The sequence below is a fragment of the Exiguobacterium antarcticum DSM 14480 genome (assembly GCF_000685865.1).
GTDB lineage: Bacteria > Bacillota > Bacilli > Exiguobacteriales > Exiguobacteriaceae > Exiguobacterium_A > Exiguobacterium_A antarcticum.
Genome location: NZ_JMKS01000003.1, coordinates 1,038,087 through 1,095,757, shown reverse-complemented (window position 1 = coordinate 1,095,757; position 57,671 = coordinate 1,038,087). Strand labels below are relative to the sequence as shown.

The 57,671-nt window shown below is 48.9% G+C and carries 56 protein-coding genes, 1 pseudogene and 3 riboswitches (2 of these 60 cut by a window edge); of the genes and pseudogenes, 33 read left to right on the top strand and 24 right to left on the bottom strand.

The genetic code is table 11. The features are described from left to right. From P404_RS0106450 to P404_RS0106430, 5 genes are all read right to left on the bottom strand, one after another. Positions 1–44, bottom strand: partial view of a glycosyltransferase gene (locus P404_RS0106450; RefSeq protein WP_150111976.1) — the start only. The gene continues 1,528 nt to the left of window position 1, outside the view; 44 of the gene's 1,572 nt are visible here — the first part of the coding sequence; its start codon is at positions 42–44; its stop codon lies off the left edge, out of view. 151 nt (positions 45–195) lie between these two features. Continuing rightward, positions 196–834, bottom strand: coding sequence for a hypothetical protein (locus tag P404_RS0106445; protein WP_026830314.1), 639 nt, complete (start codon positions 832–834; stop codon positions 196–198). A 14-nt stretch (positions 835–848) separates the two neighbouring features. Then, a complete protein-coding gene (locus P404_RS0106440) occupies positions 849–1,175 on the bottom strand; it encodes a potassium channel family protein (RefSeq protein ID WP_014971462.1) in 327 nt (108 codons plus the stop codon). Next, positions 1,172–2,755 carry a GGDEF domain-containing protein gene (locus P404_RS0106435; RefSeq protein ID WP_014971461.1) on the bottom strand — a complete coding sequence of 528 codons (1,584 nt, stop codon included), beginning with the start codon at positions 2,753–2,755 and terminating at the stop codon, positions 1,172–1,174. The genes P404_RS0106440 and P404_RS0106435 overlap by 4 nt, the downstream gene beginning before the upstream one ends. Before the next feature lie 90 nt (positions 2,756–2,845). After that, complete coding sequence (locus tag P404_RS0106430; protein ID WP_026830313.1) at positions 2,846–3,685, bottom strand: SDR family NAD(P)-dependent oxidoreductase; 840 nt, start codon at positions 3,683–3,685, stop codon at positions 2,846–2,848. Positions 3,686–3,818: 133 nt separating this feature from the next. On the opposite strand from P404_RS0106430, the gene P404_RS0106425 reads away from it, so the two are divergent. From P404_RS0106425 to P404_RS0106415, 3 genes are read left to right on the top strand one after another with little or no spacing between them, the layout of a single operon-like run. Further along, on the top strand, positions 3,819–4,574 hold the full coding sequence (locus tag P404_RS0106425) for a DeoR/GlpR family DNA-binding transcription regulator (protein ID WP_026830312.1): 756 nt from the start codon (positions 3,819–3,821) through the stop codon (positions 4,572–4,574). A gap of 2 nt (positions 4,575–4,576) precedes the next feature. Continuing rightward, positions 4,577–5,623, top strand: a complete 1,047-nt coding sequence (locus P404_RS0106420) for a Gfo/Idh/MocA family oxidoreductase (RefSeq protein ID WP_026830311.1) — start codon at positions 4,577–4,579, stop codon at positions 5,621–5,623. Continuing rightward, a complete protein-coding gene (locus P404_RS0106415) occupies positions 5,614–6,075 on the top strand; it encodes a heme-degrading domain-containing protein (protein WP_026830310.1) in 462 nt (153 codons plus the stop codon). Before P404_RS0106420 ends, P404_RS0106415 begins: the two co-directional genes overlap by 10 nt. A gap of 174 nt (positions 6,076–6,249) precedes the next feature. Here P404_RS0106415 and P404_RS0106410 read toward each other — a convergent pair whose 3' ends face one another. The 4 genes from P404_RS0106410 to P404_RS0106395 all read right to left on the bottom strand — a co-directional run bounded on the left by P404_RS0106410 (position 6,250) and on the right by P404_RS0106395 (position 8,044). Then, complete coding sequence (locus P404_RS0106410) at positions 6,250–6,729, bottom strand: DMT family transporter (protein ID WP_026830309.1); 480 nt, start codon at positions 6,727–6,729, stop codon at positions 6,250–6,252. 12 nt (positions 6,730–6,741) lie between these two features. Then, positions 6,742–7,170 (bottom strand): DMT family transporter, encoded by a 429-nt coding sequence (locus P404_RS0106405; protein ID WP_014971455.1) that lies wholly within the window; start codon positions 7,168–7,170, stop codon positions 6,742–6,744. 70 nt (positions 7,171–7,240) lie between these two features. Next, positions 7,241–7,558: an ArsR/SmtB family transcription factor gene (locus tag P404_RS0106400; RefSeq protein WP_026830308.1), complete on the bottom strand. Its 318-nt coding sequence runs from the start codon at positions 7,556–7,558 to the stop codon at positions 7,241–7,243. Positions 7,559–7,594: 36 nt separating this feature from the next. Beyond that, on the bottom strand, positions 7,595–8,044 hold the full coding sequence (locus P404_RS0106395; protein WP_026830307.1) for a GNAT family N-acetyltransferase: 450 nt from the start codon (positions 8,042–8,044) through the stop codon (positions 7,595–7,597). Positions 8,045–8,201: 157 nt separating this feature from the next. On the opposite strand from P404_RS0106395, the gene rpoE reads away from it, so the two are divergent. From rpoE to P404_RS0106360, 7 genes are all read left to right on the top strand, one after another. Then, on the top strand, positions 8,202–8,738 hold the full coding sequence (rpoE, locus tag P404_RS0106390; protein WP_236624343.1) for a DNA-directed RNA polymerase subunit delta: 537 nt from the start codon (positions 8,202–8,204) through the stop codon (positions 8,736–8,738). A gap of 253 nt (positions 8,739–8,991) precedes the next feature. Then, a complete protein-coding gene (locus P404_RS0106385) occupies positions 8,992–10,587 on the top strand; it encodes a CTP synthase (RefSeq protein ID WP_026830306.1) in 1,596 nt (531 codons plus the stop codon). Between the two features lie 210 nt (positions 10,588–10,797). Then, positions 10,798–11,508, top strand: a complete 711-nt coding sequence (locus tag P404_RS0106380) for a GntR family transcriptional regulator (RefSeq protein ID WP_026830305.1) — start codon at positions 10,798–10,800, stop codon at positions 11,506–11,508. Between the two features lie 152 nt (positions 11,509–11,660). Further along, complete coding sequence (locus P404_RS0106375) at positions 11,661–12,008, top strand: PTS lactose/cellobiose transporter subunit IIA (RefSeq protein WP_026830304.1); 348 nt, start codon at positions 11,661–11,663, stop codon at positions 12,006–12,008. Next, positions 12,005–12,313, top strand: a complete 309-nt coding sequence (locus tag P404_RS0106370) for a PTS sugar transporter subunit IIB (protein WP_026830303.1) — start codon at positions 12,005–12,007, stop codon at positions 12,311–12,313. The genes P404_RS0106375 and P404_RS0106370 overlap by 4 nt, the downstream gene beginning before the upstream one ends. 15 nt (positions 12,314–12,328) lie before the next feature. Beyond that, the gene (locus P404_RS0106365; RefSeq protein WP_026830302.1) at positions 12,329–13,735 is read left to right on the top strand and encodes a glycoside hydrolase family 1 protein; all 1,407 of its coding nucleotides are present in this window, start codon (positions 12,329–12,331) and stop codon (positions 13,733–13,735) included. 12 nt (positions 13,736–13,747) lie between these two features. Next, positions 13,748–15,070, top strand: coding sequence for a PTS sugar transporter subunit IIC (locus P404_RS0106360; RefSeq protein ID WP_026830301.1), 1,323 nt, complete (start codon positions 13,748–13,750; stop codon positions 15,068–15,070). Positions 15,071–15,200: 130 nt separating this feature from the next. On the opposite strand, the gene P404_RS0106355 is transcribed toward P404_RS0106360, so the two are convergent. Then, positions 15,201–15,710: a DUF2529 family protein gene (locus P404_RS0106355; protein WP_014971450.1), complete on the bottom strand. Its 510-nt coding sequence runs from the start codon at positions 15,708–15,710 to the stop codon at positions 15,201–15,203. 95 nt (positions 15,711–15,805) lie between these two features. Between P404_RS0106355 and P404_RS0106350 the strand changes: the two genes are divergently transcribed. The 5 genes from P404_RS0106350 to glpX all read left to right on the top strand — a co-directional run bounded on the left by P404_RS0106350 (position 15,806) and on the right by glpX (position 20,251). After that, on the top strand, positions 15,806–16,180 hold the full coding sequence (locus tag P404_RS0106350) for a response regulator (RefSeq protein WP_014971449.1): 375 nt from the start codon (positions 15,806–15,808) through the stop codon (positions 16,178–16,180). Between the two features lie 132 nt (positions 16,181–16,312). Further along, positions 16,313–17,167, top strand: a complete 855-nt coding sequence (fba, locus tag P404_RS0106345; RefSeq protein WP_014971448.1) for a class II fructose-1,6-bisphosphate aldolase — start codon at positions 16,313–16,315, stop codon at positions 17,165–17,167. A 164-nt stretch (positions 17,168–17,331) separates the two neighbouring features. Beyond that, positions 17,332–17,979 carry a fructose-6-phosphate aldolase gene (fsa, locus tag P404_RS0106340; RefSeq protein WP_012371594.1) on the top strand — a complete coding sequence of 216 codons (648 nt, stop codon included), beginning with the start codon at positions 17,332–17,334 and terminating at the stop codon, positions 17,977–17,979. 27 nt (positions 17,980–18,006) lie between these two features. Beyond that, positions 18,007–19,254, top strand: a complete 1,248-nt coding sequence (gene murA / locus P404_RS0106335; protein WP_014971447.1) for a UDP-N-acetylglucosamine 1-carboxyvinyltransferase — start codon at positions 18,007–18,009, stop codon at positions 19,252–19,254. A 31-nt stretch (positions 19,255–19,285) separates the two neighbouring features. Beyond that, positions 19,286–20,251: a class II fructose-bisphosphatase gene (gene glpX, locus P404_RS0106330; protein ID WP_014971446.1), complete on the top strand. Its 966-nt coding sequence runs from the start codon at positions 19,286–19,288 to the stop codon at positions 20,249–20,251. A gap of 448 nt (positions 20,252–20,699) precedes the next feature. Here the strand turns inward: glpX and P404_RS18195 are convergent. The 3 genes from P404_RS18195 to P404_RS0106310 all read right to left on the bottom strand — a co-directional run bounded on the left by P404_RS18195 (position 20,700) and on the right by P404_RS0106310 (position 24,066). Continuing rightward, positions 20,700–22,273, bottom strand: a protein-coding gene (locus P404_RS18195; RefSeq protein WP_150111975.1) for an IS3 family transposase whose coding sequence is annotated in 2 segments (ribosomal slippage) — positions 20,700–21,619 and positions 21,619–22,273 — 1,575 coding nt in all. Because the reading frame shifts where the segments join, the coding sequence is not laid out codon by codon here. Between the two features lie 270 nt (positions 22,274–22,543). Next, positions 22,544–23,314, bottom strand: a complete 771-nt coding sequence (locus P404_RS0106315; protein ID WP_026830298.1) for an SDR family NAD(P)-dependent oxidoreductase — start codon at positions 23,312–23,314, stop codon at positions 22,544–22,546. Positions 23,315–23,382: 68 nt separating this feature from the next. Then, entirely contained in the window at positions 23,383–24,066 is a 684-nt protein-coding gene (locus P404_RS0106310) for a C40 family peptidase (protein ID WP_026830297.1), read from the bottom strand. A gap of 361 nt (positions 24,067–24,427) precedes the next feature. Here P404_RS0106310 and rho point away from each other — a divergent pair, with 361 nt between their 5' ends. Together rho and P404_RS0106300 are read left to right on the top strand one after the other, a co-directional pair. Further along, positions 24,428–25,792 carry a transcription termination factor Rho gene (gene rho, locus P404_RS0106305; RefSeq protein ID WP_014971443.1) on the top strand — a complete coding sequence of 455 codons (1,365 nt, stop codon included), beginning with the start codon at positions 24,428–24,430 and terminating at the stop codon, positions 25,790–25,792. Positions 25,793–25,889: 97 nt separating this feature from the next. Then, on the top strand, positions 25,890–26,135 hold the full coding sequence (locus tag P404_RS0106300; RefSeq protein WP_026830296.1) for a type B 50S ribosomal protein L31: 246 nt from the start codon (positions 25,890–25,892) through the stop codon (positions 26,133–26,135). 35 nt (positions 26,136–26,170) lie between these two features. Here the strand turns inward: P404_RS0106300 and P404_RS0106295 are convergent, their stop codons facing one another. Further along, positions 26,171–26,803, bottom strand: a complete 633-nt coding sequence (locus tag P404_RS0106295; RefSeq protein ID WP_014971442.1) for a DedA family protein — start codon at positions 26,801–26,803, stop codon at positions 26,171–26,173. A gap of 195 nt (positions 26,804–26,998) precedes the next feature. Here P404_RS0106295 and P404_RS0106290 point away from each other — a divergent pair, with 195 nt between their 5' ends. Next, positions 26,999–27,619, top strand: a complete 621-nt coding sequence (locus P404_RS0106290) for a thymidine kinase (RefSeq protein ID WP_014971441.1) — start codon at positions 26,999–27,001, stop codon at positions 27,617–27,619. Positions 27,620–27,690: 71 nt separating this feature from the next. On the opposite strand, the gene P404_RS0106285 is transcribed toward P404_RS0106290, so the two are convergent. Continuing rightward, complete coding sequence (locus P404_RS0106285) at positions 27,691–28,449, bottom strand: alpha/beta hydrolase (protein WP_014971440.1); 759 nt, start codon at positions 28,447–28,449, stop codon at positions 27,691–27,693. 65 nt (positions 28,450–28,514) lie between these two features. After that, a riboswitch (SAM riboswitch) is annotated at positions 28,515–28,617 on the bottom strand. A gap of 249 nt (positions 28,618–28,866) precedes the next feature. Next, a riboswitch (SAM riboswitch) is annotated at positions 28,867–28,970 on the top strand. Between the two features lie 85 nt (positions 28,971–29,055). Here P404_RS0106285 and P404_RS0106280 point away from each other — a divergent pair. The 9 genes from P404_RS0106280 to P404_RS17400 all read left to right on the top strand — a co-directional run bounded on the left by P404_RS0106280 (position 29,056) and on the right by P404_RS17400 (position 39,346). Continuing rightward, the gene (locus tag P404_RS0106280; protein ID WP_026830293.1) at positions 29,056–30,087 is read left to right on the top strand and encodes a methionine ABC transporter ATP-binding protein; all 1,032 of its coding nucleotides are present in this window, start codon (positions 29,056–29,058) and stop codon (positions 30,085–30,087) included. Then, positions 30,077–30,727 (top strand): methionine ABC transporter permease, encoded by a 651-nt coding sequence (locus tag P404_RS0106275; RefSeq protein ID WP_014971438.1) that lies wholly within the window; start codon positions 30,077–30,079, stop codon positions 30,725–30,727. The genes P404_RS0106280 and P404_RS0106275 overlap by 11 nt, the downstream gene beginning before the upstream one ends. A gap of 32 nt (positions 30,728–30,759) precedes the next feature. After that, complete coding sequence (locus tag P404_RS0106270) at positions 30,760–31,581, top strand: MetQ/NlpA family ABC transporter substrate-binding protein (protein WP_026830292.1); 822 nt, start codon at positions 30,760–30,762, stop codon at positions 31,579–31,581. Positions 31,582–31,608: 27 nt separating this feature from the next. Then, the gene (locus P404_RS0106265) at positions 31,609–32,820 is read left to right on the top strand and encodes a M20 family metallopeptidase (RefSeq protein WP_026830291.1); all 1,212 of its coding nucleotides are present in this window, start codon (positions 31,609–31,611) and stop codon (positions 32,818–32,820) included. A gap of 151 nt (positions 32,821–32,971) precedes the next feature. Further along, positions 32,972–33,116: riboswitch (FMN riboswitch) on the top strand. 157 nt (positions 33,117–33,273) lie between these two features. After that, positions 33,274–34,320: a bifunctional diaminohydroxyphosphoribosylaminopyrimidine deaminase/5-amino-6-(5-phosphoribosylamino)uracil reductase RibD gene (ribD, locus tag P404_RS0106260; protein ID WP_026830290.1), complete on the top strand. Its 1,047-nt coding sequence runs from the start codon at positions 33,274–33,276 to the stop codon at positions 34,318–34,320. Beyond that, on the top strand, positions 34,305–34,934 hold the full coding sequence (locus P404_RS0106255) for a riboflavin synthase (protein ID WP_026830289.1): 630 nt from the start codon (positions 34,305–34,307) through the stop codon (positions 34,932–34,934). Before ribD ends, P404_RS0106255 begins: the two co-directional genes overlap by 16 nt. After that, on the top strand, positions 34,931–36,115 hold the full coding sequence (locus tag P404_RS0106250; protein WP_014971433.1) for a bifunctional 3,4-dihydroxy-2-butanone-4-phosphate synthase/GTP cyclohydrolase II: 1,185 nt from the start codon (positions 34,931–34,933) through the stop codon (positions 36,113–36,115). The genes P404_RS0106255 and P404_RS0106250 overlap by 4 nt, the downstream gene beginning before the upstream one ends. Position 36,116: 1 nt before the next feature. Next, entirely contained in the window at positions 36,117–36,575 is a 459-nt protein-coding gene (ribH, locus tag P404_RS0106245) for a 6,7-dimethyl-8-ribityllumazine synthase (RefSeq protein ID WP_014971432.1), read from the top strand. A gap of 227 nt (positions 36,576–36,802) precedes the next feature. After that, positions 36,803–39,346, top strand: a complete 2,544-nt coding sequence (locus P404_RS17400) for a putative bifunctional diguanylate cyclase/phosphodiesterase (RefSeq protein ID WP_236624342.1) — start codon at positions 36,803–36,805, stop codon at positions 39,344–39,346. A gap of 54 nt (positions 39,347–39,400) precedes the next feature. Here the strand turns inward: P404_RS17400 and P404_RS0106235 are convergent, their stop codons facing one another. Further along, positions 39,401–40,045, bottom strand: a complete 645-nt coding sequence (locus tag P404_RS0106235) for a DUF4352 domain-containing protein (protein WP_026830288.1) — start codon at positions 40,043–40,045, stop codon at positions 39,401–39,403. 11 nt (positions 40,046–40,056) lie between these two features. Next, positions 40,057–41,415, bottom strand: coding sequence for an alkaline phosphatase (locus tag P404_RS0106230; RefSeq protein ID WP_026830287.1), 1,359 nt, complete (start codon positions 41,413–41,415; stop codon positions 40,057–40,059). A gap of 257 nt (positions 41,416–41,672) precedes the next feature. Here P404_RS0106230 and P404_RS0106225 point away from each other — a divergent pair, with 257 nt between their 5' ends. Both P404_RS0106225 and P404_RS0106220 read left to right on the top strand, forming a co-directional pair. Further along, positions 41,673–42,482, top strand: coding sequence for a DUF6612 family protein (locus P404_RS0106225; protein WP_026830286.1), 810 nt, complete (start codon positions 41,673–41,675; stop codon positions 42,480–42,482). A gap of 195 nt (positions 42,483–42,677) precedes the next feature. Further along, entirely contained in the window at positions 42,678–44,036 is a 1,359-nt protein-coding gene (locus P404_RS0106220; RefSeq protein ID WP_026830285.1) for an alanine/glycine:cation symporter family protein, read from the top strand. Positions 44,037–44,090: 54 nt separating this feature from the next. Here the strand turns inward: P404_RS0106220 and treC are convergent, their stop codons facing one another. Continuing rightward, positions 44,091–45,734: an alpha,alpha-phosphotrehalase gene (gene treC / locus P404_RS0106215; protein WP_026830284.1), complete on the bottom strand. Its 1,644-nt coding sequence runs from the start codon at positions 45,732–45,734 to the stop codon at positions 44,091–44,093. A gap of 127 nt (positions 45,735–45,861) precedes the next feature. Between treC and tnpB the strand changes: the two are divergent. Continuing rightward, positions 45,862–47,037 (top strand): annotated as a pseudogene (gene tnpB / locus P404_RS17395) (IS200/IS605 family element RNA-guided endonuclease TnpB). 71 nt (positions 47,038–47,108) lie between these two features. On the opposite strand, the gene treP reads toward tnpB, so the two are convergent. The 6 genes from treP to P404_RS0106180 all read right to left on the bottom strand — a co-directional run bounded on the left by treP (position 47,109) and on the right by P404_RS0106180 (position 54,684). After that, a complete protein-coding gene (treP, locus tag P404_RS0106205) occupies positions 47,109–48,548 on the bottom strand; it encodes a PTS system trehalose-specific EIIBC component (protein ID WP_026830283.1) in 1,440 nt (479 codons plus the stop codon). A 237-nt stretch (positions 48,549–48,785) separates the two neighbouring features. After that, on the bottom strand, positions 48,786–51,572 hold the full coding sequence (locus tag P404_RS0106200) for a sensor domain-containing protein (protein ID WP_026830282.1): 2,787 nt from the start codon (positions 51,570–51,572) through the stop codon (positions 48,786–48,788). A gap of 171 nt (positions 51,573–51,743) precedes the next feature. Next, on the bottom strand, positions 51,744–52,454 hold the full coding sequence (treR, locus tag P404_RS0106195; protein ID WP_014971423.1) for a trehalose operon repressor: 711 nt from the start codon (positions 52,452–52,454) through the stop codon (positions 51,744–51,746). 46 nt (positions 52,455–52,500) lie between these two features. Continuing rightward, the gene (locus P404_RS0106190; RefSeq protein WP_026830281.1) at positions 52,501–53,463 is read right to left on the bottom strand and encodes a hypothetical protein; all 963 of its coding nucleotides are present in this window, start codon (positions 53,461–53,463) and stop codon (positions 52,501–52,503) included. Further along, entirely contained in the window at positions 53,456–54,322 is an 867-nt protein-coding gene (locus P404_RS0106185; RefSeq protein ID WP_026830280.1) for an ATP-binding cassette domain-containing protein, read from the bottom strand. Before P404_RS0106185 ends, P404_RS0106190 begins: the two co-directional genes overlap by 8 nt. Next, positions 54,316–54,684 carry a GntR family transcriptional regulator gene (locus P404_RS0106180; protein ID WP_014971420.1) on the bottom strand — a complete coding sequence of 123 codons (369 nt, stop codon included), beginning with the start codon at positions 54,682–54,684 and terminating at the stop codon, positions 54,316–54,318. Before P404_RS0106180 ends, P404_RS0106185 begins: the two co-directional genes overlap by 7 nt. A gap of 192 nt (positions 54,685–54,876) precedes the next feature. Here P404_RS0106180 and prfA point away from each other — a divergent pair, with 192 nt between their 5' ends. The 3 genes in view from prfA to P404_RS0106165 are tightly spaced (each overlapping or abutting the next) and all read left to right on the top strand, a layout consistent with a single transcriptional unit that may run on beyond the window. After that, a complete protein-coding gene (gene prfA / locus P404_RS0106175; RefSeq protein ID WP_014971418.1) occupies positions 54,877–55,935 on the top strand; it encodes a peptide chain release factor 1 in 1,059 nt (352 codons plus the stop codon). Further along, positions 55,935–56,783, top strand: coding sequence for a peptide chain release factor N(5)-glutamine methyltransferase (gene prmC, locus P404_RS0106170; protein WP_026830279.1), 849 nt, complete (start codon positions 55,935–55,937; stop codon positions 56,781–56,783). The genes prfA and prmC overlap by 1 nt, the downstream gene beginning before the upstream one ends. Further along, a protein-coding gene (locus P404_RS0106165; RefSeq protein ID WP_014971416.1) for an L-threonylcarbamoyladenylate synthase crosses the window boundary here: on the top strand, positions 56,780–57,671 show its 5' portion. 107 nt of this gene lie beyond the right edge of the window; 892 of the gene's 999 nt are visible here — the first part of the coding sequence; its start codon is at positions 56,780–56,782; the stop codon falls past the right edge of the window. Before prmC ends, P404_RS0106165 begins: the two co-directional genes overlap by 4 nt.

Genomic DNA, 57,671 nt, shown 5'->3' with positions numbered 1-57,671 from the left:
TTCGCCCCTAACGTATTTAAAGTGAAAAAAGTTGTTCTTTTCATGAATTTTGGTTGTCGGATAAACAATATTTTTTAGTGGGATAAAAGACAACCCTCACCTCCTGTTTGTCTTTTTGAGTGATGCCAACCTTAGCACATCTATCGAAGACAAGGAAATAAGGGTTCCTACATATACTCTCAAAATGGAATCGATTTAGATTGATCTTATCCACACCGCAAGCGGACCGATATCATCAAACCCGGCTTCAAGGGCAGTAATCAGCTGATCACCGTATTCATACCCGACGAGCGGCTGTCCCGGAAAGTGGGCGGAACTGAGACGAATGACGTCATCCCAAAGTCGTTCATCGAGATAGTTTGATGTCAGGTGGGACAGACCGGTCGTCTGTCCGTTCGAGTAGGCGATAAAACCCGCCTGTTGAGGCTCGGAAAAAAACAGCCGGACATCGGAGCGTTCAAACAACGTCTTCGGGACATCATCCGTATCGATGATGTTGAAAAAACGTGTCGATTCCTTCAAGTCGGTCACGACGGTCCAATCGACGGGGAGTGCCCGGCGATCAAGGATCGGGCGGCGCGTAATCCATTCCGCCGTGAACAGGTGTGTCAGTCCAGCGCGTGAAAAATCGTAACTGGCGGTACAATCCTTGACGCTCGTAATCCCGGACAGGTCCAGTTGTTGCTGGTGAGAGCGGACCATCATTTCCGGATAAAGAGGCGGAACGTTACCTGTCGCTTTCCAGCTGTCGTGTGTTTCCGTGACGGTACATCCGTTTAGTTCGCAAATCAGACGACACCAATCGAAATTATTTTGAATGGCTGCTTGCCGCATCCCGCCATCTCCTTTCAATCTTCTTGTTCCTTAATCAAGACATAGGCTAGTGTGGCAATCAACGTCAGGAATAAACCACATCCGATTGTGATGTAGGCCATCGTAAAGACTTTTCCGAGTGTCGTGACGGGAGCGAACGTCGGATGACCGACCGTGCTCAGCGTCGTGATACAGAAATAAAGCGCGTCTACGACAGTTAAATTTTCTTGAGTGCTGTAAAAAATCGTTCCGGACAGTAACGTCAACAGACAAAGAATCAATAAGCCGCGGAAATAAGATAACTGAAACGCGTGCCGTAATCCTTTGAATAAACGTGAAAAAATCGCAAGCATGGAAATCATCGGGTTCCTCCTTCATACGGTCGTTGGACCGGGTCCAGCGTATCATGAATACGATAGCCGTTTTTACCGTTGTACTTAATGTGATACATCGCCTGATCAGCATGATGAATCAATGTATCGAGGCTGATTCCATGATCGGGTGAATAACTCAATCCGATACTCGTCCGAATCTCAATCAACTCTTCGGCTAAAACAAACGGATTGTTTTGGAAGGTCGTTAAGAGGGACGTCGTGAACCGATGGAGCTGATCAGGTGTCTGGTCATACAACAGTAAAAAGAATTCGTCGCCACCGACCCGTGCCGCAAACCCGAGCGATTCGACCTCCTGCTCGAGCAGACGTGCCAAATGAATCAAAAAGGCATCACCAATCTGGTGTCCGTACGTATCATTGATCCCTTTGAAACCATCGAGATCAACGACAACAATTGTGATGCTGTCCCGTTCTAAGATTTCCTGTCCGGCTTTTTCGTAAAAACTTCGACGATTGGCAATTTTGGTTAACGGATCATGGTAGGCGAAAAAGCGGATCGTCTGCTCGGCTTCTTTGAAGGACTGAATGTCCCGGATCAGTAACATGCCATGAAGTTCCTGTTCGATGAAAACGAAGTCAGCGTCCATCACGACATACCGTTCCTGCTGTTCCCGTGTGACGACTTTCGTTTCGTACTCATTGAATTTGCGCTGAGACTGGAAATGGACCTCGTAATGAGCCGTCCAGTCCTGCTGTTTTTTCTCCGGCAGATAATCGGCGAACGGGTGACCCAACAAGTTTTGTTCCTTCAGTAACGTAAAAGCGGCAGGATTCGCACTTTCAATCCGTCCGTGACGATCGAGTAACAAAATTGCGGACGGATTCAAGTCATAGAGGGTCGCAAACCGTTTTTGATAGGACGCCAAATAATCAAACCGACGCATTGCGATCGTCAAGGCTGCTGCCCAAAACAGACCCCCGTATATATAAGCATACGGTGGCATGACACCATAAAACGAGTTGTAGCCGAATATAATGTCCCAAGCGAGGACGATCAGCGCAACACCAAGCAAGACGTTGATGATGCCACGTCGTGCGTCACGCAGTTGCGTTCGGGCATACACCAAGAGAACAATCACGAGCACATGGAAGACGTTCCCGAATGTCATCGTGATCAAATAGGACGTATTGAACTCCGGATAGATGAACAGCCCGATCTGGTTGAACTGTTGACTGTTGATGACGTTCGTCTGAAAGACATAGGTGAACAAGACGATGACCATCGGCAGGTAAAAGATGCCCGGATAAAGCAGGCGGGGCATCTTTTTCCAAAGATTCGAGATGCGGAAGATGAAATGCAGGGATGTACTAAAGACAAGTAAGCCGGCATTTCCGAACCAATACGTCACAAAAGCGGGACTCATCGAAACCGGAGCTGTATTTCGGAAAAACTCACCGAGGAACAACATTCCGTAGGCAAAGGTAAACAAGCTCAACAACCGGTGTTGCGAACGTCTCGGATTCCGTAAAAAGATATCGACGGCCATGTAAAACATTATGAATGTCGGGATCAGATAGACAGCAGCGTACAAAAATAAAGACCTCATGAAAACCCGTCCTTCTTAATAGATTGAGTGATAGTCCCATTATAAGAAGAAGAAAAGGATGAATCTATTTTATTTTGAACAAGAGGGGAGTCAATCTAAATTTAATGTCAGTTGCCGGGTTTTGAGTGTCCCGACGAGACCGGATGGATCGTTCGCTGTTTTATGGGCGACAAACGCCTCGTCTTCCGGAGCCGTCCGGACGCGTAACGGTTTCTCATCAGACTGGACCAAGTCAAAAATCAGTTCGGCAATCTCACTGGCGGCTTGCCGGTTTTTATGACGGATCCGGTACGTCTTCAAATACCGTTCGACGATTGGTTTGAAGTCATCGTCGTGTAATCCGCCTGTCTGTTCCAGGCGATCAAGGACGTTTGCCGTAAAATTCGTTTCGACGGCAGCCGGTTCAATCAGTGTGACATCAATCGAGAAAAACGGTTTGTAATAGGTCGCGAGACTCTCGAACAGTCCTTCGAGTGCGAATTTACTGGCACAATAAATTTCGTTCATCGGCTGACCGACCAGTCCGCTGATACTTGATGTTGCGAGCAGATGACTCCCCTGCGGAGCGGCTTTTAGAAGCGGTAAACAACATTCAATCGTTCGCATGACACCAAAGACATTGGTGTCAAACAGTTGCTTGATCTCATAACTTGTCGCTTGTCCAAGCGCCCGCAACAGACCTTGACCGGCATTACAAAATAAAGCGTTTAAGTGTCCGGCTTCCTGTTCAATCACAGAGACGGCTTGCTTCAGACTCGTCAGGTCCGTCACATCAACTTCAAGAAAATGTAAATGAGGTAAAGTATGCTGCTCGAGTTCAGGTGTCACTTGTCGAATCCCGGCATAAACGGTCCATCCTTCATCGGCAAAACGAGTCGCCGTCGCAAGACCAATTCCGGATGAAGCACCAGTAATGAAAATCGTCCGCATGATAGATTCCTCCTTAATGAAAGTCGGGTCTTTCTCATTCTTTACCCGAATCTCCTAAAGTTATTTTGCATTAAAATTGCATATATTAATTAAAAAACTTAAAGTGGAAGGGAGAGACAAGGGGGAATCCGACATGGCACAACACGAACGATTGCAACAGATGCGGGAGTGGATCAAGACGACGCCCGAAATTTCACTTGATCAGTTGATGGAAGAGTACCGGATTTCGAGGGATACGGCCCGGCGTGATTTGATTCAATTGGAGCAGGAAGGGAAAATCATCCGTGTCAAAAACGGATTGATCCGTGTCGGTACGAACACGACCGTCCAGTATGACCGGCGGACGGAGCAGCCGGAAAAAGATCGGATTGCACAACGTGCGATCACCTATATCACTCCACATCAAAAAATCATTTTGGATGCTGCGACGACGGTTGCACGGATGACCGTCCATTTACCGGTTCAACCGGTTCAAGTCATTACGAACTCACTTGCGGTCGTAGAGCAGTTGGAAGCACGACCGGAGATCGAACTATATGTGACCGGCGGGAAGCTCGATCGTCATGCCCGGAGTTTAGTCGGGATTAAGACGGCGGACGATATCCTGAATTATCAAGTCGACCGTGTGTTTCTTGGTGCGTGCGGACTGACCGAGCAAGGGGTCTTTGCAGAAAATCTCGAGGAAGCCATCGTCAAAAAAGCGATGATCCGCAGTAGCGCGGAAATCATTGTCCTTGCGGATCATACGAAGTTCGAAAAACGTTTTCTGCACAAAGTCTGTGATCTCGATCAAATCGACGTCTTAATCACAGATCAAACACCCGATGGCACGTGGCACGATTGGTTGACTCAAGCAGACGTCCTGCTTGAAACAGCAGAGGAGGAATAACAATGACAACGATTCAAACGATGCTTGTCGGATTCGGATTTTCAGCAGTGACGTTTCATGCGCCCCTTTTACAAGCCTTACCACAATTTACGGTCCGTCAAGTCGTGTCGAGCCAACAGGATAAAGTCGCGACCGTTTTTCCGGAAGCAAAGGTGATCGGGACACTCGAAGAGGCATTACAAGACGAACAGACGGAACTCGTCATCATCACGACACCGACGGCCTTACATTTCGAGATGGCGAAACTAGCCATCGAAGCAAAAAAACATGTATTACTTGAGAAGCCGGCTGTCGTGACGATTGACGAAGCAGAAGAACTGATTCGTCTTGCAGACCGGCATGGTGTTCAAGTCGCAGTTTATCAAAACCGCCGTTTTGATGGCGATTTCCTGACGATCGAACAGCTGATTGAGATGAACGAGATTGGGGATTGGCAATTGCTCGAATCACGGTTTGACCGGTATCGACCGGTCGTTCGAAACCGGTGGCGTGAACAGAAAGGACCGGGCTCGGGCATTTTATTTGATCTCGGCTCGCATTTGATTGACCAGGCGCTTGCTCTATTCGGTGAACCGGATGCCGTCGTTGGAGATGTCTTGTTCCAGCGTGACGGAGCGGAGACGGATGACGGATTCCACGTCACGTTATGTTACGGCAAGCGCCGGGTCATCTTACGGTCCAATTCCTTCATTCAAGGATTATCCCCGCGATTTGAGTTGCATGCTACACGCGGAAGTTATATCAAATACGGGATGGATCCGCAGGAAGCGCGCCTGGCCTCCGGGCATCCCGTCGATGCATCGATCGGTCAAGAGGAAACCGCTGATTATGGATATCTGCAAATTGCCGATCATCCGGCTGAACGGTTGGCGACACTTCCAGGGAGCTATCTCGGTTTTTATGAGGCACTGGCAGCAGGGTTAGTGACGGGAGCGTTACCGGTTGATTTGACGGACGCATTGAGAACGATGCAGGTGCTCAACGCGGTCCGTCTCAGTAGTGAGACGGGGCGGAAAGTCATGCGCAAGGAGTGGGATGGATGGAACTGACGGAATTGTTGGCACAAGAGCAGACGTTGACGTTAAAAAGTTTTACGAATCAGGAAGCACTGCAAGCCGGACAATATGTCATTAATCGGGCTATGCAAGAGCAACTCAGCGTCGCCGTCGAACTGAAACGGAACGGACAACGGCTGTTTTATGCGGCACTGGACGGGACGGCACCGGATCAGGAAGAATGGATCCGACGAAAATCGAACGTCGTCCTCCGGCATGGCCACAGCTCACTTTATATGCGGCTGTACAACGAAGGTAAAAACCGGTCGTACCACACGATGTATGCTGTCGATCCGACCGACTATGCCGATGCCGGTGGTTCATTCCCAATCCGCGTCACAGGAGTCGGAGTGGTGGGAACCATCACCATATCCGGCTTGTCGCAGGAAGCGGATCATCAGCTGGCGGTTGATGCCTTGACGTATTTGAACGTGCAATACAAGTAAACAGGATAGGCTCAAAAATCGATTTCTATACAAACAAGGGAGGCAGATTATATTCTGCCTCCCTTGTTTGTCTCATTTAAAGGAAGCACTCGCTTCACGCGACGCTCGCCTGAGGAAAGTGCGTGAAAGAAAGCGTGCTTCCTTATCGACTTGGTTAACCAACCATTTTCATAATCAGGAAGCGATCGAGTCGGAGGCAGGTGTCTCGACACGTCGTTTGTTGCCCCGGTAAATAAAGAACAAGGCAGCAAGCATAAACAAGAGACCGGCAAATCGTTTGACATCAAAAGCCACTTCGACGCCACCAAATGTCCCGAAGTGATCAAGTACCATTCCGGCTGACAACTGTCCGATGACGGTTGCGATACTGGCAGCAGTGACGCCAATTTTTGGAACGGCAAGAATGGTCAGAAACAGATAGCTGACACCGAACCAGACGGCACTGAGCTGCCAACGTGGTGCGTCGAGAATCAACAGCACATCGCCTTGTCCGAAAAAGAGGACGGCGAGTGCGAGTAAGAGCATGCCGGTGAAAAAGGTTGAAAATGTACTTTCGAGGGCGCCTGCTTTTTGACCAAAAGCGCCGTTGATCGAAGACTGGGCACTGAGGAGAACGCCTCCAAGCAGTGTCATTCCGAGTAATGCGATATTCATCGATGTTCCTCCTTAAAAAATCAAAAATAGGGCAATGACCATCAGACCGGATGCGATCAGTTTGTCCTTATTGATGGCAATCCGGGGACTTCCGAGCCATCCTTTGTGTTCGATGATCATACTGGCGACCATCTGACCGATGATGACGCTGATCATGGCAAGTCCGACACCAACAAGCGGAATGCTGATGATCAGGATCGTTAAGTAGATACTCCCAAGCAGTCCACCAAGTAACGTCCACTTCGGTGCCTTGAACGTATAACCAAGCGAACCTTTTCCGAAAAACAGTGTAATGATGCCGATGATGATCGTTCCGGCAAAGAAGTTATAAAAACTACTTTCGAGTTTACCGATACTGTTGCCAAGCTCCCCATAAATCGCACCTTCGATACTCAGGGAAATCCCGGCAAGTAAAGCCAACAGGTAATAAATGAATTTCAAAATCCGTCACTTCTTTCTTTGATAAATCTATATATCGAGAAATGTCGATACATGAACAAAGGAAAACCCGTTAGAGTTCTCCTTGTAGGTATTCTGTCAACTCTTTGATCTTCTGTTCATTTCGACGGTAATACGTCCATTTGCCATGACGTTCGGATTCAAGTAATCCGACTTTTTGTAGCATCGCTAAATACTGGGATACCGTAGATTGGGACAAATTTGCCTTCTCTTGGATATCACCGACGCAGACGCCTCCTTTTTCAGCAGAATTCGTTGACAAGTGGGCAGCCGGTTTGTTGAAATGAGTTTGCGGATCTTTGAGCCAACGTAAGATGTCGAGCCGTACTTCGTTCGACAGAGCTTTAAAAAGATCAACTTGATGTGTCATGCCATCAATCTAATCGATAATTCTCGATATGTCAATTCATTGCGTTGCATGTGAAAAGGGTGTTTTGTCCAGCATATGGGTTACTTTTTCACCAGAAGCAGGCACGAAACCGAGACCTTGATAAAACGGATCCGCCTGTTCGCTGTAGAGCACCAACTTTTCATACGACAAGAAGGCTTCTGAGATGATTTTTTCGAGCAAGGCCGTCCCGATGCCCTGCGACCGGACTTCCGGTAAGACATAGACATGGCGAATCCGGCCGGTTGCCGGTTGCCCCACTTGTTTCATATATCCCCCGCAAGCGAGGACTTGATTGGTCGTCGACAAGACGACGAACATCGCTTCACCGGTTGCTTGAAATGTTTCTTGCCGGCGATTTCGTAACATGTGTTCAACGAACATAAACCCTTCCTGCGAACTTTTGGCGAGTAGAGGAAGCCAGTTGTAGCCGTCAAAATCGTTCACCCGTTCGATTGTCATTTCCATCCGTGATTCCTCCTTCTTCTCTTTTGCAGTATTCCTTTTTCAGCGTCACGAAAAACCCGATTTCCTTTGTAAATAATTTTTTTTAGCAAGGGACTGGATTTTTAAAAGCCATTTTGCGTATAATGAGAAGTAATGGATTGAACGCAAATGAAAGGAAGTGGCCGTCACAATGAGCCTCAGCCGTTTAAGTAAAGAAGAAATTACTGATCTTTCACTGATTAACTTCGTCAATGAAATGTTACAAGAAGCGGGCGAACAGCCTATCACTTTCGATGACATCATAAAAGAAATCGAAAAATTTCATACGTTTACAAATGAAGAGGACAAGTTCGAGAAACTTGCCCAACTTTATACAGACATGAACATCGATGGCAACTTCGTTAACGTCGGAGCTAACCGTTGGTCCCTTCGTGCATGGTATCCGTTTGACAAATCAGATGAAGATTTGGTCATCGAAGCACGTCAGCGCGGAGAACTCGACGAATTCGAAGAAGAGTTCAACTACGATGCGGAAGAAGATGAATTCGAGACGATCGAAGATGATCTTGATACATTCGCGAAAACAGCCGATTACGATGCAGCTGATGATACCGAAGATGATACATTCAAAAAAGTGGCGGTCATTGATGACCTCGAAGACGATTTGGATGAAGAAGACCTCGAAGATTTCGAGGAAGATGAAGAAGAAGTTTAACAACCGCAACCTGCCATTTTTGAACATGAAAATGGTAGTTTTTTCGTTGACGGCTGACGATAGCACACTTGATTTTTGTCTCTAAAAAATCTGCTTGACGAAGTTTTCGGAATGACGTAAGTTAGTCATGGGCTTCTTTAAGCAACGTGCTTAATTTCAGCAAAAGTGTCTCCTGTGAATGGGGGCACTTTTGCTTTTTTATTTTTAACCGACCTCTGACAGAATTTTGGACTCGAGAAGGGAGCAATTAATCATGACAAAGTATATTTTCGTAACCGGTGGGGTAGTATCTTCACTTGGTAAAGGGATCACGGCCGCATCACTTGCCCGTCTTCTAAAAAATCGTGGCCTCAACGTCACAATCCAAAAATTCGACCCGTACATCAACATCGATCCGGGGACGATGAGCCCGTATCAACACGGTGAAGTATTCGTGACGGATGATGGTGCTGAAACCGACCTTGACCTTGGTCACTACGAACGGTTCATCGATATCAACCTCAGTCAGAATGCAAACGTCACGTCTGGACGGATTTACTCGACAGTCCTCAAAAAAGAGCGTCGTGGCGATTACAACGGGGGAACGGTTCAAGTCATTCCGCACATCACGAATGAGATCAAGGATCGTGTTTTCCGTGCCGGGAAAGAGACAGGCGCTGACGTCGTCATCACAGAGATTGGTGGAACAGTAGGGGATATCGAATCGCTTCCGTTCATCGAAGCCATTCGTCAGGTGAAGAACGATATCGGGAAAGAGAACGTCATGTACGTTCACTGTACGCTCGTTCCGTATCTGGCAGCTGCAGGCGAGCTGAAGACGAAACCGACGCAACACAGTGTCAAAGAACTCCGCAGCTACGGGATTCAGCCGGATATCATCGTTTTGCGTGCCGAGCATGATGTACCGCAAGAGATGAAAGATAAAATTGCCCTCTTCTGTGACACACGTCCGGAAGCGGTCATCGAAGCGAAGGATGCGTCGACACTGTATGAGGTGCCGCTCAACTTGCAACGTCAAGGCATGGATCAACTTGTTTGTGATTACTTCAAGTTCGATACGCCGGCAGCCGATATGACGGCGTGGAAACAACTGGTCCATACCGTGACACACCTCGAGAAGAAAACGAAAATCGCACTCGTCGGGAAGTACGTCGAACTCCGTGATGCGTACATCTCGGTTGCAGAAGCTTTGAAACATGCCGGATTCGCCTTCAACAGCGACATCGAAATCGACTGGATCAATGCAGAAGATGTCACACGTGACAACGTTCAGGAATTACTTGGTTCAGCAAACGGAATTCTCGTTCCAGGCGGATTCGGAGAACGTGGCATCGAAGGGAAAATCGAAGCAACACGTTTCGCCCGTGAAAACAATGTACCGTTCTTCGGAATCTGTCTTGGTATGCAACTGGCGACGGTTGAATTCGCGCGTAACGTCTTGAACTTAGAAGGGGCACACTCAGCAGAAATTGATCCGGCGACACCGTACCCGATCATCGATTTACTGCCGGAACAAAAAGACATCGAAGATCTCGGCGGAACACTTCGTCTTGGACTTTACCCATGTAAGCTCGAAGAAGGTTCAAAAGCGCGTGCGGCGTACTCAAGTGAACTCGTGTATGAACGTCACCGTCACCGTTATGAGTTCGGCAATGAGTTCCGTGAACAGTTTGAAGCGAACGGGATGATTTTCTCCGGTACGAGCCCGGACGGCCGTCTCGTTGAGATCATCGAGATTCCAGAACATAAATGGTTCGTCGCGTGTCAGTTCCACCCGGAATTGATTTCACGTCCGGAACGTCCGCAAGCCTTGTTCCATGACTTCATCCAAGCATCACTTGGCGAGTAAACGTCAGTGATTGGAATCGAAAACCCGTCTCCCGTGTGGAGATGGGTTTTTTTGTCTGTTTGATTGATAGAAGTGACGAATGCAGAATAAAGCAGGTACAAAATGCTGTCTCTTCAAGGATTGTAGAATTCAAAGACGTTTTAAAAACTTATCTGCTATAATGATAGCGAATTCATTCCTACAAATTTTTCGTGGAAGGTGTAGATCTTGATGGCTCCTAAGTATAAACAAGTGGCAGAACAAATCGAGGCGGATATCATAAATCACGTCTATCAACATACAAACAAGTTGCTAACAGAAGATGAGTACGCAACGAAATATGAGATCAGTCGGAACACCGTACGAAAGGCAATCGAAATTCTTGTCAACAAAGGGTATGTGTATCAAGTGCAGGGCAGTGGTGTCTTTGTCCGTGACCACTATAACAGTGATTACGTCAATCTGGAGAAGCTACAAGGATTGACGAGTGACTTCAGTGGTCGTAAGGTCGAGACCCGTGCGCTTGCATTTGAGCAGACGACGGCAAATGAAGAAGTGGCGGAACGCATGAAGTGTCCGGTCGGAACGCCTGTCTATTACGTCAAGCGTCTACGGTTGGTCGACGATCATCCGTTTTCGGTCGAGGATTCGTACTTCCGTAAAAATCTTGTCGTCTATCTGGATGAGAACATCATTCAAAAGTCAATTTACAACTATTTACGTAATGACCAGAAGCTTGCGATCGGCTTTGCCGATCGTGTCATCTATGCGGACTTTTTGAATGCGGAAGATGCGGTTTTACTCGAGTTAAAAGAAAACGATCCGGCGTTGCTCGTCGATAATACGGTTTATCTGACGAACGGTCAAATCTTTGACGTCTCGCGGGCGACCCATCATTTCCGGCACGTCAAGATGTTGAAAGTCTCGAATATTAAATCTTGAACGCAGGCGGGAGGATTCTCTCACCTGCGTTTTTTTTGTTCACATTTTCGTTAAGAAGAAAGGGTTTACATCCGTTTTCGTGCATGCTATTATCAACTCATGGAATTTGTACCTATGAATTTTAGTTATCCATACAAAAAAGGAGAGAGATTATGGTTTCTGAAACGATTGAAATTACACCAGAAGATATCTTTGGTTTGATTGCCCTCTCGGGTGACGCCAAAGCAAGTTATCACCAGGCCATCCTGTTAATGCAAGAAGGTAAGGTCGAGGAAGCGGATGCGGCCGTCAAGGCAGGCGATGCGACGTTAAAAGAAGCGCACAGCATCCAAACCAAATTCGTCACACTCGAAGCACAGGGGAAAACGGCGACAGTCGGTGTCCTGATGGTACATGCGCAAGACCATTTGATGAATACGATTCTTGTTAAGGAATTGCTTGGATACATGATGAACATGCAAAACGAAATCAACCAATTGAAGGGAATGGATCAAAAATGATGAAAATCGGACTTTTCTGTGCGGCAGGTATGTCAACGAGTATGTTAGTGGAAAAAATGAAAGCGGTTGCCGCTGAACGCGGTCTTGAAACGGAAATTGCAGCCTACCCGGAATCGGAAATGGAAACGTACGTCGACAACTTGGATGTCGCGCTGCTCGGACCACAAGTCAAATACTTACTTGCAAAAGGCAAACAGATCTGTGAACCAAAGGGTGTTCCGATCGATGTCATCAACACGATGGATTACGGCATGATGAACGGAACGAAAGTACTCGACCACGCACTGAAGCTCGCAAATAAATAAAACGGGGTGACGACTTTGAAAATGCCTAAAAATTTCTTGTTCGGTGCGGCTTCCGCTTCTTATCAAGTCGAGGGTGCATGGAATGAGGACGGGAAGGGCGTCTCGAACTGGGACGTCTTCTCGAAAATTCCGGGAAAAACGTTTGAAGATACAAACGGTGATGTCGCGATCGACCATTATCACCGGTATAAAGAAGATATCGGGCTGATGGCGGAGATGGGGCTTGAATCATATCGCTTCTCCATCTCATGGCCACGTATCTTTCCGAACGGGACAGGTGAAGTGAATCAGAAAGGTCTTGAATTTTACAACAACGTCATCGACGAGTGTTTAAAACACAACATCATTCCGTTCGTCACACTCTACCACTGGGATCTTCCACAAGTACTCGAAGAACAAGGAGGCTGGCGAAGTCAGGCGACAGTCGACGCCTTCGTCCGTTTTGCAGAAACGTGTTTCGAAGCGTTTGGCGACCGGGTCCGCAACTGGATCACGTTTAATGAGACCGTCATCTTCTGTTCGCTCGGCTACTTGTCAGGTGCTCATCCACCAGGAATCGAAGGGGATGCAAAAGCCTACTTCCAGACGACCCACAACGTGTTCGTCGCCCATGCCCGTTCGGTTGAACTGTTCAAAAAAGCGAAGTATGAAGGTGAAATCGGCATCACACACGTCTTTAACCCGGCATTCAGCATCGATGATGAGGCGGACAACAAATTTGCCGAGATGCATGCGAACGAATTTGCGACACACTGGTTTTATGACCCGATCTTAAAAGGGACGTATCCGGAATATGTCGTTACGCAGCTCGAACGACAAGGTCTCCTGCCGGACTGGACGGAAGACGAACTTGATTTGCTCAAACGAACGGCTCCGATGAACGACTTCATTGGTCTCAATTACTATTGTCCCCAACGTGTCATGAAAAACGATACAGCACTCGTCATGGCGGGTGGTCGTGAGAATTCGACGGGACGTCCGGGGAATCCATCGTTTGATGGTGTCTACAAGACGGTCTTGATGGACGATAAAGTCTATACGAAGTGGGGCTGGGAGATTGCACCGGATGCGTTCCTCGAAGGCATGCGGATGCTCAAAGCCCGTTATGGTGATGTCAAAATCTACATTACAGAAAACGGTCTTGGTGATGTCGATCCGATCGTCGGCGAAGAAATCCAGGATACACCACGAATCGAGTACATTGAAAGCCACCTACGTGCCGTTAAACATGCGGTCCAGGAAGGCATCAACGTCTCCGGTTATTATGCGTGGTCCGTCATCGATCTCCTCAGCTGGCTCAATGGTTACAAAAAACAGTACGGTTTCATCTATGTCGACCATGCGAACGGTCTTGCCCGTAAAAAGAAACAGTCGTTCTATTGGTATCAAGAGATCATCGCCACGCGCGCTGAAGACCTGTAAGGAGGTTTCCGAATGAGTCGCCTAGAAACCGTATTCGAAAAAGTTACACCGGCATTTGCCCGTTTTGCGAATGCCAAGCCTGTTCTCGCCATTAAAGATGGATTCATCTTGACGATGCCGATGACGATCATCGGTTCGTTATTTCTACTGATCTTAGCCTTACCGATTCCAGGGTGGGAGAAGTTCATGTCAGGTCTCTTTGGAGCCGACTGGACGTTACCACTGACGCAAGTCGTCGGAGCGACGTTTGATATTCTCGCCTTGATTGGGGTCTTCGGCATTGCCTATTCCTACGTCAAAAATGAAAAAATCGAAGGGGTACCGGCTGGCATCCTTGGGATCATCTCGTTTTTGATCATTACACAAGCTTCCGTCCTATCGGAATCCGGAGAGGTCGTCAAAGGCGTCATCCCGAAAGTCTGGACGGGTGGACAAGGGGTCATGGCGTCGATCGTCGTCGGCTTAGTCGTCGGCTTCATCTATTCGCAGTTCATCAAACGCGGTATCAGCATCAAGATGCCGGCTGGTGTTCCACCAGGTGTTGCGAACTCATTTTCGGCACTCGTACCGGGATTAGCCGTCATCACGCTGTCTGTCGTGACGTTCGCCGTGTTCCAAGCCTTTGCGGACCGGACATTCACGGAAGTCATCTATGACGTTCTCCAAGCGCCGATTCAAAACTTGACCGATACGCTGGCTGGCGCTGTCCTCATCATGGTCCTCATGTCCGTCATGTGGTGGTGCGGGATTCATGGTGCTGCGATCATCATGGGCATCATGGGACCACTGTTGACAGCCAACGCACTGCAAAACCAAGCAATCATCGACTCAGGGAAGGAACTTGTCGTCGGTGGGAATGCGAACATCGTCACGATTCAATTCCTTGATGTCTTTACAAAACTCGGCGGAACCGGAATCACGATCGGTTTCATCATCGCAACGTTGATGGTTGCCCGGTCGGCGCACTTGAAGCAGCTGGGTAAACTGTCGCTTGCACCTAGTCTGTTTAACATCAACGAACCGGTCATCTTCGGAATGCCGATCGTCTTCAATCCGATCATGTTCATCCCGTTCGTCATCGTTCCTGCAATTGCTTCGTTCATGGTCTACTTCACGATTCTGTGGGGCTGGGTCGAACCGTTTAATGCCTTGCAGGTCCCGTGGACGACACCACCGATCATCTCCGGTTTCTTGATCGGCGGATGGCGCGCGGCACTCTTACAGATTGCGACGATTGCCATGTCGGTTGCGATTTACCTGCCGTTCGTCCGGATGCAAGATCAGCTTTCGTATGGGGAAGAAGTAAAAGCACAAGAAGATCAAGCGTCAGCTTAATCGTCAAAAGAGCTATCGATTCAAAACAAAACCGAGTGATTTCTCTCATGTGGAGGGAAGTCACTCGGTTTTTGGTTGAAGGCGGTGGAGTCGAGGTTGTTGTATTACTAATTATTATAGAAGAAAAGAGTCATTCCCACTCTTCCGTCATCTCCTGTAACTGCGTCAAGATGTGCGTCAACAGGAACGCACCTAAGGCGAGACTCGGTAAACCGTGACGGGAGCCGTCTTCAGCCGGAAGCAGTCCTTTGTTGAATTTAAGGGCAAGCGGCGCGATGGAACGTTCGAGTGTCTCCGTCACGTCACCAAGCGTAATGATGGAGTAGGGGGTATGCCACGCATCATAACGGGCGAGAGACGCAAGCAGGTCGGAGCGTTCTGTGTCCGGTGTGAAGATCAAGACACGGTCGACGGCATGTAACGTTTTATGATCCTTGATCTTCGTGACCCGTTTCATTTGATCCGGACCATCGGACAGCATCGGATAGAGCCCTTCGAATTCACCGTAGGCATCAAGATAGACTTTCCCTTGCCCGACAAGTGCTTGGGCGAGCAGACGGACGACGTCAAATAATTCGTCTTCCTGTTTTGTAAGCGTTTGTAATTTTCCGTTGAATTGCGTCGCTAATATTTTCATCATAAAAAGAACATCCTTTCTAAATTTCTCTCAAGGATAGTATAAAGCAAGTTTTGCTTTCATGTAGAATGGAAATAACTAGAGGAGGAGTGTGGGAGATGAAAGGGAGATTACTGATCGCGGAAGATGAACCGGGGATTCGCAATTTATTGGCGCAATTGTTTCGCGCGCAAGGCTATACGACTGACGTTGCCGTTGATGGCTTGGAAACGATTGAACGACTGAAAAAGGCAGATTACGATTTATTATTGATGGATGTCAATATGCCGGGACGGACCGGTCTGGAAGTCTTGCGTCATCAAGATGAGGTCGGACGACGGGTTCGGACGATTTTGATGACAGCCCTCGGGGAAAAAGAGGCGATGGAAGAAGCGAAACGACTGGGTGTCGTCGCCTTCTTCGGAAAGCCGTTTGACATCTTTGAATTAAAAAAAGAAGTGACTGTGCAAATTTCGAGCGATGTAAGCGGTTAATCCTTCACGTCGTCGTCACAATCCTAAATTCGGAGTGAAATGCTGTACGTTCAAGCGAATCAGTGTGTTATAATCAGTCTGAAAATGCACGTCTACGTGTAAGCAGCGATCAAAACAGAGGAGGATGTCATTATGCCATTAGTATCTATGACAGACATGTTAAACAAAGCTCTCGAAGGTAAGTACGCAGTAGGTCAATTCAACATCAACAACCTCGAGTGGACTCAAGCAGTACTCGGTGCGGCTCAAGAAGAGCAGTCACCAGTCATTCTTGGAGTATCTGAAGGTGCAGCACGTCATATGGGCGGATTCTACACAGTTGTTAAAATGGTAGAAGGTCTCGTTCATGACATGAAAGTAACAGTTCCTGTTGCAATCCACCTCGACCACGGTTCTAGCATTGAAAAATGTAAAGAAGCAATCGATGCTGGATTTACATCTGTAATGATCGACGATTCACATAGCCCGATCGACACGAACATCGAAACAACAAAAGCTGTTGTTGAGTATGCTCATTCTAAAGGTGTTTCAGTTGAAGCAGAAGTTGGTACAGTTGGCGGACAAGAAGATGACGTCGTTGGTGATGTCATGTACGCGAAACTTGACGAATGTGTTCGTATCGTCAAAGAAACTGGAATCGACACGCTTGCTCCTGCACTCGGTTCTGTCCACGGACCATACAAAGGTGAACCAAACCTTGGTTTCGCTGAAATGGAAGAAATCCGTAACGCAACAGACCTTCCACTCGTTCTTCACGGTGGAACAGGAATCCCGACACATGATATCGAAAAAGCGATTTCGCTTGGTACTTCGAAAATCAACGTCAACACAGAGAACCAAATCACATTCGCGAAAGTAGTTCGTGAAGTCTTGGCTGAAAAACCAGAAGCATATGACCCACGTGTATTCATCGCACCAGGTCGCGAAGCAATCAAACAAACAGTCATCGGTAAGATGCGTGAGTTTGGTTCAAGCAACAAAGCTTAATTTTGTATGTCCAAAGCACGGTAGACACTCGTCTATCGTGCTTTTTTTCATCCAAATCACCAGAATGTTTCGGAAAACGTTAGGACTTCTCGTTGAAAAAATTTATAATGGAAGAGTAAGCGTTTTCAAGGGATATCTTTAGGGATGAAAGGGGAAAGAGAAAAATGAGATTTTTTATCGACACAGCCAACGTAGAGGACATTAAAAAAGCACATAAAATGGGGATTTTAGACGGGGTCACGACGAATCCGTCACTCGTCGCGAAAGAAGGCGTCGATTTCCATACCCGACTACGCGAGATTTGTGAGATCGTCGGAGATGTTTCCGTCAGTGCTGAAGTCATCGCACTGGATGCAGAAGGAATGATTCGGGAAGGGAAGGAACTCGCCCAGATTGCACCGAACATTACTGTAAAGGTTCCGATGACACCAGCTGGTCTAGAAGCTGTCGCAGCACTTTCAAAAGAAAACATCACGACGAACGTCACATTGATCTTCAATCCGAACCAGGCCTTGCTCGCAGCACGTGCTGGGGCGACATACGTATCACCGTTCCTCGGACGTTTGGATGATATCGGTCAAGATGGTATGGGACTCGTCGAGACGATTGCCCAAATCTTCGTCATCCATGACATTCCGACACAAATCATTGCGGCGTCTGTCCGTAATCCAGTTCACGTCACGAATGCAGCCCTCGCTGGTGCTGACATCGCGACGATTCCGCTGAATGTCATCGAATCACTGACGCAACATCCGCTGACGACCCAAGGCATCGAGCGATTCCTTGCTGACTGGGAAAAAGCGCAGCAATAACAGATTGTACAGAAAGGTTGATGGAATGTGGACATTTTGCATATCGTAGGACAACAACGTCTTGAAGGGACCGTCATGATCAGTGGATCGAAACAGAGTGCGATTCCGTGTCTCGCGGCAGCATTACTGACCGACCAACAGGTTATTCTTGAGGGGGTGCCGGACATTGGCGACGTCGCGACGATGATCCAGATCATTGAGATGCTTGGAGCTGTCGTGACACGTCAAGGCGATATGGTGACGATTGACCCGAGTCATGTCGAGCCGATGCCACTTACAGGGACGGATACACGAAAATTACGTGGATCGATTTACCTGATGAGCGTTCTTGCGGCACGGTTCAAACAGGGGGTCGTTGGTCTGCCCGGTGGTTATGCCATCGGTCCTCGACCGATTGATTTACACATCAAGGCACTGGAACGGTTAGGGGTCTCGATGCGAAACGAACAAGGGGTTTACTACATGCATGTCGAAGAGTTGAAGGGGAACCGGGTTTATTTGGATCTTCCTTCCTTCGGTGCAACCATCAGTGCGTTACTTGTCGCTGTCATGGCGGAAGGGACGACCGTCATCGAAAACGCGGCATGTGATCCAGAAGTCGTCGATGTCAGTACGATGTTGACGAACATGGGTGCGAGTGTCAAAGGTGCAGGGACCGATGAGATTCGAATCAAAGGAATCAAGACGCTTCAAGGATGTCGGCATACGTTGATTCCGGACCGGATGGAAGCCGGGACGTTCCTGGCGATGGGCGCTGTCCTTGGTCGAGTGACGGTCGACAACGTCATTCCGTTACACCTTGAAAGTATCATTCAAAAGCTGGAACGGTTTGGTGCGAAAATCGACATTGCTGACGATTCAGTCACGGCTTCCGTCGATATGGCGAAGCCGATCGACATTCGTGTGTTTCATTACGGTGGTTTCCCGAGTGATCTTCAACCGATCATCTCGGCTGCCTTGCTCAAACCGAAAGGAGCGAGTGTCGTCGTCGATAAACTGTATCCACAACGGTTCCGGCATGTTCAGGAAATGCGGCGACTCAACGCACGCATCACCCATGAAGACGCGTCCATCATCATTCGTGGTGGTGAAGCCTTGCGCGGAACCGAGATCGAAGCACATGATCCGCGTGGTGGAGCAGCACTCGTTTTAAGTGGAATGCTTGCTTCAGGCGAAACCCTGTTGCATCATGCGGAAATACTCGATCAAAGTTATGAACGATTCGTCGAGAAGTTAAAAGAACTAGGGGCTCTTGTATGGCGTGAAACGGTTTAAGATCTTCAGCTAGGGAGAGGGGATTATACACATGGAAAGAAGTTTATCAATGGAACTCGTACGGGTGACGGAAGCAGCAGCACTTGCTTCTGCGCGCTGGATGGGGAAGGGCATGAAAAACGAGGCGGATGACGCAGCAACAAGCGCCATGCGTGATGTGTTTGATACGATCCCGATGAAAGGGACGGTCGTCATCGGCGAAGGGGAAATGGATGAGGCACCGATGCTTTATATCGGGGAAAAACTCGGAAATGGATACGGACCACGTCTTGACGTCGCCGTCGATCCACTCGAAGGGACGAACATCGTCGCCAAAGGGACATGGGGCGCACTTGCGGTTCTTGCCGTAGCCGATGCCGGAGATTTGTTACATGCCCCGGACATGTACATGGATAAAATTGCCGTCGGACCGGAAGCAGCAGGGCACGTCAGCTTGGACGCGACGATTGAAGAAAACATCGCTGCTGTCGCCAAAGCAAAAAACAAAGAAATCGAAGACGTCGTCGTTTCGATTTTGGACCGGGAACGTCATGAAGAAATGATTCAACGAATCCGTGCAACAGGGGCACGAATTCGTCTGATTGGTGACGGTGACGTCGCAGCAGCCATCAATACGGCTTTTCCGCATACGGGAATCGATATCTTGCTTGGTTCAGGTGGGGCACCAGAAGGTGTACTTGCAGCGGTTGCGTTGAAATGTTTAGGTGGAGAACTCCAAGGACGACTCTTGCCGGCAGATGAAGCAGAAGTCGCACGATGCAAAAAGATGGGGATCGAAGACCCGTCGAAAATCCTGATGATGGATGATCTTGTCACGGGCGATGATTGTATCTTTGCCGCAACAGGCGTTACGGACAGCGAGTTGATGAAGGGTGTTCAGTTTACAGCCCAAGGCGGTCAAACACATTCTGTCGTCATGCGTGCGAAGTCGGGAACGGTTCGTTTTGTAGAAGGAATTCACTCGTTCAAGAAAAAACCAAAACTCGTTATTAAGTAATTGGCATAACAGTCTTACAGAAAGAAGTTACGTTTTCTTCACTCGCTTTCCTCGGACGAGACACAAGCCGTGCCTACTTTGTCCGCTTGGACAAGTAGTCGGGTCTTGTTTGTCTCTGACAGCGCGGAACACCGCGCTTTTTCCCGTAGGAGTCGAGTGAAAAACGTAATTCTTTTAAATCGATCATGCATTGCTCAAAGGAGGCAGATTTTTGGTGATTCGAAAATCTGCCTCCCTTTTTTGCATACAGAGAGTAAGGGAATTGATTGCGCATTAAACTTTCATGAACGGGAAACATGAACAGACAAATGGAGTTGACTCAAATGTCAGTCTCTACAAAGATGAGGGTGGCAGAATTATAATCTGCCACCCTCATGACGTTTATAAAAGGATCACTCGCTTTGAACTGCTCCCCGTCAAGTAGACAGTGTAAATAATTAAAACTCACTCAAGCGGCTTTTGTCCTGAATTCAATAGGACTCAAGCCGTTTAATCGTTTTTGGAAACGCTCGTTGTTATAGAAATATATATAAGCTTCGATGTACGATTTCAGCTCTTCGTAGGCTTGAAAATCACGCAAATAATACATCTCTGACTTCAACGTACCCCAAAAACTCTCGATTGGGGCATTGTCGAGACAACGTCCCACTCGGGACATGCTATGTGTCAGATTTGCGTCTTCAATCATTGTCTTAAATCCTCGTGATGTATATTGATTGCCACGATCGCTATGAATCATTGGAATTGCCCCTGGCGGGAGTTGGGTGATCGCTGGAATCAACGTCTGAAAGACGAGTATACTGTTGTTGGACTTTCCAATCCGATAGGAGACAATGGAACCGTCATACAAATCGATAATGGCACTCAAATAGGCCTTTTTTCCAACTCCATATTTGAACTCGGTGATATCCGTACACCATTTTTCATCTCGCCTAGAAGCACTAAAATCACGATTCATCAAGTTCTCTGCTGTATGTTGTGGTGTAGATTTCTTATGACCCTTTCGCTTCTGTCGGATGATCGACTTGATGTCATGAATACGCATCAAACGATGGATCCGTTTTTCGTTGTAGACAGGAAGATTATCTTCTCGGCGGCGGCGATTGATTGTCATCGTGATCCGACGGTATCCGTAGATCCCTCTCACTTGATCGTACAGTACTCGGATATCCTCTAGGAGGGTCTGGTTCTCTCGGTCACGCACCGACACGGTGCGTTTCAACCATTTATAATAAGCGGCACGTGAGACCTGTGCGATTTCACAGAGTAACACGATGGATGATGCTTCTTCTATCGCTAGTTCGTAGATGGCGACATATCGTCGTTGTAGCCGAATCTGACTGATTAATTCCTCCTCTCGATCTCCTTCAACTTTTTTAGGAACAGATTTTCAATACGAAGACGTTCGATCTCCCGTTCCATCTGCTGGAGACGACGCGTTAATCGTTCCGCCTCAGTCAGCTCTTCCTCCTGCTTCGTCCGCCCGCGTCGATCTTCGAGCCCCTCCATACCGTCGACATCATATTTTTTCATCCATCCATAGACTTGATGATAGGCGACATCAAATATCACGGATGTCTGTTTGTAGTTTCGTCCGTTTTGGAGACAATATTCGATTATTTCAATCCGTTCCTCTAAAGTTGTCTGTCTGCCTTTTGTCATAGCTTTAACCGCCTCTTTTCTAGAGTCTTTTAATTCGCTATGACTAGTATACTTTTTGATCCATCCATAAAAAACAGATGTGCTACTAATTTGATATTTTGAGAGGACTTCAAGCGCTGTAAACCCGTGTTCGAGATAATCACGGACAGCTGCTTGCTTTAGCTCTTTCGTATAGATTTTCAATGAAGAAGATTCCTCGAAAGAAGCCACTCCACCTGAATGCAACCGTGCCTTCCAACGCTCTAACGTACTCCTAGAGACCCGATGGGTCTTACACACTTCCTGGACCGTATACTTATTGGATGCAAGCATTCGGAGTGCCTCTAATTTTTGTTCAACGGAATGCTTAGTTCTTGTCATAAAAAAGACCCCCCTAATAGAAAAACAGATTGTTTATTTCATCTGTCTACCTATTGGGGAGCATATCACTTCACGCAACTCCTACAGGAAAAAGCGCAAGTAGGCTTGCGCTGCCAGAGACAAACAAGACCCGGTTTCCTGCCTGAATGAAGGCAGGAAAACTGGCTTGTGTCTCGCCTGAGGAAAGGGCGTGAAAAGACGAGTGATCTCTTTTTGAGTCAACCCTGTTTGATTAATGGATACCAGAACCGTTCGTTGCAAGAAACTCTATTAGCGATCTGTCGGAGCTTGTAGCTGATGTGTCATCTGGACGAGTTTACGACGTGTGAAAAAGCGTGTCATGAAGACATACATCGCATTGCTGCGACCGGGTATGACAAGCGTTTTTCCTTGCATATACCCGGTGAACGACAGCTGAGCAACGGTCGGTGCGTCCATGATACCCGGTCGTTTGAACAGACCAGACGTCGCAAGATCGGCCGTCGCGGCGAAGTCGGTATGGGTTGCACCGGGACAAACCGCTGTCACTTGGATGTTGTATGGTGCGAGTTCTTCGGCGAGTGCCTCTGAAAAACTGAGCACGTAGGCTTTTGTCGCATAATAGACAGTCATCAAAGGACCACCATGAAAAGAGGACGTTGAAGCAATCTGAATGATGCGACCTCCACCTTGTATTGTCATCCGCTGGGCGAACATTTTAGTGAGATACGTCAGCGCACGAATATTAACATCGATCATGTTCAATTCACGCGAGAGATCCGTTTCGAGAAATTCACCGTAAAGCCCAAATCCTGCATTGTTGATCAAGATATCGATTTGGAGGTGTTCGGTAGCACGTAACAAGGCTTGGATGTGAAGTGTTTGACCAATGTCATATGGAAAAACTGTTGCCGAACCACCGCGTTGTTCGACGAAGTGTTTGGTTTCAAACAGCTGTTCGACGTTTCGTCCGACAAGTAACAGGTGGTGTCCTTGTTTTGCGTGGAGATAAGCCAGTTCCCGCCCAATTCCGGCGGAAGCTCCGGTAATCAATACATTCATGATCAAATCCTCCTTTTTGTGTAGAAAAAAAGCGATTGAGCCGATGCTCAACCGCTTGGTCATTTGAATTATAGGTATGAACCCGCGCCGACAAGGCGTGAACCCCAGTAACCTGATTTGAAGCTTGAGTATTTAACGCCACCCGTTTCCGAGTTGACCATACTTGTTTTGTTTGTTGCCATTCCGACGTGCTGGATGCCGTTACCGTGTGAGAAGAAGACAAGATCTCCTGGTTGTACGCTAGAAACACTGACTTTTTTAGACGATGCGTATTGTGAAGAAGACGTACGTGGTAATGTTTTACCTGTTGCTTTTTTATAGACATAGCTTGTGAAGCCAGAGCAGTCAAATCCACGAGTCGTTGTTCCGCCCCAAACATAAGGAGTTCCTTTATGTTTAGCAGCTTCGCTTAGAAGGCGTGTACGTGTTGATGAAGAAGTCGTTGATTTTTTAGCTGTTGCAGTAGAAGCTTTGTATGTTTTCGTGTACTGCGTAGACACATAACGTGTTTTTCCGCCGTATGAAATTTTTGTCCAGCTGCCTGATTTACCTTTGTATGTAAATGATTGGCCTGCGTTTACTTTACCGACGATGCTTGCTTTTGTAGAAGGAGCTGTACGAACGCGTAATCCGCTATCTGTGATCTTGACTTTCGTTACTGTCGAAGCTGCCTCAACTTTACCTGTTCCCACTGATGCAAATCCTGAAACCACTAATGCTGCTGCCGCGACCGATGCTAGAAAACGTTTCATATGTGAAATCCTCCATGTCATTTTAAAGTAGTTTTGAAAACCGGGTTATATGATCAATCTCATTAAGTGTTTGTTTAAGCAGTTTGCCTTACAACTGTGTAAGTTTTTCTCTGCACGATTATCTTAGCATGCGGAGACATGAAAACGTTTTTTCAGTTCCGCTACAAAACATGACGTTTTTGTAACATAACTGCAATAATATGCTCGAATATTACAAAGAAGAAATTCCCATTCTTTAAATCACGACGAAAGAGGTGCAAATGTGATACCTTTAATGCACGAAGAAATTATTAAGCTACACTTGTAAAATAAACAGCGAGATCTTTGCAACTGAATTTATATGAAGAATAGGTGAATGCATATGCCAACTGAAAAAACCGACAAACCAGAACGTTCCTATACACTTGCTCAATTGAGTAACCTGACATTAAAAGACTTATATGAAATCGCAAAAGCAAAAAATGTGCCACAGTACCGAGAAGCCCGTAAACGTGAATTGATGTTCAAGATTCTGAAAGCGCAAGCGGAATCGACAGGTCTTTATTTCCTCGAAGGGGTATTAGAAGTCATCCCCGGTAACCCACAGATGCAAAATGATGGTGGCTTCGGCTTCCTTCGTCCTATCAACTATTCGCAATCCTCTGAAGACATCTACATTGCCGCCTCACAAATTCGCCGTTTTAACCTCCGTAATGGAGACGTCGTGACCGGAAAAGTTCGTCCGCCAAAAGAAAATGAGCGGTTCCAAGGTCTTTTAAGTGTGGAAGCCGTTAATGGAGAAGCACCGGATACGGCACGAAATCGGTTATTTTTCCCGGCATTGACACCGATCTATCCGGATCGTCTGATGCGACTCGAAACTGAACCACGTCATCTGTCCGTTCGTGTCATGGATATGATTGCGCCGGTTGGATTCGGACAACGGGGATTGATTGTCGCGCCGCCTAAGGCAGGTAAGACATCTCTATTGAAGGAAATCGCCAATTCGATTCAAGTCAATCATCCGGACGTCGAGCTGATTGTTCTTTTAATTGATGAAAGACCGGAAGAAGTGACGGACATCGAACGGTCCGTACCGGGAGCAGACGTCGTCAGTTCGACGTTTGACGAAACACCGGATAATCACGTTCGGATTTCAGAGCTCGTACTTGAACGAGCGATGCGTCTTGTGGAACATAAAAAGGACGTCGTCATCTTAATGGACTCCATCACACGTTTGACGCGCGCCTATAACTTAACCGTCCCGCAAAGCGGTCGGACGTTATCAGGTGGGATCGATCCTGCTGCTTTCCATAAACCAAAACGCTTTTTCGGTGCCGCGCGTAACATTGAGCATGGTGGCAGTTTGACGATTCTTGCGACCGCGCTCGTCGAGACGGGCTCACGCATGGATGATGTCATCTATGAAGAGTTTAAAGGGACCGGTAACATGGAACTTCATCTAGACCGGAAACTATCCGAGCGTCGGATTTTCCCGGCCATCGATATTCGGAAATCCGGAACACGGAAAGAAGAGTTGTTGTTACCGCAAGATCAACTCGATGCCTTGTGGACGATTCGTCGGACGATGAACGAATCAAACGAGTTTGTTGACAGCTTCTTACGGAAGATTCGTGACACAAAAAACAATGAAGAATTTTTTGTGGAACTGAACAAAGAAAAGAAGAAACCGGTCCGACGCGCACCTGTCAAACCGCGTGTGACGAAAACAGACACAACGACATGAAAATAGGTATTGCGGGTCGTCAAAAAATCGTTTAGTATAGGAAGGTAACTTACTCTGGCTCAGCAAATGAACCAGGGCGGAAGGAGAGAAAACAACCATGAAACAAGGAATTCACCCAAAATACAACAAAGTTGTGTTTATGGATTCAACTACTGAGTACAAATTCTTGACTGGTTCTACACGTTCTTCGAACGAGACAATCACTTGGGAAGATGGAAACGAGTACCCACTCATCCGCGTGGATGTGTCTTCGGACTCGCACCCATTCTACACTGGTCGTCAAAAGTTCAACGCTGCAGACGGTCGTGTCGATCGCTTCAACAAAAAATACGGCCGCAAGTAATTGCGACTTCTGTATACAAAAACAGCCTGTCTCCATCACTGGAGCAGGCTGTTTTTGTATAGGCTGAATTGAGCACGGTAAGCGAGATAGGTTTTAAGCACAAAGGACAGACCGATTGCTCCAGCAGCCCCAACGAGGTACGGCAACATATCCGGGTTGTTCGCAAAATGTGCAACCAGCAAACCGAAAGAAAAGTGACGACCCAGAAAATAACCAGCTCCTAAAAAGAGACTGATCCAGATCAAGGCGCCTGTGTAGGCATAGGTCGCGAAAACTTGAAACGGCATCTTCGAGACACCGGCGAAAAAAGCAGACAGCTGACGTAATCCGGGTATGTAATAGCCGATGATCAAAACGGATTTTCCATAACGTAAAAATCCGGCCTCTGCTTGAAAGATATGTTTTTCGGAAATTCGTAATTTAGGGGCAACCCGGTGCAGCAACGGCATACCAAGTTTCAGACCTAACAAATAGCTGATCGTCATACCGATACAACTCCCGGCATAGGCTGCGAGAATCGTTCCGATCAGAGGTAAATCACCGCGATGCATCCAAAAACCAGACATGACGAGTAACGTCTCATCAGGAACAGGTAAACCAACGATACCACCAGCGAGTAGAACGGCGAGTCCGAACGCTCCATATTGATGGAGGACTTCATGTAGCATGTGATGAATCGGAGTCACCTTCCTTCAAAGAAACTTCTCTTTTATTGTACAGGAAAGAGATACCAGTTGAAATGACAAGATGAAGAATGAGGGAAATCGGAAATAGGTTTTTGATTTTGAGAAGTCAACTCTTTTTCTCAATTTAGATTCGGGCTATACTCGTTAAAGTGACTAATTTAGAGGACGGTGTTTTCGATGATGCATGTGATCAATCAATATGGTTGGATCGAAGTGATTTGCGGGAGTATGTTTTCCGGAAAATCAGAAGAGTTGATCCGTCGTGTCCGACGGGCACAGTACGGCAAGTTACCGGTCCAGGTCTTTAAACCGGCGATTGATGACCGCTACCACGAAGAACATGTCGTGTCGCATGGTGGCAATTCTGTCATCGCGATTCCGATGGCGACGAGCCGTGACGTGTACGTGGCGGTAGCAGAAGAGACGCAAGTTGTTGCAATTGATGAGGTTCAGTTTTTTGACGATGAGATCGTCTCCGTCATCGAGGCGCTTGCGCAAGACGGCAAACGCGTCATTTGTGCGGGGCTCGATCAGGATTTCCGGGCGGAACCGTTCGGGAAGATGCCAGAGTTGCTCGCCCGCGCCGAGTTCGTGACGAAATTGCAGGCGATTTGTTTATCGTGTGGTGATCCGGCTTCGCGGACCCAACGCCTGATTGACGGTCAACCGGCAAACTATCATGATCCGATCATCTTAGTCGGTGCTTCTGAGTCTTATGAACCACGTTGCCGTCATTGTCATCAAGTGCCGGGTAAACCCCAACCGTTACAAGAGTGGAAAAAACAACAACAAAACTAATCCTTTCTTAAAAAGGATAGCGCAACAAAGCTGACAGGACTGTTAGCTTTGTTTTTTTGTTAGCTGAACGTTCAACCCGTCTCGGTCAACCGGCTGAACTGTTCGACGAATCGGATCGTCTCCTCCACAATTGCCTCTTGATCGTAATCGAGCGTCGCGACATGATACGAATTGAGCAGACAATACGTACGTTTGTCGACAGAGCTGATTGTCCGGTGCAGGTAATCGGAGCAACTGGATGGGACGACGTGATCTTCCACAGAATATAAAATAAGGGTGGGAATTTGAAGTGTAGGTAAGTCGGGAACCGTGTCCCGGATCAAGCGTAACAGTTCTGCTGCACACGTGGTCGGGACGAAATCATAAATGATTTCAAAAGCCGGACGTTTGATATCGGGGGCGCTTTCAGGCAGTTGGTCCGGACAATCATCGAACGATAACGCTTCGTACGCTGGGACGGACAGGGCTGCGTTGATCGTGATGATGCCATCGACCGGCAATCCTTCGGTGGCGAGTGCTAAGGCGAGCGTCGCCCCCATCGATTGACCGACGATGAAGATGGATGGACACTGTTTGGCTAACAGGTCAAATCCTTCGCGGACACTTTGTTTCCAGTCTTCAGCAGTCGAAGCGGCAAAGTCACGGAGGTCGGTTCCGTGACCCGCTAAGCGAGGTGCATGGACGGTGAAACCATGTTCTGCGAAGCGTTCGCCTACAGCACGAACACTTTGTGGTGTTGCGTTAAAACCATGACACAACAGAATCCCGACGGATCCACGTTCTAATAAAAAGGCATCAGCCCCTGGTAAAACAGGATAAAGCATACTCATCAAGGTGTCCTCCATTTCAAAAATAAAAAAACTCGTTTGGCTTTGGACGGCAAACGAGTTTCTCGTATGTATCATCCAAAGCGGTTGCTTTGCTGGTCGGAGCACCTTGCGAATTGCAGGTTGCCGTGGAGTCCTAGAGCCAGTTCTCTCGTCCACTCTTGATATATCGTATAGGAATTGTCGGATTAATCATTGTGAAGATAATAGCACTGACGCGAAAGAGTTGTCAATTCGTCTTTGACCGCTATCCGGAACGCTTCTATGATGACGCACAACCCAGGATCTCAATCGATATGGGTCATATGGTTTATTTTTGAAAATATGGTTGACCTTTAAAAGATATACCTGTAATGTAAAAATTAGTTTTACGACATAAGCTTGATTCGAAACAACACACATATGAATTTCATACTGCAACACTTATCCAGAGAGGTGGAGGGACTGGCCCTACGAAACCTCGGCAACAGACTCATTATGAGCACTGTGCCAATTCCATCAGACAGTTGTCTGAGAGATGAGTCGAGTGGATTCTGCCTTTGTGCGGATCCAGGTCTCTTCTTGTTTCTTAAGAAGAGGCCTTTTTGTATTTTTAAGGGGGGAAACGTGGTGATTACATTCAAAAATGTAAAAAAAATCTATCAGACACAAGATCAGTCAATCGCTGCACTAGACGGTGTCGATCTTGAAATTAAAAAAGGTGAAATCTTCGGGGTCATCGGATTTAGTGGGGCCGGAAAAAGTTCGTTGTTACGCTGTGTCAACCTTCTCGAACGTCCAACATCCGGCAGCGTGACAGTCGATGGGCAAGAATTGACGAGCCTCTCGGCAAAACAACTCCGCGAAGCCAAGCAACAGATCGGGATGATTTTTCAACATTTCAACTTGCTGGATTCGAATACCGTCTTTGCGAACGTCGCGAAACCACTTGTCCTGACAGGTGTCAAAAAGGCTGAAATCCATCGGCGTGTCCATGAACTCCTCGCGTTCGTCGACCTGGCCGATAAAGCCGATCATTATCCGGATCAGTTGTCGGGTGGACAGAAACAACGGGTCGGAATCGCCCGGGCACTCGCGACCCAGCCGTCGGTTCTGTTATGTGACGAAGCGACATCGGCGCTTGATCCGCAGACGACACAACATATCCTGCGTTTACTGAAACAGATCAACGAGGAATACGGCATCACGATTTTACTGATTACACACGAGATGGGCGTCATCCGGGAGATTTGTGACCGGGTCGCCGTCATCGAAGCCGGCAAGCTGATTGAGTCGGGTACCGTGTTCGATGTCTTCTCGAACCCGCAGACGGCGACGGCGAAAAACTTCGTCCGGTCCGTCATGCAGGATGAAATTCCGGCGTCCGTTCAACAGTTGATCGAACGACGTGAAGCCAACCATCATATTTATAAGATCAACTTTCTCGGAGCACATACCGGGCAACCGCTGTTGTCACAAGTCGCAAAACGGTTTGACATCGATCTTAACATCCTGCACGGGAGTATCACGGAACTGCAAAACATCCCGTTTGGCAGTCTGCTCGTCGAACTGATTGGTGAAACGGCAGAAATCAGCCGGGCCTTGCAATACATCGACGAAGCCCAAGTCACGGTCGAGGAGGTGCTCGCAGATGCTGGTTAACTACACGGATATTTGGACCGCCTTCCTGCAGACCTTGACGATGGTCGGTCTGTCATTACTCTTTTCGACCTTGATTGGTTTACCGCTTGGGATTTTGCTCGTCGTCACACGAAAAGGGGCGTTGCTCGAACAAGTCCCGTTCTTCAACGTCTTGAGCAGTATCGTCAATATCTTCCGGTCGGTGCCGTTCATCATCTTACTCGTCGCGATCATCCCGTTGACCCGTCTGATTGTCGGTTCATCGATCGGGACACAGGCGGCAATCGTTCCACTCGTCTTTTATGCGGCGCCGTACATCGCCCGATTGATCGAAAGTTCGTTGCTTGAAGTCGACACGGGGGTCCTCGAGGCAGCAAAGGCAATGGGAGCGACACCGTTGCAGACGATTTTCCGTTTCTTATTGCCGGAAGCACTCAGTTCATTGGTCCTGAACTTGACGATTGCGACGATCGGCTTGATCGGAGCGTCGGCGATGGCCGGTGCGATCGGCGGCGGAGGCCTCGGGGACTTGGCGATCACCTACGGCTACCAACGGTTTGATACGACCGTCATGCTCATCACGGTCGGGATACTCGTCATCCTCGTCCAAGGTTTACAGACGATGGGCAACCTGTTGGCACGAAAAATTCGCAGACACTAAAAAACATAGAGAAGATAAGGGAGAGATGAACGATGAAAAAAGGATTAGCGATTGGTGCAGCATTAACGATGGTATTATTTGCAGGGTGTGCGGCGTCCGGGGAAGAGGATCAAAATACGGTCAAGCTCGGCGTCAGCAGCTCGGATACGCAAGTTTGGGAATACGTCGCGAAAAAAGCGAAAAAAGAGGGCATCACGATTGAACTCGTCAAATTCTCCGATTATGTGCAACCGAACCTGGCACTCGCAGAAGGCGAAATCGATGCCAATTCGTTCCAGACGATTTCGTACTTCAATGCCTTTAAAAAAGAACATAACTTAAAGCTATCGCCGATTGCGACGACCGTCATCGCACCGATGGGGATCTATTCGGATAAAGTCAAGGACGTCAAAGATATCCCGGTCGGTGGAAAGATTGCCGTCCCGAACGAGGCGACGAACATGGGACGGGCACTCCTGTTGCTGCAGGAAGCCGGCTTGATCAAGCTACCGGACGACTTTGACGGAAACGGAGCCGTCGACAAAATCGTCGAGAATCCGAAAAAGCTGAAGATTGTCCCAGTCGTCGCCGGGCAGACGCCACGTGTTCTGCCGGATGTATCGGCATCAATCATCAATAACGGGATCGCCGTGGATGCCGGCTTTAATCCGATCAAAGACTCGATTCTCCATGAAAATGCAACAGCGAAACCCTATATCAACATCATCGCGACACGAACGGAAGACAAAGACAAAAAGACGTTGAAGAAAATTGCTTCACTTTACCAACAGGATGATGTCGCGGCCTTCATCAAAAAAGAGTACAAAGGAAGCACGATTCCGACGTTCGTCCCACTCAGTGACATTGGCGAATAATTAAACATCCAAAGGAGCGTGACCCAAATGACGGTTCAGACAAGACGGGAAAACTTGATTCAAACGATTGAGCAGGATATTGAACAAAAACGCGAGTCGTATCTCGAGACGAGTCACCGGATTCATGCGACACCCGAGATTGGGAACGAGGAATATTTTGCCTCGCGCCATCATGCGGAACGCCTGACGGCAGAAGGGTTCGCGGTTGAGCTCGGGGTCGCGGGACATGACACGGCGTTCCTGGCCCGGAAGACTTCGGATAAACCGGGGGCGACGGTTGCCTTCCTCGCTGAATACGATGCTTTGCCGGGGATTGGTCACGCCTGCGGTCACAACATCATCGGCACGACGAGTGTCGCAGCGGCGATCGCGCTCAGTAAAATCATCGATGAAGTCGGGGGCAGTGTCGTCGTGCTCGGAACACCGGCAGAGGAAGGTGGACCAAACGGCAGTGCGAAAGGCAGCTTCGTCAAACATGATCTCCTGACGGGGATTGATGCGGCACTGATGATTCATCCGTCCGGACAAACGCGGATCACCGGTTCCTCGCTTGCTGTTGATCCACTGGACTTTGCCTTTACCGGCAAGCCGGCTCACGCGGCAGCGTCACCGGAAGAGGGCATCAATGCACTCGACGCCGTCATCCAACTGTTTAACGGCATCAATGCCTTGCGTCAGCAATTGCCGAGCGACGTCCGGATTCACGGCATCATCACGGATGGCGGTGATGCGCCGAACATCATTCCGGAATACGCCAAAGCACGCTTCTTCATCCGGGCGACGACGCGCGACCGGCTGAATGCCGTGACGAAGAAGGTTAAGGCCGTTGCCGAAGGGGCAGCGCTTGCGACCGGGGCGACGCTTGAGATCATCGCGTTCCAAAATGAGGTCGACAATCTGCTGTTCAACCGGACGTTTGACGAGATTTTCCGGGAGGAAGCAGTGGCGCTTGGGGAAGACGTCAAGACGGATGAACGCCCGGGTCTCGGTTCGACCGACGCCGGCAATATCAGCCAGGTCCTGCCGACCATCCATCCGTACATCAAGATCGGAGCGGACGATTTGGTCGCCCACACGGAAAGTTTCCGGGAAGCGGCTCGGTCGGAACAAGGCGACGAAGCCTTGATCACCGGCGCAAAAATCCTGGCTCGGACGGCGTTACGTCTGTTGACGGACGGACAGTTGCTCGGGACGGTCAAACAAGAGTTCCATGACCGGAAAAACGGTTATTTGGCGTAACAGTCAAAATAAAAAGTATGTGTCCATCCGGCAGATGTTGCTTTGATAGTCCGCTGAATGGGGCATATTTTTTCGGAAATGGATGTAAAAACAAATTCTTTTTTGTATTTTAAAATAACCTGTGCTAGTCTTGAACTGCACAACTGAATAACCAGTTCTTCGGGGTAGGGTGAAAATCCCAACCGGCGGTGATGCGATTTTCGAATCGACGAGCCCGCGACCCATAGTGTACGCACTATGGCTGACTTGGTGTGATTCCAAGGCCGACGGTAAAGTCCGGATGGGAGAAGAACGAAAAAATGTGCTTGAAACCATTTTCTGAAAAATACATTCAGAGAAAGGTCTATTTCTGTATGCTTCAAAACAGAAAAACAAGACGTTTCTTTCGTGACCCTTCAATCATGACGCCCTGCAAATGCAGCGGCGTCTTTTTCTTTTGAAAGGAGCGAAAACATGAATAATAGAATGCATCAGGCGATGCAATTGGCAGAGATGTTAGACGGACAAACGAGTCCAAATCCAAGTGTCGGCTGTGTGATCACGAAGCACGGACGGATCATCGGCTTTGGCGCGCATCGGTTTGCCGGGGGTCCCCATGCCGAAGTCGAGGCGTTACGGATGGCCGGAGAAGCGGCACGCGGCGCCGATCTGTATGTCACGCTTGAACCGTGTAACCATCACGGGAAGACACCACCCTGCACGGAAGCAATCATTGCTGCCGGCATCAAACGGGTGTTCGTCGCGACGGAAGACCGTCATGCGATCGTCGCGGGCCAGGGAATTGTGCGTCTCCGTGAATCCGGACTGACGGTCGAAGTCGGATTACTGGAAGACGAAGCAGTTCGTTTTTATACACCGTTTTGGCAAAGTCTCAAGCGAAAACGACCGAATGTCACCGTGAAAGTCGCTCAAAGTTTAAACGGGATCGTGACGACAGGTGAGCAACGCTGGATTACGTCAGTTGCCGCGCGAGCGGCGGGGCGTGAGCTACGGGCAACACACGATGCAATCCTGGTCGGAAGTGAGACGGTTTTGATTGATGATCCGGCACTGACGTCACGATCGGAAACGGGAGCTGAACCGATTCGGGTCGTCGTCGACCGTCGCGGACGTTTGACGGAAACCGCCCAAGTCTTTCGGGACGGCTTGAATCCGACGTACTGGCTGACGGAACAACCACGTGTCTCAGATCAATCGAACGTCACGGTTCTCGTCGGTACGTATGCAACACCAAATCAGATTTTAGACACATTGTATGACCAGGGTATCCGCAGTTTGTTGATTGAAGGTGGACCAACGATTCAGTCGGCGTTTTTAGAAGCGGACCTTGTCGATCGTCTTGAGATCTATCAAGCACCGTCTGTCTTACAAGGCACGACCGGATTGACGAGTACAATCGAGGTTGAAGACCGGTTCGATTTAACGGACGTCGCGCAAATTGGACAGGATGTTCATCTAGGCTATACGCGGAAAGGAGACGGCTCATGTTCACAGGATTGATTGAAGAAGTCGGGACGATTAAACGGAAAGTCCCGCGTCCGAACGGTCTGGCGCTGGAAATCGAAGCGCGACATGTTCTTCACGGAACCAAAATCGGTGACAGTATCGCGGTCGACGGCATTTGTTTGACCGTTACGGCGATGACGGCGGCGGGATTCACGGCGGATGCGGTCCATGAAACGATTCGGGCGACGGCACTTCAAACATTGCGCGTCGGCACACCGGTCCAACTCGAACGGGCGATGCCGGCGAACGGACGATTCGGCGGTCATTTCGTTAGTGGCCACATTGACGGGACAGCCCGGTTGTTAAGCCGTCGACCGGACGGTGAAGCGATGGAATATCGGTTTGAGACCGCTGACTGGCGCAAATACTGTATTCCGAAAGGGTCGATTGCGATCAACGGAACCAGCTTGACGATTCAACACGTCCAAGCGGACAGTCTGACGATTTCGCTGATTCCACATTCGCGCCAAGTGACGACGTTTGATCGTCTGCAAAGCGGAACCCTCGTCAACATTGAGTGTGACTTGATGGCAAAACACTTGTATCACTTTACGCAACAGGAACAGAAAACGGATTGGTCGGCATTTTTAGGAGGCGGAGCAGGATGAACGGATTTGATCTCATAGAAGAAGCCATTGAAGAGTTAAAGCAAGGACGTCCGATCATCGTCTGTGACGACGAAAATCGGGAAAACGAAGGCGATTTGATCCTTCTTGCGGAACACGCGACACCGGAACAAATCAACTTCATGATCACTTACGGGAAAGGACTTGTCTGTGTCCCGGTCAGCCCGCAACTGGCAAAACGATTGGAACTGAACCCGATGACGGACGTCAACACTGATCCGCACGGAACAGCCTTTACCATCAGTATTGACCACGAAGAGGCGAAGACCGGTATCAGCGCGGCGGAGCGCGCGTTGACGATCCAACGGATGCTGACGGACGGGGCGAAACAATTTAAGCGTCCGGGGCATATCTTCCCCTTGATCGCGAAAGAAGGCGGTGTCCGGGAACGACGTGGTCATACGGAAGCGGGTGTTGATCTGGCGCGCCTTGCCGGAAGCGCAGAAGCGGCCGTCATTTGTGAAATCATCTTAGAAGATGGGACAATGGCGCGTGTTGACGACTTGCTGGCATATAAAGAAGTCCACGGATTGAAGATGATTACGATCGATGCCCTCGTCACGTACCTCGAACGTCCCGTTCGGCGTGAAGCGGACGTCTTGCTGCCGGCGACGCATGGGGCATTTCGTATGCTTGGTTACACGACTCCGGATGCAAAGGAACATGTCACCGTCTTGTCCGGTGAGGCAGAGGATGGCATGCTCGTCCGGCTTCATTCGGAATGTCTGACGGGAGACGTCTTTGGCTCCAAACGCTGTGATTGTGGACCACAACTCGACGCCGCCCTCGAACGAATCGGTCAAGAAGGAGGCGCCGTCCTGTATTTGCGACAGGAAGGGCGAGGCATCGGTTTGATGGCGAAACTCAAAGCGTATGAGTTGCAGGAGCAGGGACTTGATACGGTCGAAGCGAATCACGCGCTCGGATATGCGACGGACTTACGCGACTACAAAGTCGCAGCCGCGATGTTGCAGGATTTAGGTGTGACGAAGATCCGCTTGATGACGAATAACCCGGATAAGCAACAAGCCCTTGAACAACATGGCATCACGGTGCTCGAACGGGTGCCGCTTGAAATCGCACCGGTTCCGGAAAATAAAAATTATCTGCAAACCAAACAAACGAAACTCGGGCACTTGCTCGACATCCAAGGAGGACAATAACATGGTATTCGAAGGATTTTTAACAGGTGAGGGACTACGTGTCGCAATCGTCGCGGCACGTTTCAATGAATTGATTACATCAAAATTAGTCGGAGGCGCAAACGATGCCTTCCGTCGACACGGTGTCGCAGCTGACGCGGTCGATACGGCGTGGGTGCCGGGGGCGTTTGAAATTCCGCTCGTCGCGGAGAAGCTTGCGAAAAGCGGCAACTACGACGCCGTCATCACGCTTGGTGCCGTCATTCGCGGAGCGACGTCACACTACGATTATGTTTGCAATGAAGTCGCGAAAGGGGTTGCCACTGCGTCACGTGAGACAGGCGTTCCGATCATCTTCGGCGTCCTGACGACCGATTCGATTGAACAAGCTGTTGAACGGGCTGGGACGAAGGCAGGCAACAAAGGATATGAAGCGGCCGTTTCAGCGATTGAGATGGCAAATCTGTTACGGACGATTTAAATACGTACGACAAGTGAGACTTGAGACCTGTTTCAATCGAAAACAGGTCTCTTTTTTTGTTGTTGCGCAGGACTTTGAAGGCTCCATCCCTAATGGAAAGGGAAGGACTTTTTCATGAAGGAGGAAGAACCATGATCAGTCTCAAAAAATCGTATTATGTACCAGGTATTCTTTTATTCATCATGGGCTATTATATTTGGATCATCCTTTTTGAATAACAACCCGTCGTGTCCGCTTGGGGCAATAATGTATTTTCCATCTTCGGTTGTATCATCGCAACTGTCCTGTTATTGCAGGCACATCAAAAATTCCGTCAACACGAAGGACGGTTTTTTCTTTATTTGGCATGTGGGACAGGAAGTTATCTGATTGCCGAATTGATTTGGATGTCGTATGAGAATATCCGTCAAGTCGAGGTCCCGTTTCCGGGAGTGTCAGATATTTTTTATGTTTTTCAATCCGTTTGGTTTTTAGCGGCGTTTTTACATCTGATCCGCAGACATGTCACGAAAAACCGGTTGATCAGTTTTATTTTTGATATTGCGATCGTCATGACGGTTGCGGTCACCTACAGCTGGTTTTTCTTGATCCGTCCTCTATTTGATACACCGTTTGTGTCACGCGGGGAAGTGATCTTAGCGTTTGCGTATCCGATGTGTGACATCGTGTTGCTGTTTTGTATGATCAGTATCTATTATCTGTTTGAGAAACGGGAGTGGCAGCAACGTCTCCGGTTGTTTCAATTTCTGTTTATCGGTCTGTTGCTTCAGGTCGGAGCGGATACACTGTTCGTCTACATGACGACGGTCAGCGGCAATGAAGCCGTCCGGCTGATTGATCCGTTATTCATCCTTGGGTTGTTGATGATAGGTGTCGCAGGGCACATCGGTAGTCCGGTCGCTGAAGAGCCACAGCAGGAAAGATTTTCGAGTGGGACGATGCAATTAGGAAAGTTGTTTCTACCGTATGTATTGGTGATTCTCCTGTTTTCGACGATGGCGTTGTATGCGCGACGGGATGAGGGCTTAACAGGATTGATGCTCGGTTGTGCGATCACGATTCTTTTGATTTTGATCCGGCAGATTTTGATGATTTTGAGCAATCACGAGTTAATAGAAGAAATTCATCATAAGGCGGACGAACTGGAAGTGAGCGAAGAACGTTACAAGTCCTTGTTCACGTATCATCCGGACGCGGTGTATTCGCTTGACCTGACAGGACGGATCGAGAGTGCCAATCCGTCGTTTGAAAAATTAACGGAGCAAAGTGCAAACGAGTTAGTCGGTCAGTCGTACCGTCAGTTGATGGAACAACAGGCGGCGACCGATAAGACGACCGCCCATCAATTTGAAACGATTTTTCGGAAATCGGGCGGGATGGACGTGTTGCTGAACGTGACGAACATCCCGATTCGTGTCCGGGACCGCTTCGTCGGCATGTACGGGATTGGTCAGGACATTACGACCGTCCGCGAAAATGAATTAAAGATCCGCCGTCTTGCCTATTACGATCATTTGACCGGAGCGATCAACCGGACGTACTTTGAGGAAGTCTTACACCATTTGGTTGAAGGGGAACAAGACGATGAAACGATCATTCTCTGCTTTATCGACCTTGATGATTTTAAGCTCGTCAATGATTCATTTGGACACCATGTGGGTGATCAGCTGTTGATCCAAGTCGTGCAGCGGCTGACAGAGACCGTCGATCCGGAGGACATCGTCGCTCGTCAAGGCGGCGATGAGTTTACCGTCATCCTGCGGAAGGTCACGTCAGACGAACAGGGACGAGATCGAACGGCCCGGTTGCTCGACTGCTTAAAGAAGACATATTCGCTTGACGGGATCGAACTGATCTCAAATCCGAGCATCGGAGCCGTCAGCTGTCCACGGACTACCGGTAAACATGTCGTGACCTTGCTGAAACAGGCGGACCTCGCGATGTATCAAGCCAAGTCAAGCGGCGGTAAATCGATCGTCTTTTTCGAAGACATTGCCGAGAAGGCGTCATACCGCCTGCGGTTGGAGTCAGAGTTGCCGATTGCAATCGAAACGGACCAATTGATTTTGTATTACCAACCGCAAGTCGATACTCTGACGTATCAGATGGTCGGGGTCGAAGGACTGGTTCGTTGGAATCATCCGGAACTCGGGATGATTGCACCCAATGATTTCATTCCGATGGCGGAAGAAGCGGGAATGATCATTCGTCTCGGAGAATGGGTGTTACGCGAAGGTTTTTTACAAGCCAAACGCTGGGAAGAGGAGGGGCTCCTCTTAAAGGTCGGATTGAACGTCTCGATGCAACAGTTCCATCATCCGACGTTTGTCCTGACACTGATCCGATTAGTGGAAGAAACGAAGGTTAATCCGAACCGAATCGACCTCGAGATCACGGAAGTCTCGGCGGTTGAAGATATCGAAGAGACGGTCGAGACGATGAACCGACTGAAGGAGCTCGGTTTTACGATTTCCATCGATGACTTCGGGACCGGGTACTCTTCGTTGTCGCGCTTAGCCGATTTCCCGATTGATACACTCAAGATTCCACGTGAGTTCGTCGAAAAAATTCAACCGGCGACGACCGGGTATTCGATGATCTCGTCGATCATTCATTTGGCGAAATCGCTTGAGCTCGAAGTCATCGCCGAAGGGGTCGAGACGTTAGAGCAGGTGAATGTGTTGAACTGGTTGGAATGTTCACGGATGCAAGGCTACTACTTCGGTCGTCCGATGCCGGCAGAACATATTCCGGCTCTGTACCAAAAATAAGCGATTCATCCCGTGGCAGTGGGAATGAATCGCTTATTTTTTGTCGATCTTCCGTTAGAGGTCCGTCGAGAAAGAGATTCCTTTTTCGACGACGTCACGATTTTCGTTCAAGACGTCACTCGTCAACAGTTCAACCGACGTGAGCGGTTGTTCGAGGATGAAGCCAAAGTTACCCCTTCGTGTTTCGGACGGAGCATATGTCGTCGCAAGTGATTCGAGATAGACATCGTCCTCAAGTGTTTTCTCAGTCTTGGCACCAAGCTTGAAGTGAGCGACCGGATTGAACGTGACCGGTTCCTCACCCGTATTCGTGATCGTCACCCGTGTCTTGACGAGATCAAATGACTCGTCGTGTGTGAAACCGTGGAAAAAGTCGATCATCCCGTAGCTCGGACGGGCATGGAAGACTTTGATTTCTTCGATTTTCATCTGAATCGGTCCGATGGTGCGTGTCACGTCGGGACGGACGATCTGTTTTAACGTCAATTCCCCTTTGTCGTCGGAGACCGATTGGTTGACGGACGTCAGTTGGCGATCATCTGGTAATTGTGGATTCGGAACGTAAGCGGCAGTTTTTTCAATCGATACCGGCGTCTGCGTCTCCTGTTTCGGGGACGACTTCTCTTGTGTGACATCTGGCGCATTGCCACAACCGGAAAGGATCGTCCCGAGCATCAAGGCAGCAAGTAGCTGTTTCATGGAAAGTCTCCTTATTTCTTCGATTTCAACAGGTCGAAGATGATTTTCGCGTGATCCGTATTATCGACTTGACCGGCGAATCGTTCTTTCGCTGGACCGAAGGCATAAACAGGGACGTCTTCACCGGTGTGACCACCTGTCGTCCAGCCCGTGTGCGACCGTTCATTGAAGATGGCTTCGATCGCATTATCGACGTCGAGGACTTTCTTTGATTCCGCGGCACGTGAGACCGACTGGATCTCTTCCTCCGTCAAGGCGAGTCGGTTTTGGTCGATGTACGTCGTTAACGTCTGACGGACATCCGCTCCACCAACGATTTTCGCTGCCATGAAGTCCGGCGTCTTTTTCGCTGCCTTGATCGGCTCGGCGAACCAGTTGTAGATGCCGTCTGCTCCGATTGAGTAACCACCGGTCGAGTGATCGGCTGTCGCGACGACGAGCGTGTGTTTATCTTTTTTCGCGAAAGCGATCGCTGCTTTGAAGGCACGTTCGAAGTCTTCCATCTCACTCATTGCTCCGACGATGTCGTTATCGTGACCCGCCCAGTCGATTTGGCTTCCTTCGACCATCAGGAAGAAGCCTTTTTTGTTCGAATCGAGACGTTTGATGGCCGAGTTCGTCATCTGCTCGAGAGACGGGACGGTGTTCTCGCGGTCGATTCGTTTTGGCAGTCCGCCGTCCGCGAACAGACCCAGAACTTGTTTGTTCTTATCCGCCTGCATTTGATCAAGATCCGTGACGTAGCTGTAACCATCTTTCTTGAACGATTTCGTCAAATCGACATCCGGACGGACGAAGTTCGATTTCCCGCCGCCAAGGAGGACGTCAATTTTGTGTTTGCCGTTGACCCGCTCCTTAAAATAATCGTCAGCGATGGCGTTCATGTTCTTGCGGTTCTCATCATGCGCACCGAACGAGGCCGGTGTCGCATGCGTGATTTCGGATGTTGCGACGAGACCCGTTGATTTCCCGCGCTCTTTCGCCGCTTCAAGGACCGTCTTGACTTCTGATTTATCGTTGTCGACAGCAATCGCCGCATTATATGTTTTGACACCGGACGACATTGCCGTCGCGGCAGACGCCGAGTCGGTGACATTTTGCTCCGGGTCTTCCGGATAGGTCATCTGTTGTCCGACGAGATATTGATCAAATGCTGTTTTTTCAGCGAGTGGCGTCGAAGGATCATTTTTTAAGTAGCGGTGGGCAGACGTATACGAGACGCCCATTCCGTCCCCGATCAAGAAGATGACGTTGCGGATTTCAGGTGATTTGGGTTGTTTCGTCTTCGCCTCGGCCTCGTTCATCGAGACCATCGTGCTGAGGGACAGTGTGGATAACGCAAGAATAGGAATGATTCGTTTTAACTTCATGGATGGGTCCTCCTTAAGGAACATAAATATTGTTTAGTATCGTATCAAATCTACAGGACTAACTTTAGCGCTGGAGTGTAAAACGAACATTTGAGGGATGTAAAGTTTTGTTAAGAATCAAACAGAAGACTTTACGTTGGACAGTAAGTTCCATGAGTAAAAAAGAGTCAGAACGGTAATAGAGTAGGAAATGGGTTTGAAACATTTTCCAGTGACAGGTCGTAAAGAAAGATAATCTGCTTAAAGGAGGAATGACGGTGAAGAAGACAAGGTGGGTGACAGTCGGGCTCCTCACAGCAACGATTGGACTGGCAGGGTGTAATGACCAGACGATAGAAGACGGTCAAGGGGAGAACGGTTCCAAACAGCTTTCGAATACGGAGTTGCTGAAAAAAGCGACGGCTGCGCAGGAAGAAATCAAATCGTTTCATATGGAAGGTGACATGACATCGGACGCCGGAGAGATGTCGGTGAATCAAAAGGCAGCGGTCGATATCATTCAAAAACCGCTGGCGATGCATCAAACCGTCAATATGAAAAATCCACAGGACGGAAAAGACATTCGGGTGGAAAACTATATCATGGATGATAAATTGTATATGTCGCAAAATAACCAATGGTTCGTCCAGGATATCTCGGAGCTTGGCGATATGATGGAAAGCATGAAATCAAATGCTTCAATTGAACAAAATCTACAGTTGCTCAAGAAATATAAAGACAACTGGACGGTTAAAAGAGAAGGAAACGTCTATCAGATTGACGTTGATTTAAAAGGAGACAAGTTAAAAGCGTTCATGAAAGATTCGCTCGAACAAACCGGACAGCTTACTCCGATGAAGGATGTCATCGATCAAATCGATTACAAAAAGATGGAATACTCGATGACATATGACGCCAAGACATATTATCCGAAAACACTGGATATGGAAATGGCGTTCGAAGTGGATGGACAATCGGAATTTACGATGAAAAACGAATCGACGTTCTCGAAATTCAATGAGATTAAATCAATTGAGTTGCCGGCGGAAGCAAAAGACGCACAGGAGTTGCCGAGCAGCAAGCAATAAGAAGAAACTGATTGACCTGAAAAAGCGACCACCTTCCGGAGTACTCTGGAAGGTGGTCGCTTTTTAGTGAGCAGTAAAAAGAATACAACAATATAAGCTAAGCAATCGTCTGCACAGAAAATTAACCATTGACAATAATCTGTAAATTCTGAAAAGATAGAAAAGTACATACAGAATTGAAGGAGGGGAAACAGAATGGGTACATCGTTCAGTGATTGGATCGGCACGGTATCGGATTTCGTTTGGGGACCGCCGCTGCTTATCTTTTTGGTCGGTACGGGGATTTACTTGACGATACGACTCGGATTCATTCAGATTACTAAGCTTCCGTATGCCTTAAAACTCGCATTCACGAAACATCAGGACGATACGTCGGAAGGTGACATCAGTCATTTCCAGGCATTGATGACAGCACTTGCGGCAACGGTCGGTACAGGGAATATCGTTGGGGTCGCAACAGCCGTCGTCCTCGGGGGACCGGGCGCACTCGTCTGGATGTGGTTGTCCGGATTATTCGGGATGGCGACGAAGTATGCGGAAGCGATCCTCGCCGTCAAGTACCGGGTTGTCGATGAGAAGGGACAGATGGCCGGGGGGCCGATGTACTATCTCGAACGGGGATTAAAACAAAAATGGTTAGGTGTTTTGTTTGCCGCCTTTGCATCGCTTGCCGCATTTGGGATTGGAAACGGCGTTCAGACGAACTCCGTTGCCCTCGCGATGAAGTCGACGTTTGATGTTCCACTTTACGTCACGGGCATCGTCTTGATGGTTGCGACGGGGATCGTCATCATCGGTGGGGTCAAATCAATCGGGAAGGTCGTCAGTTATTTCGTGCCGTTCATGATTTTCTTTTATGTCGGAAGCGGTCTCTTGATTCTGATCATGAACTACGAATTGATTCCAGGCGCTGTCTCGACGATCTTCAGCAGTACGTTCTCAAACGAAGCGATCACAGGCGGAGCGATTGGTGCCGCGATTCGTTACGGGGTCGCCCGTGGGGTGTTCTCGAATGAAGCGGGTCTCGGTTCAGCGCCGATTGCTGCCGCTGCTGCGAAAACCGATTTTCCGGGACGGCAGGCCCTTGTCTCGATGACACAGGTGTTCCTCGATACACTCGTCGTCTGTTCGATCACAGGATTGACGCTCGTCATGGGTGGCCAACTGGATAAAAAACTCGAAGGCGTCGAGTTGACGACAGCAAGTTTTGAAGTCTTCCTCGGACCGGCCGGAAAATACATCGTGACAATCGGACTCGTCATGTTTGCCTTTTCAACCGTCCTTGGTTGGTCGTATTACGGTGAAAAATCAATCTATTATCTATTTGGTCAAAAATCCATCTTACCGTACCGTGTCCTGTTTGTTCTCGTCGCCGGTCTGGGTGCGATGACGACGAACTTGAACATGGTTTGGGCGATCTCGGATGTCTTCAATGGACTGATGGCGATTCCGAACTTGATTGGGCTGATTGGTCTATCCGGTGTCGTCATTGCCGAGACAAGGTTGTTCCGCGAACAGCTGAAACGGGAGGAAGCGAACCGGCGTGTCTCGTAGTAAATCCTTGAAAAATCCCCGCCTTCTCCGAGTGAGAAGGCGGGGTTTGTTTGGTCAGACTGTTCGATACAGCATGATGGATTCATATGGTCGTAATGTGACTTGCCCTGACGTCTCTAAGAAATCCGGATAGTTCTGAATCAAGACCTGATGATCCAGCCAATCATTCGGTAACGTGAACGAAGCTGCCGTACCGTAAAAGTTCGACAAGACGAGAACTTGTTCATCGTCGTTCGTCCGTTCGTACGCCCAAAGTGCAAGATCGTCAGGTGTCAGAAGCCGGTAACTTCCGTTCGTCAGGACATCGTACTGCTTGCGTAACTGAATCAGCTTCTTGTAATGATAGAAGACGGAATTCGGATCAGCGAGCGCTGCTTCGACATTGATTGTCGTATGATTCGAAGCGACCGGAATCCATGGTGTCACCGTCGAGAATCCGGCGTGCGGCGAGGCATCCCATTGCATCGGTGTCCGGGCATTGTCCCGGGATTTTTGACGGATCGCAGCGAGAATGTCAGCTTCCGTTTCACCAAGTGCTGTTTTTTCAGTGTAGGCGTTCAGCGTCTCGACATCCCGGTAATCCGTCAAATCGGTGAAGTCGGGATTCGGTGTCCCGATCTCTTCTCCTTGATAGATGTACGGTGTGCCTTGCAGTCCGTGTAACGTTGTCGCGAGCATCTTCGCACTTTCAACCCGGTAGACCGTATCGTCACCAAACCGGCTGACGACACGGGGTTGGTCATGGTTACACCAAAAGATGGCGTTCCAGGCATTTCCCTGCATCCCGACCTGCCAATCTGACAGGATCCGTTTTAGTTCCAGGAAGTCGAACGGCGCGGCTGTCCACTTTTGACCGTCCGGATAATCGACCTTCAGATGATGGAAGTTGAACGTCATCTTGAGTTCCTGCTCGTTCGTGTTCGAGTAACGTAAACAATGTTCGAGTGTCGTCGACGACATCTCACCGACCGTCATCAGGTCGTGACCGTCAAACACCCGTTGATTCATTTCCTGCAGGTAGTCATGGACCCGGGGACCGTCCGTATAGTATTTTCGTCCGTCACCGGTCGGATCATTCGCGAAGCTGTCGTCTTTTGAAATCAGGTTGATGACGTCGAGCCGGAAGCCACGGACTCCTTTATCACGCCAGAAACACATCATCTGATAGATGGCTTCCCGGAGTGCCGGGTTTTCCCAGTTGAGATCGGCTTGTGTCTCGTCAAACAAATGCAGGTAATACTTACCGGCGACATCATCAAATGACCAAGCCGGTCCGCCGAATTTTGACACCCAATCGGTTGGCTGATCGCGCCAGATGAAGTAGTCATGGTAGGGACTTTCCGGATGCCGCCCCTGCTTAAACCAGTCGTGATCGGTCGAACAGTGATTGACGACGATATCCATCATGACAGAGAGTTGTCGTTTGTTCGCTTCAGCAAGCAACTCCTCGAAGTCTGCCATCGTGCCGTAAGACGGGTCGATCGCGTAATAGTCACTGACATCATATCCGTTATCGCGTTGGGGAGAGGCATAGACCGGCGTCAGCCACAAGTAGTCGACGCCCAGTTTCGCCAAGTAATCGAGCTTCGCCGTCACACCGCGAAGCGTGCCGGTCGCCTTGCCTTCCGGGCTGTAAAAACTTTTCGGATAAATCTGATAGACGGCGGATTTGCGCCAGTCGGTTGTCGTAAGGGTCATATCAGGTCACACCTTTCTAAAACTTATCAAAATTAGGCGAGAATACTCCCACTTCTAAACAAAGTGAAAGTGGGAGATGACTCGCCAGCCAGCCTTTCGGGTATATTCACTTTGAGGGAGGTGAAAAATGGTGTTGAAGCACAAGGCCTACAAATTCAGAATCTACCCCACAAAAGAGCAGGAAATCCTGATCGCGAAGACGATCGGGTGTGCGCGCTTCATCTTCAACCACTTCTTGGCGAAGTGGGATGAAATGTACAAGACCACTGGAAAAGGACTGTCCTACGGTTCTTGTTCCAAAGAAATTCCTTTGTTGAAGCAGGAGTTCGACTGGTTGAAGGAAGTCGATAGCACTTCTGTTCAAACGAGCGTCAAGCATCTTGCTGATGCGTTTGACCGCTTCTTCAACAAGCAGAACAAACGCCCTCGATTTAAGTCGAAGCGCCATCCCGTCCAGTCTTACAAGACCAACGTCTAAGGTAAAAACCAGCTTCCTGAAGTGTCAATCTTCGGAAACAAGCTCAAACTTCCGAAGCTGAAATGGGTTCGTTTCGCCCATTCGAAACAGATCACAGGGCGTATCTTGAACGCCACGATCCGACGCAACGCGTCATGCAAATATTTCGTCTCCCTGCTCGTCGAGCAGAAGATCCACGAACTGCCGAAGACCGGTTCATCCGTCGGCGTCGACGTCGGACTCAAGAAATTCGCCATCCTGTCGGACGGCACGGTCTACCAAAACGACCGTTACTTCCGTTCGCTTGAGAAGAAGCTGGCGCGCGAACAGCGTAAGCTCTCCCGCCGTCAACGCATCGCCCTCAACAAAAAAGTCAAGCTGTCTGAGGCACGGAACTATCAGAAGCAGAAGCAAAGGGTCGCCCGTATTCACGAGAAGATCGCCAACAAGCGCACTGACTTCCTGCACAAGGTATCGACCGAGATCGTCAAAAACCACGACATCATCGGCATCGAGACCTTGCAGGTGAAGAACATGCAGAAGAACCGCAAGTGGAGCAAGGCCATCTCTGATGTCAGTTGGTCGGAGTTCTTCCGCATGTTGGAATACAAGGCAGACTGGTACGGGAAGACCGTCGTGAAGGTCGGCAAGACCTTTGCTTCGAGCCAACTGTGCTCGAGTTGCGGACATCAACACAAGGACGTGAAACATCTCAGCTTGCGTGAATGGATATGCCCGAGTTGCGGGATTCATCACGACCGTGATGTGAACGCAGGACTGAATCTCAAACAAGAAGCCGAACGTATCTTAGCTTCTTCAACCGTCGGGACGACGGGGTTAGCCTGATCAGGTTTCGACCGTTAGGTCGGATAACTCAGGAATCCTCCACCTCTTAGCGAAGCGTAGGTGGGGGTAGTTCAAGCAGCCTCTTTGAGTGCCGCTTTTCGGGCACGTTTCGTCGAGACATAATGGAACAGGAACGTACAGACGATCGGAACGATGACCGCAATCACCATCCCGATGATGAACGACAGAATCGATCCCGGAACAATCGAGATGAACGCCGGAAGACCGCCGACACCGATCGCCGGTGCGAGTACACCGCTGACGGCGATGAACGAAGACGCAATCGCTGATCCGACAAGTGCTGCGTAAAACGGATACTTGAACCGGAGATTAACGCCGAACATGGCGGGTTCGGTGATACCGAAGTAAGCCGAAATCGCAGAGGTCGACGCCATGTTTTTATCATTGACGTTTTTCGCGAGGAATAACATCGCGAGTGTCGCCGAACCTTGGGCGATGTTCGAAATCGCGATCATCGGCCAGATGAAGGTCGTGCCGCTTTGGCCAATCAGTTGTAAGTCGACGGCGATGAACATATGATGCATCCCGGTGATGACGAGTGGGGCATACAGGGCACCAAACAACAAAGCACCAAGTAACGGGACGGCTTCAAACGTATTGACGACACCGATCGTGATCCAGTCACCGATTTGACGGGTGACGGGACCGATGACGGCAAGGGCGAGGAACCCGGTCAACGTGATCGTCGTAATCGGGACGACGAGGAGCTGGATCGCATTCGGGACCCGGTCTTTTAACCAACGTTCAATCGTACTTAAGACATAAGCGGCAGCGAGGACCGGTAAAATCTGTCCTTGGTAACCGACTTTCTCGATTTCAAATAAACCGAGGATATTGAATGTCGGAATGTCACCTTTTAAGGCACTTTGTCCGTAGTTCCAAGCATTTAAGAGATCCGGATGCACAAGCATCAACCCCATGACGATCCCGAGGATTTCACTGCCGCCAAACCGTTTCGTGGCGGACCAACCGACAAGTGCCGGTAAGAAGACGAAGGCGGTATTCGCCATCATGTTGATCAAATCCCATAACCCTTGGAGATTCGGGTACCGTTCGATCATCGTTTTGCCACCGAATTCGATGCCAAAGAGATTGTTGATCCCCATCAAGAGACCAGCGACGATGATAGCCGGAATGATCGGCATGAAGACATCGGAAAATACTTTGATCAGTTTTTGGAACGGATTCATTTTTGACGCACCGGACGATTTGACATCGGCAATTGTCGTTGCCTGTAAACCGGTCAATTGAATGAATTCAGCGTAGACACGGTCGACGTCACCGGCTCCGATGACGATTTGATAGACACCTGCGTTCAGGAAGGCACCTTTGACAAGCGGGACTTCGAGTAATGCCTCCTGCTCGACCAGACTTTGATCTTTAAGTGTTAAGCGAAGGCGGGTGACACAATGAGCGGCTTGTTCGACATTGTCTTTGCCGCCGATCCGTTCGATGATTTGTTCTGCGATGTGCCGGTAGTTGGGTTTCATCTCACATTCTCCTTTTGGATTGAACTGAAGACATCCTTTGAAATGAAAACGTTTTCTTATCTGCGCCCATTCATCTTAACTTATCTATATAAGTTAAGTCAATCACTTATATAGATAAGTTTATCCGGGTTCAAAATGAAGGTTTGGAAGGAACGGAAAGTAGGTGTGCGCTACAAAAAGCCGCTCTTCCGATTCACATCGAAACAGCGGCTTTTCATGAAGGAAATGAGTCAACGATTAAGAGGACTGCAGGGCTTGAAAGACAAGGTGGGATTGGGTCAAATCGAGATACTGGCATTCGTACTCCATCAAGCCGTTATCGAGCTCAATCGTTTGAGTCGGTCGGACCGGAATCGGCTGTTGGTTTAAAATCAAAACGAGTTCAATACCTTCGTGGACGGGAAGGTGTAACGTCGAATAAAAGGAGACACTGTGCATCGTGCCTTTCGAGACGGAGATGTCCGTCCGCCCTACGGTGATGTCTTGTCCGTTTAATCGTTGGATCGTGATGGACGCATCAATCGTCCGATTGTTCGTGGCAATCGTCATCGCCTCCGTCGCACGGATTTGCCGCGCTTGCATCGTCCGTTCAAAATCGGCCTTCGGTAACGGTTTACTGAACAAGTAACCTTGGATCGTCGTACAGTGTAACTGCCGCAGGAAGTGCAGTTGTTCCATTGTTTCGACACCTTCTGCGACGACATCCATCCCGAATTCTTTTGCCATGAAGAGGACACTGCGGACGACGGACTGGGTTTTCTTGTCTTGAATGAGCGTCGTCGCGAACTGACGATCGATTTTGATCGTATCAATCGGGTATTGTTGCAGATAAGAAATCGATGAATACCCTTTTCCGAAATCATCCAAAGCAATTTTGATGCCCATCTGACTGAGTGTCTGAAGCGATTGCTGGATTTTACTGTTGTCGAACAAGACGTCGGTTTCGAGAATCTCGATTTCGAGCATACTCGGTGAAACACCAAACCGATTGAGCGTTTCCTGACAGGTCTCGGCAAAATTTCCGTGAATCAATCGTTTGGGTGAGACATTGATCGAAATCGGGACAATCGGCAGACCGGCAAGAATCCATTGATTGATGTTCCAGCACGTTTCTTCGAGCACCCAGTCGGCGATCAAGATATGCATCTCGCTTTCTTCTGATAGCGGGATGAAGTCATTAGGCGGAATCCGGCCCCATACGGGATGTTGCCAGCGGATCAACGCTTCCGCACCGATGATCGTCCCGGACCAGGCATTGACCTTTGGTTGGTACTCAAGAAACAGTTCATTACGCCGGATCGAGGTCCGGATGCTTTTCTGAAGCTGATGACGACGGTAGGTCTCGATATTGAAGGTCGACGAGTAGACACTGTAGTCATTTGCCCGTGCCCGCCCGAGTGCGATGCTCGCTGCCTTGACGAGTTCCTCCGCTGAATCGGCATCTTCCGGGAAGCGGCTGACGCCGATGGCGATCGACGGATACCATTCGTACGAATCGATGATGATTTTTTGTTTGGATAGTTCGAGTAACTCCTCACAAATCTTGTTGATGGAACATTCCGCGACGACGTTCGGAAAGAGGATGATGTACTCGTCACCATAGAGATGACCGAAGTAAGAAGCAGTCGGTAGATGATACAACAATTGTGTCGCTGTTTTCGACAACCACTTATCACCAATCGAATATCCGAAATCATGGTTGATGTCCTGGAGGGTGTTATAGCTGACCGTCAGGACACTGAACGTCGGATACGTCGCGATCCATTGCGCCATCTGTTCGAGGACGAGGGTCCGGTTCGGCAGTCCGGTCACCCGGTCGTGCATCGCGAGCTGAAAAATTTTTTCTTCCTGTTGTTTTAATTGGGTGATGTCCTGGATGACACTTTGAAAGGCGAATACCGCACCGCTCGGATTGCTGATCGGTGTCCGGTTTTCTAAAATCCAGTGAATCGCACCGTCATGCTGAATGCGGTAAGAGACTTCGGTTTCATGATGAGCAAGGATCCGCTCGTAACTCGCTTCGACTTTCGGTTGGTCTTCCGCGAGAATCAATCCCTTTTCCCAAATGCCGTCCACCTGTTCATGGCGGTGGAGTAACCCGTCGAAGATGTTTTCAAATCCCCGGGTATGAAAGTCAATTTTGTGTTGTGTGATGTCATAACGGTAGATGGCACTCGTCGAAACTTGTTGGAACGACAAAAACTTTTCTTTTTCCGCATGAAGTTGCTTGTCCAACGATTTATGCTCGGACAAGTTATAGAGGACGCATGTCAACTCCGCCTGAGGCTGATATTCCGCTTGGTGGAACGCGCAGCGGCACAAAACATCCTGATAACCATGCTGTCGATGAAGCAGACGGGTTTCGATATCCAGTGACGACAAGCAACGATTGGTTTTCAACAACTCCAGATACTCACGGAACTCCTGCTGGTCGGCAGGATGAATCCGCTGTAACAAGTCTTGGTTCGATAATGTTTTGAGCTGCTCCGGTTGTAAGCCAAACAGTTCGGCGAAGGACTCGGACGAGCGGACTAAGTGTCCTTCTTCGCTGAAGGCGGCGAGGGCGATGCCGGGTAACGTCTCGACCAACTGTTGATCAAACTGGATCGAATCCATCTGTTGTTTCATCAACCGGCTCGTCGTCAGATCCCGGGCAATTCCATAAGCACCCACAATCAAACCGTTCGCAAAGATCGGAATGTTGACGATCATCAGCTCCAGATACTGTCCTTTTGAATGTCGGATCCGTGCTGTATACGTTTCGCTTTTTCCTTGCATGACCTGTTGGAAATGGTCCACCGTACTATCTTGATCGTCCGGATGGACAAAGTGTTTAAAATGATTCATTAAATCCTGTCTCGTATAGCCCAGTAACAGGGACGTTTTATCGTTTAGACGCGTGACACGTCCTAATAGATCAAGGGTATAAATCGCATCTGGATGGTTTTCCACAAAATGTTCATCAATGACGGATACATCCTGACCACGTTTTAGTAGGGCTTGTAGTCCTTTCTTCAATGGCAACAGCAAAACCTCCAGTTAAAAAATATCAAAATAAACCTAAAATTTGGTTCGTGTTTTTATAATATAACATTGAAATGAGAGAATAAACGATTCGTTTTCAAAAAAGGAGAGAACGGAATTTGAGTTCCATTCTCTCCTTTTCTTGTAAGGATGCTCTTATCGTTTGAGCCGTCAGCGGCGTGCGATGTCGGTGAATTGAAACTTGTCGAGCCGGTGGCGCGACTGCGTCCGCTCGAAATGTTGCCCTTCATAATAATACGTATCGTTCGTGATGACGATGACATGCGTCGTCCCTTCAAGATCGAGGTGCTGTTGATCATCAATCGTTGCGGGTTGCGCCTCGATTTTCCGTTTCGCGTAACTGATCTGCCGTCCTAACGTCTGTTCGATGTAGGCATAAATCGATCCGCCGGCAATTTCTGTAGTCAGACCGGGAACAAGTGACGTCACGAAAAGATTAATATCGTAGATGACCCGCTCTCCGTCAATCGTCCGGACGCGTTTGACTTCTGTCAGAGACGTCCCGGGTGCGACATGAAACTGGTTGGCCAGTTCAGCGGTCGCTTCGATCGTCGTACAGGAGAGGACATCAGTTTTGACGTCATGTTGTCCCATTTGACGATGCGCTTCCGAAAAGCTGACGATTCCGTTGAACTGAAAAGCGATTGCGTCTTGACTGAGGACGAAGACGCCTTTTCCTTGATGTTTGCGGACAAACCCTTTGTCTTGAAGAGCATCGATCGCTTTTCGGACGGTCCCGCGACTGGCTTCGAATTCGTGCATCAACTCCGTTTCAGACGGCAGTTTTGTCTCGGCAGGTAACGTGCCGTCTTGAATCCGGCTGACGAGTTGGTGATAGATGTGTAGATATTTTGGCATCATACATTCCGTCCTTTATCCAAGAGTTTGGGCATAGTGTAGCACGGAATCAACGTTTCCACCCAATCATCCGGCGGTAGGAGCTGAACGCCGGCCAAGCAAGAATCGCGACAGCAAGCCAATATAGAAATTGATTTTCAGACGAGATGATGCCGATGACGGCAGCGAGTAAAATCGTCGTATAGACGGAGAACACGATGATCAAGAACGGATGGATCTTCGGGAAGACGGTGAAACGACCGAGTCGTTCATTTTCGCTCCGCACATACAACAGACTGCCAAAGCTGACTAAAATCACAAGTAACACGGCATGGAATAAGAGGGCACTCGTTAGTTGTTCACCTTGGAACAGTAACGTGAACGGTGAAGCGGTCGTCATCAAGACATCAAACAAGGAACCGTCTTCTTCAGTCTGTCCTAGTCCAAGCGTCACGACCGCCATGATGGCGAAAAACGTTAGGTAGTTCAAGAACAGGAAAAAGAGTCCGAGCAACAGTTGTCCGATGACATCGCCAGCAATGGTTCCTGCCAAAAGAAAGATACTAAAGACGACGAGATCAAACAAGAAGTACGAGAGGAAGTCGAAAGCCAGGTCAGTTAACGTCACATAGTCAAACGGATTGATACCACCGAGCCCCTGTAAGATGAGCCAACTGACAAAAAAACCAAGCAATGGAAGAACCAATAAGACAACGACACCAAGTCCCCATTTGACCCAGTAGAGCGTCTTCTTATTAATAGGTAAAGCGTGTAACATCAAGCTCCGACCGCTGCCGCGTTCTTGTCCGAGCATCAAAATCGCGAAGACGGCAATCAAGATGGCACCGAATCCCGCAAAACTTGGACTGACGAGAACGGATTGAATCGCTTCTGTCTCCATCCCGTTATACGTACCGAAGTTATCGATGACGGTATAACTGCCGAATCCATAACTGAAGACTGCCAGTAGGAAAAACGAGGCGAGGGGCCAAATCCCTTGTTTGATGTGATACCGAATCAATTGTTTATACATGATGATCGCCTCCAAACGTGCCTAAAAAATAATCTTCCATTTGAACCGGTAACGCATCCTTAAGTAGCGGAGAGGTCTCTTCGACGTACTTTGCGCCTGCCTCCGAACGGATGATCAGTGTGACGACACGTCCGGTCTGCGACAAGATGTGAACGTCGTTATGTTGGAATTCGGGAATGACTTCATAGACGACTTGCCATTTTTGCATACTTGATTTTGCTTCATCTAATAACTTCGGTTCCTTGACGAGATGGTGTTCGATCGTCATCACCCGGTCGGCTAATGAATCCAGTTCCTCGAGTTGGTGGGAAGCGATTAGAACAGCCGTCTGACGTTCCGCAAGCAAGGCGACCAGTTGTTTCAGATAATCCCGTTTGTTGATCCGGTCGAGACCGTCCGTCGGCTCATCGAGCAACAAGACGGGAGCATTCGTCGCGAATGCCAACTGCAGTAAAAACAGCTGGGCCTGACCTTTCGAGAGCGAGGTCACACGACGTCCACGATCGAGATTCGACGAACGGCAGTAGTTTTCGATATAGGTCCGTTCGAAGTTCGGATAAAAGGCTTGATAAAATTCCATCAGTTCGCCGAGCGTCATCTGACGGTAGACACTGACGGAGTCCGGAACTAAAAACAGATGTTGTCGTGCAGCCGGAACATGGTGGATCGACTGCTGGTTCCATTCGACCTTTCCCCGTGACGGCTCGAGCGATCCGACTAGTGTCTTGAGCAACGTCGTCTTCCCGGCGCCATTGCGTCCGATCAATGCCGTGATCGTACCGGCGGGTAATGTAAACGAGGCATTCTCATAAATCATTTTGGAATCAATCTGTTTGGTCAGGTGAGACACGGTCAACATGATAAATCCTCCCTTGTCTGAATCAGTAACTGATACAAGTCTTCGTTTGATATCGATAGTTCGTCAGCGACGACGCACAATGTCTGCACATGGCTCTGAATGGCGGCACGTTTGACCTGTTCCAGCGGTAAGTCAGAGATGAACGAACCTTTGCCGCGCATCGTGACGATGAAATTCCGGCTTTCGAGTTCTTGATAAGCGCGGGAGACCGTGTTCGGGTTGACGAGCAGGTTGCTTGCGAGTTCGCGGACAGACGGCATCTGTTCACCGGACCGGAGCAGACCACGGGCAATCGCACGGATGATTTGGGCGACCAACTGCTCATAAATCGGTGCTGAACTTTTTGGATCGACCGTAAACATTCGATTACCTCCTTAAGTGTATTAATTCAATTAGTACACTAATTATAGGAAGTTCCGTTTCGGAAGTCAATAGACGTCCATCTGCGATCAAAAGAAGCTTGATCAGGAAGAAGAAACGGCTCTTCTGCATAACGTCCGCATGAATATTTGCTATACTGACGACAGAAGAACTAGCAGGAAGGATGACCGAAGATGTTAGAACGATTAAGTGCCCTGGAAGATCGTTATGAAAAATTAAATGACCTGTTGGCGGATCCAGCCATCATTAAAGATACAAATCAATTGCGTGAGGTGTCAAAAGAACAATCACAGCTGGCACCAACCGTCGAAGTCTACCGGATCTACCGCGACAAGATGGAGTCGTATCAGGAGGCGCGTCAGATGTTGACGGATCCGGAGATGCGCGATCTCGCGAAAGAAGAGGTCGCCCTCCTCGAGCCGGAAATCAAGGAACTCGAGACAAAATTAAAAGCCTTGTTACTGCCGAAAGATCCAAACGATGATAAAAACGTCATCGTCGAAATCCGTGGAGCAGCCGGCGGTGATGAGGCCGCATTGTTTGCCGGTGATCTCTTTAAGATGTACTCGAAGTTCGCCGAAAAACAAAACTGGAAAATCGAGATCATCGATGCCAGTTATACTGAACTCGGTGGATATAAAGAAATCATCTTCATCGTCAAGGGCAGCGGTGCCTACTCGAAGCTGAAATATGAAAATGGGGCGCATCGGGTTCAACGTGTCCCGTCGACGGAATCCGGCGGACGGATCCATACATCGACCGCGACCGTTGCTGTCTTGCCGGAAGCTGAAGACGTCGAAGTCGAGATCCATGACAAGGACGTCCGTGTCGATACATTCACCTCGAGTGGACCGGGAGGACAGTCAGTCAATACGACTCAGTCGGCCGTCCGTGTCACGCACGTACCGACGGGAATCGTCGCCAGCTGTCAGGATGAAAAATCACAAATCAAAAACAAAGAAAAAGCGATGAAGGTCTTACGGGCCCGCGTCTACGATAAGATTCAGCGCGAGCAACAGGCCGAGTACGATGAAAAACGAAAATCGGCGGTCGGGACGGGCGACCGTTCGGAACGGATCCGGACGTATAACTTTGCGCAAAACCGGGTGACGGATCACCGAATCGGTCTGACGATCCAGAAGCTCGACCGGATTCTGCAAGGCGAGATGGATGAAGTCATCGACACGCTCGTCATGGAGTATCAAGCGCGGGCATCGGAGGCGGCAAACTGATGCGGATCGCAAAACGACTCAATCAGGCACAAACGATGTTCGTGACGGCAGGACGCGAGGCCTCGAGTGCCGAATGGTTACTTATGCACGTCTTACAGGTCGACCGGACCGGATTATTGATCCGGTTATCGGATGAGCTTGAACCGGAACAGGACCTGTTGTTCAGTGAATATGTATTGGCCCATTTGAATGGTGTACCTGTCCAACACCTGATTGGATATCAGCCGTTTTACGGCCGTGATTTTCGTGTCTCCCCCGCGGTCCTGATTCCGCGACCGGAAACGGAAGAATTGATTGAATTCGTAACGGGACGGTTGCAAGGGGAATCGTTTCAAGCAGGGGAAATCGTCGACATCGGAACCGGAAGCGGAGCGATCTGTCTGACGATTGCGCTTGAACTCGGGCAACCCGTCACGACGGTCGATATTTCAGCGGATGCGATCGCCGTCGCGAAAGAAAACCAACAGGCACTTGGCGGAGAGGTCACGTTTTTAGAAGGGGATTTACTGGCACCGCTCGCCGATCATTCGGTCCGGGTGTTGGTCTCGAATCCTCCTTATATTGAAGAAGATGAATTGCTCAGTGATGTCGTGTTTGACCATGAGCCCCACCTCGCGTTGTTTGGCGGAAAAGATGGTTTAGTGTTTTACCGCCGATTGATCGAGGACAGTAGCCGGGTCTTACGCGCCGATTTTCGACTGATTGCGTTTGAAATCGGACACAATCAAGGCAATGAAGTGCAAATGATGTTAAAAAAACGTTATCCAACTGCGGAAACGGGTATTTTAAAAGATATAAACGGTAAAGACCGTATCGTGTATGCGGAACGAAAGGATTGTACGGAGTGAAGACGGAAATGATTCAGCAAGAGACATTAAATGAAGCGGTACGACTGTTACTGGAAGGAGAGGTCGTCGCGATTCCGACCGAGACCGTGTATGGTCTGGCGGGAGACGCAACGAATGAAACGGCCGTTCGGCGAATTTTCGCCGCGAAGGGTCGACCTTCCGACAATCCGTTGATTGTCCATGTCGCATCCATCGAACAGGCAAAGCAGTTCGTCACTCATATTCCGGATGTCGCAACCCAGTTGATGGATACGTTTTGGCCGGGTGCCTTGACGATCATTTTGGATTCAAACGGGAGCGCGTCCTCACTCGTCACCGCAGGACTGGATACGATCGGATTACGGATGCCGGACCATCCGCTCGCGCTTCAATTGATCGAAGCGACCGGACTGGGTCTTGCCGCACCGAGTGCCAACCGATCCGGTAAACCCTCACCGACGTCATCTGCGCACGTCGCACATGACCTCTCGGGACGCATCGCCGCAATCGTCGATGGAGGGGAAACCGGGATTGGTGTAGAATCGACGGTCATCGACTGTACAGCGAATCCACCGGTGATTTTACGGCCGGGCGGTGTGACACGCGAACAGATTGAAGCAGTGATCGGCACGGTGGCACTCGATCCTGCCTTATCGATGAAGAACCAGACACCGAAGGCACCAGGCATGAAGTACACGCACTACGCACCGGAAGCAACATTGTCCGTCGTAGTGGGCGACCTCTCATTCCTGCAACAACTCATCGATGAAGCACGCCAAACTGGACAAAAGACAGGCGTCATTCTCTTTGACGGAGAAGACATCGAAGCGGATGTCCGTTGTTTCCTCGGTTCAACGATGGAAACGGCAGCGCAACGTCTTTACGATTGTTTACGGCGGTTTGATCAGA

Excerpts from the sequence above, each read along its gene's own strand:
- P404_RS0106445 (WP_026830314.1), bottom strand. The coding sequence starts at position 834 with ATGCGGCAAGCAGCCATTCAAAATAATTTCGATTGGTGTCGTCTGATT.
- P404_RS0106440 (WP_014971462.1), bottom strand. The coding sequence starts at position 1,175 with ATGATTTCCATGCTTGCGATTTTTTCACGTTTATTCAAAGGATTACGG.
- P404_RS0106435 (WP_014971461.1), bottom strand. The coding sequence starts at position 2,755 with ATGAGGTCTTTATTTTTGTACGCTGCTGTCTATCTGATCCCGACATTC.
- P404_RS0106430 (WP_026830313.1), bottom strand. The coding sequence starts at position 3,685 with ATGCGGACGATTTTCATTACTGGTGCTTCATCCGGAATTGGTCTTGCG.
- P404_RS0106425 (WP_026830312.1), top strand. The coding sequence starts at position 3,819 with ATGGCACAACACGAACGATTGCAACAGATGCGGGAGTGGATCAAGACG.
- P404_RS0106420 (WP_026830311.1), top strand. The coding sequence starts at position 4,577 with ATGACAACGATTCAAACGATGCTTGTCGGATTCGGATTTTCAGCAGTG.
- P404_RS0106415 (WP_026830310.1), top strand. The coding sequence starts at position 5,614 with ATGGAACTGACGGAATTGTTGGCACAAGAGCAGACGTTGACGTTAAAA.
- P404_RS0106410 (WP_026830309.1), bottom strand. The coding sequence starts at position 6,729 with ATGAATATCGCATTACTCGGAATGACACTGCTTGGAGGCGTTCTCCTC.
- P404_RS0106400 (WP_026830308.1), bottom strand. The coding sequence starts at position 7,558 with ATGACACATCAAGTTGATCTTTTTAAAGCTCTGTCGAACGAAGTACGG.
- P404_RS0106395 (WP_026830307.1), bottom strand. The coding sequence starts at position 8,044 with ATGGAAATGACAATCGAACGGGTGAACGATTTTGACGGCTACAACTGG.
- P404_RS0106385 (WP_026830306.1), top strand. The coding sequence starts at position 8,992 with ATGACAAAGTATATTTTCGTAACCGGTGGGGTAGTATCTTCACTTGGT.
- P404_RS0106380 (WP_026830305.1), top strand. The coding sequence starts at position 10,798 with ATGGCTCCTAAGTATAAACAAGTGGCAGAACAAATCGAGGCGGATATC.
- P404_RS0106375 (WP_026830304.1), top strand. The coding sequence starts at position 11,661 with ATGGTTTCTGAAACGATTGAAATTACACCAGAAGATATCTTTGGTTTG.
- P404_RS0106370 (WP_026830303.1), top strand. The coding sequence starts at position 12,005 with ATGATGAAAATCGGACTTTTCTGTGCGGCAGGTATGTCAACGAGTATG.
- P404_RS0106360 (WP_026830301.1), top strand. The coding sequence starts at position 13,748 with ATGAGTCGCCTAGAAACCGTATTCGAAAAAGTTACACCGGCATTTGCC.
- P404_RS0106355 (WP_014971450.1), bottom strand. The coding sequence starts at position 15,710 with ATGATGAAAATATTAGCGACGCAATTCAACGGAAAATTACAAACGCTT.
- P404_RS0106350 (WP_014971449.1), top strand. The coding sequence starts at position 15,806 with ATGAAAGGGAGATTACTGATCGCGGAAGATGAACCGGGGATTCGCAAT.
- fba (WP_014971448.1), top strand. The coding sequence starts at position 16,313 with ATGCCATTAGTATCTATGACAGACATGTTAAACAAAGCTCTCGAAGGT.
- fsa (WP_012371594.1), top strand. The coding sequence starts at position 17,332 with ATGAGATTTTTTATCGACACAGCCAACGTAGAGGACATTAAAAAAGCA.
- glpX (WP_014971446.1), top strand. The coding sequence starts at position 19,286 with ATGGAAAGAAGTTTATCAATGGAACTCGTACGGGTGACGGAAGCAGCA.
- P404_RS0106315 (WP_026830298.1), bottom strand. The coding sequence starts at position 23,314 with ATGAATGTATTGATTACCGGAGCTTCCGCCGGAATTGGGCGGGAACTG.
- P404_RS0106310 (WP_026830297.1), bottom strand. The coding sequence starts at position 24,066 with ATGAAACGTTTTCTAGCATCGGTCGCGGCAGCAGCATTAGTGGTTTCA.
- rho (WP_014971443.1), top strand. The coding sequence starts at position 24,428 with ATGCCAACTGAAAAAACCGACAAACCAGAACGTTCCTATACACTTGCT.
- P404_RS0106300 (WP_026830296.1), top strand. The coding sequence starts at position 25,890 with ATGAAACAAGGAATTCACCCAAAATACAACAAAGTTGTGTTTATGGAT.
- P404_RS0106295 (WP_014971442.1), bottom strand. The coding sequence starts at position 26,803 with ATGCTACATGAAGTCCTCCATCAATATGGAGCGTTCGGACTCGCCGTT.
- P404_RS0106290 (WP_014971441.1), top strand. The coding sequence starts at position 26,999 with ATGATGCATGTGATCAATCAATATGGTTGGATCGAAGTGATTTGCGGG.
- P404_RS0106285 (WP_014971440.1), bottom strand. The coding sequence starts at position 28,449 with ATGAGTATGCTTTATCCTGTTTTACCAGGGGCTGATGCCTTTTTATTA.
- P404_RS0106275 (WP_014971438.1), top strand. The coding sequence starts at position 30,077 with ATGCTGGTTAACTACACGGATATTTGGACCGCCTTCCTGCAGACCTTG.
- P404_RS0106270 (WP_026830292.1), top strand. The coding sequence starts at position 30,760 with ATGAAAAAAGGATTAGCGATTGGTGCAGCATTAACGATGGTATTATTT.
- P404_RS0106265 (WP_026830291.1), top strand. The coding sequence starts at position 31,609 with ATGACGGTTCAGACAAGACGGGAAAACTTGATTCAAACGATTGAGCAG.
- ribD (WP_026830290.1), top strand. The coding sequence starts at position 33,274 with ATGAATAATAGAATGCATCAGGCGATGCAATTGGCAGAGATGTTAGAC.
- P404_RS0106255 (WP_026830289.1), top strand. The coding sequence starts at position 34,305 with ATGTTCACAGGATTGATTGAAGAAGTCGGGACGATTAAACGGAAAGTC.
- P404_RS0106250 (WP_014971433.1), top strand. The coding sequence starts at position 34,931 with ATGAACGGATTTGATCTCATAGAAGAAGCCATTGAAGAGTTAAAGCAA.
- ribH (WP_014971432.1), top strand. The coding sequence starts at position 36,117 with ATGGTATTCGAAGGATTTTTAACAGGTGAGGGACTACGTGTCGCAATC.
- P404_RS0106235 (WP_026830288.1), bottom strand. The coding sequence starts at position 40,045 with ATGAAACAGCTACTTGCTGCCTTGATGCTCGGGACGATCCTTTCCGGT.
- P404_RS0106230 (WP_026830287.1), bottom strand. The coding sequence starts at position 41,415 with ATGAAGTTAAAACGAATCATTCCTATTCTTGCGTTATCCACACTGTCC.
- P404_RS0106220 (WP_026830285.1), top strand. The coding sequence starts at position 42,678 with ATGGGTACATCGTTCAGTGATTGGATCGGCACGGTATCGGATTTCGTT.
- treC (WP_026830284.1), bottom strand. The coding sequence starts at position 45,734 with ATGACCCTTACGACAACCGACTGGCGCAAATCCGCCGTCTATCAGATT.
- treP (WP_026830283.1), bottom strand. The coding sequence starts at position 48,548 with ATGAAACCCAACTACCGGCACATCGCAGAACAAATCATCGAACGGATC.
- treR (WP_014971423.1), bottom strand. The coding sequence starts at position 52,454 with ATGATGCCAAAATATCTACACATCTATCACCAACTCGTCAGCCGGATT.
- P404_RS0106190 (WP_026830281.1), bottom strand. The coding sequence starts at position 53,463 with ATGTATAAACAATTGATTCGGTATCACATCAAACAAGGGATTTGGCCC.
- P404_RS0106185 (WP_026830280.1), bottom strand. The coding sequence starts at position 54,322 with ATGTTGACCGTGTCTCACCTGACCAAACAGATTGATTCCAAAATGATT.
- P404_RS0106180 (WP_014971420.1), bottom strand. The coding sequence starts at position 54,684 with ATGTTTACGGTCGATCCAAAAAGTTCAGCACCGATTTATGAGCAGTTG.
- prfA (WP_014971418.1), top strand. The coding sequence starts at position 54,877 with ATGTTAGAACGATTAAGTGCCCTGGAAGATCGTTATGAAAAATTAAAT.
- prmC (WP_026830279.1), top strand. The coding sequence starts at position 55,935 with ATGCGGATCGCAAAACGACTCAATCAGGCACAAACGATGTTCGTGACG.